The sequence below is a fragment of the Pseudomonas sp. L13 genome (genome assembly GCF_009935965.1).
Taxonomy (GTDB): Bacteria; Pseudomonadota; Gammaproteobacteria; order Pseudomonadales; family Pseudomonadaceae; genus Aquipseudomonas; species Aquipseudomonas lactis.
The window spans coordinates 1-57,671 of sequence record NZ_QODJ01000009.1 but is presented as its reverse complement, the minus strand read 5'-3'; the positions used below and the strand labels follow the sequence as shown (position 1 = coordinate 57,671).

At 58.2% G+C, this 57,671-nt stretch carries 50 protein-coding genes, 1 tRNA gene and 2 pseudogenes (1 of these 53 running past the window's edge); 21 read left to right on the top strand and 32 right to left on the bottom strand.

Annotated elements, in window-relative coordinates; translation table 11 throughout:
- From iscA to trmJ, 6 genes are all read right to left on the bottom strand, one after another.
- On the bottom strand, positions 1-58 hold the start of the coding sequence (gene iscA / locus DK871_RS07880; RefSeq protein WP_003175963.1) for an iron-sulfur cluster assembly protein IscA. Its footprint begins 266 nt before the window's first position; only the first 58 of its 324 coding nucleotides appear in the window; it begins with the start codon at positions 56-58; its stop codon lies off the left edge, out of view.
- A gap of 28 nt (positions 59-86) precedes the next feature.
- Entirely contained in the window at positions 87-473 is a 387-nt protein-coding gene (gene iscU, locus DK871_RS07875) for a Fe-S cluster assembly scaffold IscU (RefSeq protein WP_003175965.1), read from the bottom strand.
- Positions 474-572: 99 nt separating this feature from the next.
- Positions 573-1,787, bottom strand: coding sequence for an IscS subfamily cysteine desulfurase (locus tag DK871_RS07870; RefSeq protein ID WP_003194019.1), 1,215 nt, complete (start codon positions 1,785-1,787; stop codon positions 573-575).
- Positions 1,788-1,837: 50 nt separating this feature from the next.
- On the bottom strand, positions 1,838-2,329 hold the full coding sequence (gene iscR, locus DK871_RS07865) for a Fe-S cluster assembly transcriptional regulator IscR (RefSeq protein WP_003194020.1): 492 nt from the start codon (positions 2,327-2,329) through the stop codon (positions 1,838-1,840).
- A 287-nt stretch (positions 2,330-2,616) separates the two neighbouring features.
- Complete coding sequence (gene cysE / locus DK871_RS07860; protein ID WP_034128028.1) at positions 2,617-3,402, bottom strand: serine O-acetyltransferase; 786 nt, start codon at positions 3,400-3,402, stop codon at positions 2,617-2,619.
- A 2-nt stretch (positions 3,403-3,404) separates the two neighbouring features.
- Positions 3,405-4,175, bottom strand: a complete 771-nt coding sequence (gene trmJ, locus DK871_RS07855; protein WP_161904593.1) for a tRNA (cytosine(32)/uridine(32)-2'-O)-methyltransferase TrmJ — start codon at positions 4,173-4,175, stop codon at positions 3,405-3,407.
- A 145-nt stretch (positions 4,176-4,320) separates the two neighbouring features.
- Here trmJ and suhB point away from each other — a divergent pair, with 145 nt between their 5' ends.
- Positions 4,321-5,136 carry an inositol-phosphate phosphatase gene (gene suhB / locus DK871_RS07850; protein ID WP_005791195.1) on the top strand — a complete coding sequence of 272 codons (816 nt, stop codon included), beginning with the start codon at positions 4,321-4,323 and terminating at the stop codon, positions 5,134-5,136.
- 207 nt (positions 5,137-5,343) lie between these two features.
- Here the strand turns inward: suhB and DK871_RS07845 are convergent, their stop codons facing one another.
- From DK871_RS07845 to queA, 6 genes are all read right to left on the bottom strand, one after another.
- Positions 5,344-5,886, bottom strand: a complete 543-nt coding sequence (locus DK871_RS07845) for a glycine zipper 2TM domain-containing protein (protein WP_003194023.1) — start codon at positions 5,884-5,886, stop codon at positions 5,344-5,346.
- A gap of 123 nt (positions 5,887-6,009) precedes the next feature.
- Positions 6,010-6,924: a protein translocase subunit SecF gene (secF, locus tag DK871_RS07840; RefSeq protein WP_161904592.1), complete on the bottom strand. Its 915-nt coding sequence runs from the start codon at positions 6,922-6,924 to the stop codon at positions 6,010-6,012.
- 9 nt (positions 6,925-6,933) lie between these two features.
- Positions 6,934-8,802, bottom strand: a complete 1,869-nt coding sequence (gene secD / locus DK871_RS07835) for a protein translocase subunit SecD (protein ID WP_003194025.1) — start codon at positions 8,800-8,802, stop codon at positions 6,934-6,936.
- 62 nt (positions 8,803-8,864) lie between these two features.
- Positions 8,865-9,203 carry a preprotein translocase subunit YajC gene (yajC, locus tag DK871_RS07830; protein ID WP_003175975.1) on the bottom strand — a complete coding sequence of 113 codons (339 nt, stop codon included), beginning with the start codon at positions 9,201-9,203 and terminating at the stop codon, positions 8,865-8,867.
- 43 nt (positions 9,204-9,246) lie between these two features.
- Positions 9,247-10,362 carry a tRNA guanosine(34) transglycosylase Tgt gene (gene tgt / locus DK871_RS07825; RefSeq protein WP_032803964.1) on the bottom strand — a complete coding sequence of 372 codons (1,116 nt, stop codon included), beginning with the start codon at positions 10,360-10,362 and terminating at the stop codon, positions 9,247-9,249.
- Between the two features lie 5 nt (positions 10,363-10,367).
- Positions 10,368-11,417: a tRNA preQ1(34) S-adenosylmethionine ribosyltransferase-isomerase QueA gene (queA, locus tag DK871_RS07820; RefSeq protein WP_161904591.1), complete on the bottom strand. Its 1,050-nt coding sequence runs from the start codon at positions 11,415-11,417 to the stop codon at positions 10,368-10,370.
- 108 nt (positions 11,418-11,525) lie between these two features.
- Here queA and DK871_RS07815 point away from each other — a divergent pair.
- A tRNA-Leu gene (locus tag DK871_RS07815) sits at positions 11,526-11,610 on the top strand.
- Between the two features lie 166 nt (positions 11,611-11,776).
- On the opposite strand, the pseudogene DK871_RS07810 reads toward DK871_RS07815, so the two are convergent.
- Positions 11,777-12,077, bottom strand: a pseudogene (locus tag DK871_RS07810) (DUF3077 domain-containing protein).
- A gap of 379 nt (positions 12,078-12,456) precedes the next feature.
- Between DK871_RS07810 and DK871_RS07805 the strand changes: the two are divergent.
- The 3 genes and pseudogenes from DK871_RS07805 to DK871_RS07795 form a co-directional block, all read left to right on the top strand.
- Positions 12,457-13,685: pseudogene (locus DK871_RS07805) on the top strand (DUF927 domain-containing protein); the annotation flags it as partial.
- A gap of 92 nt (positions 13,686-13,777) precedes the next feature.
- Positions 13,778-14,620 carry a chromosome segregation protein SMC gene (locus tag DK871_RS07800; protein WP_161904590.1) on the top strand — a complete coding sequence of 281 codons (843 nt, stop codon included), beginning with the start codon at positions 13,778-13,780 and terminating at the stop codon, positions 14,618-14,620.
- 64 nt (positions 14,621-14,684) lie between these two features.
- On the top strand, positions 14,685-14,870 hold the full coding sequence (locus tag DK871_RS07795; RefSeq protein ID WP_161904589.1) for a hypothetical protein: 186 nt from the start codon (positions 14,685-14,687) through the stop codon (positions 14,868-14,870).
- Positions 14,871-14,970: 100 nt separating this feature from the next.
- Here the strand turns inward: DK871_RS07795 and DK871_RS07790 are convergent, their stop codons facing one another.
- Entirely contained in the window at positions 14,971-16,434 is a 1,464-nt protein-coding gene (locus DK871_RS07790; RefSeq protein WP_161904588.1) for a hypothetical protein, read from the bottom strand.
- Positions 16,435-16,776: 342 nt separating this feature from the next.
- Here DK871_RS07790 and DK871_RS07785 point away from each other — a divergent pair, with 342 nt between their 5' ends.
- The 3 genes from DK871_RS07785 (at position 16,777) to DK871_RS07775 (ending at position 24,223) form a co-directional block, all read left to right on the top strand.
- Positions 16,777-21,975 (top strand): AAA family ATPase, encoded by a 5,199-nt coding sequence (locus tag DK871_RS07785; protein WP_161904587.1) that lies wholly within the window; start codon positions 16,777-16,779, stop codon positions 21,973-21,975.
- 890 nt (positions 21,976-22,865) lie between these two features.
- Positions 22,866-23,702, top strand: a complete 837-nt coding sequence (locus DK871_RS07780; RefSeq protein WP_161904586.1) for a hypothetical protein — start codon at positions 22,866-22,868, stop codon at positions 23,700-23,702.
- A gap of 191 nt (positions 23,703-23,893) precedes the next feature.
- Positions 23,894-24,223, top strand: a complete 330-nt coding sequence (locus DK871_RS07775; protein WP_161904585.1) for a hypothetical protein — start codon at positions 23,894-23,896, stop codon at positions 24,221-24,223.
- Here the strand turns inward: DK871_RS07775 and DK871_RS07770 are convergent.
- Positions 24,194-24,832, bottom strand: coding sequence for a LysE/ArgO family amino acid transporter (locus DK871_RS07770; RefSeq protein ID WP_044268254.1), 639 nt, complete (start codon positions 24,830-24,832; stop codon positions 24,194-24,196). The genes DK871_RS07775 and DK871_RS07770 overlap by 30 nt on opposite strands.
- A gap of 26 nt (positions 24,833-24,858) precedes the next feature.
- Positions 24,859-25,665 carry a 2OG-Fe(II) oxygenase family protein gene (locus DK871_RS07765; protein ID WP_161904584.1) on the bottom strand — a complete coding sequence of 269 codons (807 nt, stop codon included), beginning with the start codon at positions 25,663-25,665 and terminating at the stop codon, positions 24,859-24,861.
- A gap of 102 nt (positions 25,666-25,767) precedes the next feature.
- Here DK871_RS07765 and DK871_RS07760 point away from each other — a divergent pair, with 102 nt between their 5' ends.
- Positions 25,768-26,586, top strand: coding sequence for an NBR1-Ig-like domain-containing protein (locus DK871_RS07760; RefSeq protein WP_256677395.1), 819 nt, complete (start codon positions 25,768-25,770; stop codon positions 26,584-26,586).
- A gap of 8 nt (positions 26,587-26,594) precedes the next feature.
- Here the strand turns inward: DK871_RS07760 and DK871_RS07755 are convergent, their stop codons facing one another.
- Positions 26,595-27,230: a LysE family translocator gene (locus DK871_RS07755; RefSeq protein WP_137203876.1), complete on the bottom strand. Its 636-nt coding sequence runs from the start codon at positions 27,228-27,230 to the stop codon at positions 26,595-26,597.
- Positions 27,231-27,385: 155 nt separating this feature from the next.
- On the opposite strand from DK871_RS07755, the gene DK871_RS07750 reads away from it, so the two are divergent.
- Positions 27,386-27,757, top strand: coding sequence for a PH domain-containing protein (locus tag DK871_RS07750; RefSeq protein ID WP_014719840.1), 372 nt, complete (start codon positions 27,386-27,388; stop codon positions 27,755-27,757).
- 803 nt (positions 27,758-28,560) lie between these two features.
- Here the strand turns inward: DK871_RS07750 and DK871_RS07745 are convergent.
- From DK871_RS07745 to DK871_RS07730, 4 genes are all read right to left on the bottom strand, one after another.
- Positions 28,561-28,794 carry a hypothetical protein gene (locus tag DK871_RS07745; RefSeq protein ID WP_161904583.1) on the bottom strand — a complete coding sequence of 78 codons (234 nt, stop codon included), beginning with the start codon at positions 28,792-28,794 and terminating at the stop codon, positions 28,561-28,563.
- Positions 28,791-29,303, bottom strand: coding sequence for a type VI secretion system amidase effector protein Tae4 (locus tag DK871_RS07740; RefSeq protein ID WP_161904582.1), 513 nt, complete (start codon positions 29,301-29,303; stop codon positions 28,791-28,793). Before DK871_RS07740 ends, DK871_RS07745 begins: the two co-directional genes overlap by 4 nt.
- Positions 29,304-29,576: 273 nt before the next feature.
- A complete protein-coding gene (locus DK871_RS07735; RefSeq protein WP_161904581.1) occupies positions 29,577-29,951 on the bottom strand; it encodes a cytochrome c family protein in 375 nt (124 codons plus the stop codon).
- 30 nt (positions 29,952-29,981) lie between these two features.
- Positions 29,982-30,413 carry a VOC family protein gene (locus tag DK871_RS07730; protein WP_161904580.1) on the bottom strand — a complete coding sequence of 144 codons (432 nt, stop codon included), beginning with the start codon at positions 30,411-30,413 and terminating at the stop codon, positions 29,982-29,984.
- A gap of 164 nt (positions 30,414-30,577) precedes the next feature.
- Here DK871_RS07730 and DK871_RS07725 point away from each other — a divergent pair, with 164 nt between their 5' ends.
- The 7 genes from DK871_RS07725 to DK871_RS07695 all read left to right on the top strand — a co-directional run bounded on the left by DK871_RS07725 (position 30,578) and on the right by DK871_RS07695 (position 39,654).
- Positions 30,578-30,940, top strand: coding sequence for a response regulator (locus tag DK871_RS07725; RefSeq protein ID WP_060766113.1), 363 nt, complete (start codon positions 30,578-30,580; stop codon positions 30,938-30,940).
- Between the two features lie 212 nt (positions 30,941-31,152).
- Positions 31,153-31,767 (top strand): biliverdin-producing heme oxygenase, encoded by a 615-nt coding sequence (locus tag DK871_RS07720; RefSeq protein WP_161904579.1) that lies wholly within the window; start codon positions 31,153-31,155, stop codon positions 31,765-31,767.
- A complete protein-coding gene (locus tag DK871_RS07715) occupies positions 31,764-33,992 on the top strand; it encodes an ATP-binding protein (protein ID WP_161904578.1) in 2,229 nt (742 codons plus the stop codon). The genes DK871_RS07720 and DK871_RS07715 overlap by 4 nt, the downstream gene beginning before the upstream one ends.
- Before the next feature lie 444 nt (positions 33,993-34,436).
- A complete protein-coding gene (locus DK871_RS07710; protein WP_161904577.1) occupies positions 34,437-36,338 on the top strand; it encodes an alkaline phosphatase D family protein in 1,902 nt (633 codons plus the stop codon).
- A gap of 137 nt (positions 36,339-36,475) precedes the next feature.
- A complete protein-coding gene (locus tag DK871_RS07705; RefSeq protein ID WP_161904576.1) occupies positions 36,476-37,489 on the top strand; it encodes a sensor domain-containing diguanylate cyclase in 1,014 nt (337 codons plus the stop codon).
- A 110-nt stretch (positions 37,490-37,599) separates the two neighbouring features.
- Positions 37,600-38,853 (top strand): aspartate aminotransferase family protein, encoded by a 1,254-nt coding sequence (locus DK871_RS07700; protein ID WP_161904575.1) that lies wholly within the window; start codon positions 37,600-37,602, stop codon positions 38,851-38,853.
- Between the two features lie 84 nt (positions 38,854-38,937).
- On the top strand, positions 38,938-39,654 hold the full coding sequence (locus DK871_RS07695; RefSeq protein ID WP_161904574.1) for a hypothetical protein: 717 nt from the start codon (positions 38,938-38,940) through the stop codon (positions 39,652-39,654).
- Between the two features lie 177 nt (positions 39,655-39,831).
- Here the strand turns inward: DK871_RS07695 and DK871_RS07690 are convergent, their stop codons facing one another.
- Entirely contained in the window at positions 39,832-40,926 is a 1,095-nt protein-coding gene (locus DK871_RS07690; protein WP_161904573.1) for a pyridoxal phosphate-dependent aminotransferase, read from the bottom strand.
- Positions 40,927-41,138: 212 nt separating this feature from the next.
- Between DK871_RS07690 and DK871_RS07685 the strand changes: the two genes are divergently transcribed.
- Positions 41,139-41,744: a helix-turn-helix transcriptional regulator gene (locus DK871_RS07685; protein WP_003194047.1), complete on the top strand. Its 606-nt coding sequence runs from the start codon at positions 41,139-41,141 to the stop codon at positions 41,742-41,744.
- Positions 41,731-42,594, top strand: a complete 864-nt coding sequence (locus DK871_RS07680; protein ID WP_003194048.1) for a queuosine precursor transporter — start codon at positions 41,731-41,733, stop codon at positions 42,592-42,594. Before DK871_RS07685 ends, DK871_RS07680 begins: the two co-directional genes overlap by 14 nt.
- A 107-nt stretch (positions 42,595-42,701) precedes the next feature.
- Here DK871_RS07680 and queC read toward each other — a convergent pair whose 3' ends face one another.
- The 8 genes from queC to hmpA form a co-directional block, all read right to left on the bottom strand.
- Positions 42,702-43,400: a 7-cyano-7-deazaguanine synthase QueC gene (gene queC, locus DK871_RS07675; protein WP_127881020.1), complete on the bottom strand. Its 699-nt coding sequence runs from the start codon at positions 43,398-43,400 to the stop codon at positions 42,702-42,704.
- A 134-nt stretch (positions 43,401-43,534) separates the two neighbouring features.
- Entirely contained in the window at positions 43,535-44,422 is an 888-nt protein-coding gene (cyoE, locus tag DK871_RS07670) for a heme o synthase (RefSeq protein WP_003194050.1), read from the bottom strand.
- A gap of 11 nt (positions 44,423-44,433) precedes the next feature.
- A complete protein-coding gene (gene cyoD / locus DK871_RS07665) occupies positions 44,434-44,769 on the bottom strand; it encodes a cytochrome o ubiquinol oxidase subunit IV (RefSeq protein WP_003194051.1) in 336 nt (111 codons plus the stop codon).
- Positions 44,769-45,395, bottom strand: a complete 627-nt coding sequence (locus DK871_RS07660) for a cytochrome o ubiquinol oxidase subunit III (RefSeq protein ID WP_003194052.1) — start codon at positions 45,393-45,395, stop codon at positions 44,769-44,771. Before DK871_RS07660 ends, cyoD begins: the two co-directional genes overlap by 1 nt.
- A gap of 3 nt (positions 45,396-45,398) precedes the next feature.
- Positions 45,399-47,417 carry a cytochrome o ubiquinol oxidase subunit I gene (gene cyoB, locus DK871_RS07655; RefSeq protein WP_003194053.1) on the bottom strand — a complete coding sequence of 673 codons (2,019 nt, stop codon included), beginning with the start codon at positions 47,415-47,417 and terminating at the stop codon, positions 45,399-45,401.
- Positions 47,418-47,420: 3 nt separating this feature from the next.
- Positions 47,421-48,362, bottom strand: coding sequence for a ubiquinol oxidase subunit II (gene cyoA, locus DK871_RS07650; protein ID WP_003194054.1), 942 nt, complete (start codon positions 48,360-48,362; stop codon positions 47,421-47,423).
- Positions 48,363-49,156: 794 nt separating this feature from the next.
- Entirely contained in the window at positions 49,157-49,663 is a 507-nt protein-coding gene (locus DK871_RS07645) for a disulfide bond formation protein B (protein WP_161904572.1), read from the bottom strand.
- 222 nt (positions 49,664-49,885) lie between these two features.
- Positions 49,886-51,067 carry an NO-inducible flavohemoprotein gene (hmpA, locus tag DK871_RS07640; protein WP_161904571.1) on the bottom strand — a complete coding sequence of 394 codons (1,182 nt, stop codon included), beginning with the start codon at positions 51,065-51,067 and terminating at the stop codon, positions 49,886-49,888.
- 147 nt (positions 51,068-51,214) lie between these two features.
- Between hmpA and norR the strand changes: the two genes are divergently transcribed.
- Positions 51,215-52,762, top strand: coding sequence for a nitric oxide reductase transcriptional regulator NorR (gene norR / locus DK871_RS07635; RefSeq protein WP_161904570.1), 1,548 nt, complete (start codon positions 51,215-51,217; stop codon positions 52,760-52,762).
- Between the two features lie 213 nt (positions 52,763-52,975).
- Here the strand turns inward: norR and DK871_RS07630 are convergent, their stop codons facing one another.
- On the bottom strand, positions 52,976-53,878 hold the full coding sequence (locus DK871_RS07630; RefSeq protein WP_161904569.1) for a DMT family transporter: 903 nt from the start codon (positions 53,876-53,878) through the stop codon (positions 52,976-52,978).
- 136 nt (positions 53,879-54,014) lie between these two features.
- Here DK871_RS07630 and DK871_RS07625 point away from each other — a divergent pair, with 136 nt between their 5' ends.
- The gene (locus DK871_RS07625; RefSeq protein ID WP_161904621.1) at positions 54,015-54,890 is read left to right on the top strand and encodes a helix-turn-helix domain-containing protein; all 876 of its coding nucleotides are present in this window, start codon (positions 54,015-54,017) and stop codon (positions 54,888-54,890) included.
- Here the strand turns inward: DK871_RS07625 and DK871_RS07620 are convergent.
- Positions 54,887-57,382: a LuxR C-terminal-related transcriptional regulator gene (locus tag DK871_RS07620; RefSeq protein ID WP_161904568.1), complete on the bottom strand. Its 2,496-nt coding sequence runs from the start codon at positions 57,380-57,382 to the stop codon at positions 54,887-54,889. The genes DK871_RS07625 and DK871_RS07620 overlap by 4 nt on opposite strands.
- Positions 57,383-57,671: the final 289 nt, after the last annotated feature.

Genomic DNA, 57,671 nt, shown 5'->3' with positions numbered 1-57,671 from the left:
GCCCATTCAGGGAGCGGCGAATGTGCTGCGCAGCCGCTTCTGTCATGCTGATAGCCATCGTTGACTCCTTACTCGTCGCCAAATGCTTAGATCAAGCCTTTCTTCTGCTTGTAGTCGCGAACCGCCGCCTTGATGGCGTCTTCCGCGAGTACCGAGCAGTGGATTTTCACTGGCGGCAGCGCCAGTTCTTCGGCCAGCTGGGTGTTGCTGATGGTGACAGCCTCATCCAGAGTCTTGCCTTTCATCCATTCGGTCGCCAGGGAGCTGGAGGCGATGGCCGAACCGCAGCCGTAAGTCTTGAATTTGGCGTCTTCGATAACGCCAGCATCGTTGACCTTGATCTGCAGGCGCATCACATCGCCGCACGCCGGAGCGCCGACCATGCCGGTGCCGACATCAGGATCTTCCGCGTTCATCTTGCCGACGTTGCGCGGGTTTTCGTAGTGGTCGATGACCTTTTCGCTGTAAGCCATGGTACTGAATCCTCACTCATCAGGGCCGCTCTGGAACCCTGTAGAAACGCCTGCGTTTTCCGCCACGTTCCTACAAAGCTTGGGTGGCGGCTTCTATAGTTAGTGTGCCGCCCACTCGATCTTGGAAATATCGACACCGTCTTTGTACATATCCCACAGCGGCGACAGAACGCGCAGCTTGTTGACGGCTTCGCAGACCTTCTGCGCGGCGTAGTCGACCTGCTCTTCGGTGGTGAAGCGGCCGAACGTAAAGCGGATCGAGCTGTGTGCCAGTTCGTCGTTGCGGCCCAGGGCGCGCAGTACGTACGAAGGCTCAAGGGACGCCGAGGTGCAGGCCGAACCGGACGATACCGCCAGGTCCTTGAGCGCCATGATCAGCGACTCGCCTTCGACGTAGTTGAAGCTCAAATTCAGGTTGTGCGGTACACGGGCGGTCATGCTGCCGTTGATGTACAGCTCTTCAAGGTTTTCGACCTGCTTGTAGAAGCGGTCGCTCAGGGCCTTGATGCGCACGTTTTCGGCAGCCATGTCTTCCTTGGCTACACGGAAGGCTTCGCCCATGCCGACGATCTGGTGGGTTGCCAGGGTGCCCGAACGCATGCCGCGCTCGTGACCGCCGCCGTGCATGGTGGCTTCGATGCGTACGCGCGGCTTGCGGCTTACGTAGAGAGCACCGATGCCTTTAGGGCCGTAAGTCTTGTGGGCCGAGAACGACATCAGGTCGACTTTCAGCTTGGACAGGTCGATATCGACCTTGCCTGTGGACTGAGCAGCGTCGACGTGCAGCAACACACCCTTGGAACGGGTCAGCTCGCCGATGGCGGCGATGTCGTTGATGGTGCCGATTTCGTTGTTCACGTGGATCACGGAAACCAGGATGGTGTCTTCACGCATCGCAGCTTCGATCATGGCCGGGGTGACGATACCGTCGGTGGTCGGCTCGAGGTAGGTGACCTCGAAACCTTCACGCTCCAGTTGGCGCATGGTGTCCAGGACAGCCTTGTGCTCAATCTTGGTGGTGATCAGGTGCTTGCCTTTGGTCGCGTAGAAATGCGCCGCGCCCTTGATAGCCAGGTTGTCGGACTCGGTGGCACCGGAGGTCCAGACGATTTCGCGCGGGTCGGCATTGACCAGGTCAGCGACTTGGCGACGAGCGTTCTCGACCGCTTCCTCGGCTTTCCAGCCGAATACGTGGGAACGGGAGGCCGGGTTGCCGAAGTTTCCGTCGACCAGCAGGCATTCGCTCATTTTTTGCGCGACACGCGGATCAACCGGGGTGGTCGCTGAGTAATCAAGGTAAATCGGCAATTTCATGGACTTTCTCCTAAATCAGGCTGGCTGGCGTGCCGTTAGCTCTTCGGCTGTCACTCGACGGCGGACGCTTCAATCTTGTCCAGACGCGGCGCCTTGGTGTTGCAACGGCGCTGGTCCTGACGCTGGGCTACTTCTTGCACCTCACGGCGAGTCACAAGATCAGCCAAGCTGATACCACTCAAAAACTCATGGATCTGCAGGCTCAAGTCACACCACAAGTGGTGCGTCAGGCAGGTGTCGCCGGCATGGCAGTCACCCAAACCCTGGCATTTGGTGGCATCGACGGATTCGTTGACCGCGTCGATCACCTGGGCCACCTGAATGCCCTGCATGTCGCGGGACAACTGATAGCCACCACCCGGACCGCGAACGCTGGAAACCAGATTGCTACGGCGCAATTTGGCGAACAACTGCTCGAGATAGGACAGGGAAATGCCTTGGCGCTCGGAGATATCGGCCAGGGACACCGGCCCAGTTTGCGCGTGCAAGGCCAAGTCGAGCATGGCGGTCACCGCGTATCGGCCTTTTGTAGTCAGTCTCATGGACAAGTACCAAGGTGTTTCAGAATGGGAGCAAGTATGCGATTCCCGAGTATTTAAGTCAACTATAAGACCTAGTACTTTAGTCAGGATTACCCGTAAAAAGGGCGCGCGAATCATAGCAGGATGGGGTGGGGACGAACAGCGCAACCAGGCCTGCTGCAAGACCACCGAGCCAATGGAGATCAAATGTGGGAGCTGGCTTGCCTGCGATAGCTGTCTATCAGCTTGCTTATAGGTTGCTGGCCCACCGCAATCGCAGGCAAGCCAGCTCCCACAAGGGACCGCGTTCAGCCTGCCTTGGTGGTAGCGGCTTCGTCCTTGATTTCAGCAAAATCCTCTTCGCGCAGTTCAGGCAGGTCTTTGGCGCAGTACGGGCTGCCCAACTCCTTCAGCGCACCACACATACCCTCCAGCTTGCCATCCACCGCCTGCAGATGATCAAGCAATTGGCCAATGGCGCGAGCCACCGGGTCGGGCATGTCTTCGCTGACGCCATAGGCATCGAAGCCAATCTTCTCGGCCATCGCCTTGCGCTTGGCCTCTTGCTCGTCACCGACCTGCGGCTTGACGATGATCCGGCCCGGGATACCCACAACCGTGGCACCCGGCGGCACAGCCTTGGTTACCACTGCGTTGGAGCCGACCTTCGCGCCAGCGCCCACGGTAAACGGCCCGAGCACCTTGGCGCCCGCCCCTACCACCACGCCATCGCCCAGCGTCGGGTGGCGCTTACCCTTGTTCCAGGTGGTGCCGCCCAGGGTCACGCCTTGATAGAGGGTGACGTCATCGCCGATCTCGGCCGTTTCGCCAATCACGATGCCCATGCCGTGGTCGATAAAGAACCGACGGCCCACCTTGGCACCCGGGTGGATCTCGATACCGGTCAACCAGCGCCCGAAGTTCGATACCAACCGCGCCAGCCATTTCCAGCCCATGCCCCACAGGGCGCCGGACAGGCGGTGGATCCAGATCGCGTGCATGCCCGGGTAGCAGGTCAGCACTTCAAAGGCGTTGCGCGCCGCCGGGTCACGGTGGAAAACACTTTGGATATCTTCTCGCAAACGCTCGAACATTTTTAATCCTTCCGCTTAAGAAGCTCACCACGGGCCGCTTTCTGGGTTTCCGTGAGGATGCCACGCAATATGTTCATTTCAGCCCGGCTCACCGAGCTGCGGCCGTACAAGCGACGCAGGCGCGCCATCAAGTGCCGTGGCTTTTCAGGGTCGAGGAATTCGATGGCGACCAGGGTTTGCTCCAAGTGCTCATAGAACCGCTCCAGCTCGTCCATGGTGGCCAACTCGCCACTTTTGGTCGAGGCAACCTCTTCCTTTTCCACTTTGCTCGGCTGGCCGGCAGCGGCCAGCCAGGCCATGCGCACTTCATACGTCAGCACCTGCACCGCCGCCCCGAGGTTCAGCGAGCTGAACTCAGGGTCCGAGGGAATATGCACGTGGTAATGACATCGCTGCAGCTCTTCGTTGGTCAGGCCGGAGTCTTCACGGCCGAATACCAAGGCGATTTCAGCACCGCCAGCAGCCTCTTCCACCACTTTGGTGCCGCATTCACGCGGATCCAGCAGTGGCCAAGGGATACGACGATCACGGGCACTGGTGCCGAGCACCAGATTGCAGCCGACCAAGGCGTCCTCCAAAGTGGCGACCACTTGGGCATTTTCAAGCAAGTCATTGGCGCCGGACGCACGGGCATCCGCCTCGTGGTGCGGGAATATCCGCGGCTCGACCAGCACCAGGCGCGTCAGCCCCATGTTTTTCATGGCTCGCGCCACCCCGCCGATGTTGCCGGGATGACTGGTATTGACCAAGACGACACGAATGTTTTGCAGCAAGGGAGGCGCTCTCGGACACAGGAAAGGGGAGCAAATCTTACAGAACCGCCTAAGGTTATGCCATGAAAGCGAACGTCGTCCTTCACCTGAGGAAAGTTTCTGCTAGAATGCTCGGCTTTCTTTAACAACCTTAGGTGACCTATCCATGCAGCCCATGCTGAATATCGCGCTGCGCGCCGCCCGCAGCGCCAGTGAATTGATCTTCCGCTCCATCGAGCGCCTGGATACCATCAAGGTCGACGAAAAAGACGCCAAGGATTATGTATCCGAGGTGGATCGCGCCGCCGAACAGAAAATCATCGACGCCCTGCGCAAGGCCTACCCTACCCACGGCATCCTCGGCGAAGAAACCGGCCTGCACAAAGGCAGCGGCGAAGGCGAAGACTACCTGTGGATCATCGACCCACTGGATGGCACCACCAACTTCCTGCGCGGTATCCCGCACTTTGCCGTGAGCATCGCCTGCAAATACCGTGGCCGCCTGGAACACGCCGTTGTACTGGACCCGGTTCGCCAGGAAGAATTCACCGCCAGCCGTGGCCGTGGCGCCCAGTTGAACGGCCGCCGCCTGCGTGTCAGCGGCCGCACCAGCCTGGAAGGCGCCCTGCTGGGTACCGGCTTCCCGTTCCGCGACGACCAGATGGACAACCTGGAAAACTACCTGGGCATGTTCCGCGCCCTGGTTGGCCAGACCGCCGGCATCCGCCGCGCCGGTGCAGCCAGCCTGGACCTGGCTTATGTAGCCGCCGGTCGTTTTGATGCATTCTGGGAGTCGGGCCTGTCCGAGTGGGACATGGCTGCTGGCGCTCTGCTGATTCAAGAAGCAGGCGGCCTGGTGAGCGACTTCACCGGTGGTCATGACTTCCTGGAGAAAGGCCACGTCGTGGCTGGCAACACCAAATGCTTCAAGGCAGTGCTGACGGCGATCCAGCCGCACCTGCCGGCTTCGCTGAAGCGTTAAGCGAGCGAGCACAAAAAAAGCACCCCTCGGGGTGCTTTTTTTATGCGTGGGATTTAGCAAAAAACCAATTCCAACTGACTCAATACAATCCGATGTGGGAGCTGGCTTGCCTGCGATGGCGGGCTGCCAACCAACTGATTAGTTACTGACCCACCGCTATCGCAGGCAAGCCAGCTCCCACATTTGGATCGAAACCAGACCTTGGGGTTACTGCTGGTTCTGACCCAGGATCAGACGGCCTTCCTTGTCCACCGGAATCTGGCTGCCAGGGTCGCGCTCCATACGCACGGTACCTTCCTTGCCATCCAGGTTGTAACGCACGTCATAACCGACCACCTTGTCACTGATGTCGTTAACGGTGTTACAGCGAGTTTGCGTGGTGGTGTAGGTATCGCGGTTCTGCATGCCTTCCTGAACCTTGTTACCGGCGTAACCACCACCGACCGCACCGGCCACGGTGGCCAGCTTCTTACCGTTACCGCCACCAATCTGGTTGCCTAGCAGGCCACCCGCAAGGGCACCCACCACAGTACCGGCGATTTGATGTTGGTCCTGCACCGGACGCTGCCGGGTCACAGTGACGTCCTTGCAGACCTCACGAGGAGTTTTGATCTGGGTTTTGACCGGCTGCACCGCCAGCACTTGCGCATACTCAGGGCCGCTTTTTACCAGGCTGTAGGTGGCAACAGCGCCTCCGGCAGTCACACCGACAGCACCCAATACCGCACCAACCAGCAACGACTTGTTCACATGAACCTCCTGACCATCACAAGCGGACCGAAAGATCCGCGCTATACCCAGCCTTGGAGCAAAAAAAAAGGCGCGAGTTCAATACTCGCGCCTTTCTTGTAACAGCGGATCAACAAGCGCCCATCAAGGACGGTCGTCGACCTCCTTGTCGGTAACGGCAGGAGGGATCAGGTCTTCGCTGTTGAGGTTCAGCCAGATCAGCACCACGTTGGCGATGTAGATCGACGAGTAGGTACCCGCCAGAACGCCGATAAACAGCGCCAGGGAGAAGCCCCACAGGTTGTCGCCACCAAAGATCATCAGCGCAGCAATCGCCAGCAAGGTGGAGATCGACGTCGCCATGGTCCGCAGCAGGGTCTGGGTGGTGGAGATGTTGATGTTCTCGATCAACGTCGCCTTGCGCAGTACACGGAAGTTCTCACGAACCCGGTCGAATACCACGATGGTGTCGTTGAGCGAGTAACCAATGATCGCCAGCACGGCCGCCAGTACGGTCAGGTCGAAGGTGATCTGGAAGTAGGCCAGGATACCCACGGTGACGACCACGTCGTGGATCAGCGACACAATGGCGCCAACCCCGAACTTCCACTGAAAGCGGAACGCCAGGTAGATCATGATGCCGACCAGCGCCATCAGCATGCCGAGGCCGCCCTGGTCGCGCAGCTCTTCACCCACTTGCGGGCCGACGAACTCGACGCGCTTGACCGACGCAGGGTTATCGCCACCCACCTTTTGCAAGGCCTCGGCTACCTGGTGACCCAGTTGCGGGTCTTCGCCAGGCATGCGCACCAGCAGGTCAGTGGTGGCGCCAAAGCTTTGCACCACGGCTTCGTGATAGCCGGCCTTGACCAGCTCGCTGCGCACCAGGGTAACGTCGGCCGGCTTCTCGTAGGTCAGCTCGATGAGCGTACCGCCGGTGAAGTCCAGGCCGTAGTTCAGGCCCTTATGGAACCAGCTGAACAACGCCAGTACGGTAAGGAGCACGGTGACGCCGAACGCAATGTTGCGAACGCCCATGAAGTTGATTGTACGTAACATGGCAGCCCCTTAAATCCACAACTTCTTGAAGTCACGCCCGCCAAAGATCAGGTTGACCATTGCGCGGGTCACCATGATGGCCGTGAACATCGAGGTAAAGATCCCGAGGGACATGGTCACCGCAAAGCCTTTCACCGGGCCTGTGCCCATGGCGAAGAGAATCCCGCCGACCAACAGTGTGGTCAGGTTGGAGTCGAGGATCGCGGTAAATGCCCGGCCGAAGCCTTCGTTGATTGCACGCTGCACGGTCATGCCGGCGGCGATCTCTTCACGAATCCGCGAGAAGATCAGCACGTTGGCGTCCACCGCCATACCCATGGTGAGTACGATACCCGCGATACCTGGCAGGGTCAGTGTGGCGCCCAGCAACGACATCAGGGCCAGCAGCATCACCATGTTGCCCGCCAGGGCAACGGTGGCGATCACACCAAAGAAGCGGTAGATGGCGATGATGAACAGCGACACGAACAACATGCCCCACAGCGCCGCATCGACACCCTTGGTGATGTTGTCGGCACCCAGGCTCGGGCCGATGGTACGTTCTTCAGCGAAGTACATCGGTGCCGCCAGGCCACCGGCACGCAGCAGCAACGCCAGCTCGGAAGACTCGCCCTGGCCGTTCAGGCCAGTGATACGGAACTGAGCACCCAGCGGCGACTGGATGGTCGCCAGGCTGATGATCTTCTTCTCTTCCTTGAAGGTCTGCACCGGCACGTCTTTCTCGACGCCATTGACCATTTGCTTGGTGTAGGTGGTCACCGGGCGCTGCTCGATGAAGATCACCGCCATGCTGCGACCGACGTTGCTGCGCGTGGCGCGGCTCATCAGTTCGCCACCATGGCCATCCAGACGGATGTTCACTTCAGGCGTGCCGTGCTCGCCGAAACCAGCCTTGGCGTCGGTCACCTGGTCACCGGTGATGATCAAGCCACGCTCGATCAGCGCGGGAGGACGGTTGCCTTCACGGAATTCGAACTCTTCGGAAGTAGCACGCGTAGCGCCTGGGTCTGCCGCGAGACGGAACTCCAGGTTGGCGGTCTTGCCGAGGATACGCTTGGCTTCAGCGGTGTCCTGTACGCCCGGCAACTCAACCACGATACGGTTGGCGCCCTGGCGCTGCACGATCGGCTCGGCCACACCCAGCTCGTTGACGCGGTTACGCACCGTGGTCAAGTTCTGCTTGATGGAGTATTCGCGGATTTCAGCGATCTTGGCCGGGCTCATCGCCAGGCGCAGTACCGCTTGACCATTGAGGTCGGCCGGTACGATGTCGAAGTCATTGAAGTTCTTGCGGATCAGCGCACGGGCCTGTTCGCGGGAAGCTTCATCAGCAAAACCCAGCTGAATGGCACCGTTGAGCTGCGGCAGGCTGCGATAGCGCAGCTTCTCTTTGCGCAGCAGGCTCTTCACGTCGCCTTCATAGACCTTCAGACGTGCGTCCAGGGCCTTGTCCATGTCGACTTCCAGCAGGAAGTGCACACCACCGGACAAGTCCAGACCCAGCTTCATCGGGTGCGCGCCAATGCTGCGCAGCCATTGTGGCGTGGTCTGGGCCAGGTTGAGCGCGACAACGTAGTCGTCACCCATGGCCTTGCGTACGACGTCTTTGGCCGGCAATTGGTCTTCTTGCTTGGTCAGGCGCAACAAGCCGCCTTTGGATCCAGCCGCCAAGGTTGCCGCTTTAACCTGGATACCCGCGTCGTTGAGCGCTTTGCTCGCACGGTCCAGGTCAGCCTGATTGACCTGCAGCGAAGTGCTGGCGCCAGAGATCTGGATCGCCGGGTCATCAGGATAGAGATTGGGAGCGGAATAAATAAAACCGATCGCCAGCACCGCCAGGATCAGTACGTATTTCCACAGAGGGTATTTGTTCAGCATCACGCCGCCCGCTTATAACGCGGGGCGCCTTGCGCGCCCCGTCGATTGGTAAAGGTTGTTACTCAGATCGCTTTGAGCGTGCCTTTAGGCAGCGTGGCGGCGATGGCGCCCTTCTGGAACTTCATTTCCACGGTGTCGGAGACTTCCAGTACCACGAAAGCATCGGAAACCTTGGTGATCTTGCCGGCGATGCCGCCAGTGGTCACGACTTCGTCGCCTTTTTGCAGGCTGCCCAGCAGGTTTTTCTGCTCTTTGGCGCGCTTGGCCTGTGGACGCCAGATCATCAGGTAGAAGATGACCAGGAAGCCGACCAGGAAAATCCACTCGAAACCACCGCCCATAGGGCCGGCAGCAGCAGGCGCAGCGGCGTCAGCCATGGCGTTAGAGATAAAAAAGCTCATTTAGCACTCCAGTTGCAAATAGTGAATCTTAGGGTCGGAAAACTCAGTCCAAGGGCGGCACAGGGAGGCCACGCTTGGCATAGAAGGCATCGACGAAGGCGGCCAATGTACCCTGTTGAATAGCCTCGCGCAAACCAGCCATCAGGACTTGGTAATGACGCAAATTGTGGATGGTATTCAACATGCTACCCAGCATTTCCCCGCATTTGTCCAGATGGTGCAGATAAGCACGGGAGAAGTTCTGGCAGGTGTAGCAGTCACAGGTGGGATCCAGCGGCGAATCATCATGGCGATGGAACGCGTTACGGATCTTCAGCACGCCTGTATCGATGAACAGATGCCCATTGCGGGCATTGCGGGTTGGCATCACGCAATCGAACATGTCCACACCGCGGCGCACACCCTCTACGAGATCTTCCGGTTTGCCAACGCCCATAAGGTAACGAGGTTTGTCTGCGGGCATCAGGCCCGGCAGGTAATCCAGCACCTTGATCATTTCGTGCTTGGGCTCGCCCACCGACAAACCGCCGATGGCCAGGCCGTCAAAGCCGATCTTGTCGAGGCCTTCCAGCGAGCGTTTGCGCAGGCTTTCATGCATGCCGCCCTGGACAATACCGAACAGCGCCGCCGTGTTATCGCCATGGGCGTTCTTCGAACGCTGGGCCCAGCGCAGGGACAACTCCATGGAAATACGCGCCACGTCTTCATCGGCCGGGTACGGCGTGCACTCGTCGAAAATCATCACGATGTCCGAACCCAGGTCGCGCTGTACCTGCATCGACTCTTCCGGGCCCATGAACACCTTGGCGCCGTCGACCGGCGAGGCGAAGGTCACGCCCTCCTCCTTGATCTTGCGCATGGCGCCCAGGCTGAACACCTGGAAACCACCGGAGTCGGTAAGGATCGGGCCTTGCCACTTCATGAAGTCATGCAGGTCGCCGTGCTTCTTGATCACTTCCGTGCCCGGGCGCAGCCACAGGTGGAAGGTATTGCCGAGGATGATCTCGGCGCCCGTGGCGACGATGTCACGCGGCAACATGCCTTTGACGGTGCCATAGGTGCCGACCGGCATGAACGCCGGGGTCTCCACGGTGCCACGCGGGAAGGTCAGGCGACCACGACGGGCTTTACCGTCCGTAGCGAGCAATTCAAACGACATACGACTCATAAGTTGTCCTCAGGGCCGCGCGGCGCCGGGTTACGGGTGATAAACATCGCATCACCGTAGCTGAAAAAACGGTACTCGTTAGCGATGGCGGCTTGATAAGCGGCCATGGTTTCCGGGTAACCGGCAAATGCCGACACCAGCATCAACAGCGTGGATTCGGGCAAATGGAAGTTGGTGACCAGGCAATCGACCACATGGAATGGCCGCCCTGGGAAAATGAAGATATCGGTGTCGCCACTGAACGGCTTGAGCACGCCATCACGCGCTGCGCTCTCCAGCGAACGCACGCTGGTGGTGCCCACGGCAACCACTCGACCGCCCCGCGCCTTGCACGCCGCCACCGCATCCACTACGTCCTGGCTGACTTCCAGCCATTCGCTGTGCATATGGTGGTCTTCGATGTTATCCACACGCACCGGCTGAAACGTCCCGGCCCCCACGTGCAGGGTTACATAGGCGGTGTCGACGCCCTTGGCAGCAATCGCATCCAGCAGTGGCTGGTCGAAATGCAGCCCGGCAGTCGGTGCGGCGACGGCGCCGAGGCGCTGTGAGTACACGGTCTGATAGCGCTCGCGGTCCGCGTCTTCGTCGGGGCGGTCTATATAAGGAGGCAACGGCATATGGCCGACGCGCTCCAACAGCGGCAACACTTCTTCGGCAAACCTGAGTTCGAACAAGGCATCGTGACGCGCGACCATCTCGGCTTCGCCACCGCCCTCGATCAAGATGCTCGACCCCGGTTTGGGCGACTTGCTGGAGCGCACATGGGCCAGCACGCGATGGCTGTCCAGCACCCTCTCCACCAGGATTTCCAGCTTGCCGCCGGAGGCCTTCTGGCCGAACAGCCGCGCCGGAATCACCCGGGTATTGTTGAAAACCATCAGATCGCCTGGGCGCAAATGCTCAAGCAAATCAGTGAATTGACGGTGTGCGAGGGCACCGCTGGGCCCGTCCAGGGTCAGCAGTCGACTGGCGCGACGCTCGGCCAAAGGGTGGCGAGCGATCAGCGAATCAGGGAGCTCAAAAGTAAAGTCAGCAACGCGCATGATGGGGTTCGTCTAGCAGGGCCGGGAAGTCTAGCGGAAATAGTGAAAATAGACCATGAAACGTGATTGACCAACGGTAATCTCATCTCTATACTTCGCCGCCATTGAGCCCTGATGGCGGAATTGGTAGACGCGGCGGATTCAAAATCCGTTTTCGAAAGGAGTGGGAGTTCGAGTCTCCCTCGGGGCACCATCTTAAAGAAAGACCTTGAAATTCAAGGTCTTTTTTTTCGCCTGCAAAAAAGTGGGCGCCGGGCTGATTCATTGCTCACCGCCCATTACCAACCTGAAACACGACCTAATTGTGGGAGCTGGCTTGCCTGCGATTACGCCAGCCCCAACACCTTCAAACCATCTGCCTACACAGCAACCGCATCCCCCTCCTCTGTCGCCCCATTCGGCATTCGCCAAATCATCCACCACTGCCTTCGCCATCTCCCCCAAATAATGCGCCGCCCAGGCATAGCGGTCTGCGCTCTTGTCCATCGCCGCATCCAAAGCCAGCATTTTTGAACAATGAAGAAGCTCGGAGGCATGCTCCAGGGCATCACGGATGGGTACACCGGAATTGACGCGGAATAGACGATGGAGGTCGGGCTGCTTGCCGCAGGTGGAAAAAGTAATGACGCCTAGGGTTTTGTTGAGGGGTGGGTTGATCATTGGGCACCTCCCAGGGGGGTGGAGGTGTGGGTCGAGGAATTGCGAAGGTATGGCCTATCAGAAACGCTCATTGCTTAAGCTCCTATGTAGTGAGCTGCCACGTTCGTTTCTCATGCGAATGGGTGGCAGCTATGCGCGGGCTGAGAAACCGGGACAATAAGAACCCGGCAGACCCGAAGGTCTCCCACACATAGCCGCCATTGCACAGACATGCGGACACAAAAAAGCGCCAACAGTCTAATGGATGGTGGCGCCTATGCGCCTATTGTTTCTCGGATTCTCAAGTCCGGTCGCTGGGTTGGAAGCGACGGAGGGAAGGTAGCGCAGGAGCAGTTAGAGATGACAGTTGGTATCTGTGGCGAGAAGTTTCCAGCGAACTGGCAACCACCGCTTGGCATTTGTCGTATCTGTGGCCTGAATCTACTCGGACATTACTTTGTCGGCTTCCATTTCTATGGCCATAGCTCCGAGGGCAAGACAACCCGATTTGAAGTCGCTGCCTCGGTCTGTGATGGGCAGCGCCTGGTGCGTTGGTGGCACGCGCCAGATAACGCCCTAAAGCCCATCGCCGCTGCACATTCAGATGCATCTTGGTGCAGGATGAAACTGGCATGTGTGGTGGTCTGCACATCATTAGCGAAACGGTGTGCATGCTCTGCAATGGCACGGGTAAAGCCCAAGCGAACGATGAGGACAAGCGGGCCGACAGGTGCAGGAGTGGCGCTTGCTGTTTCTCTCGACCGGTGAGAAGACGTTGGAGCAGCACATGGCGGATGCCAACAAGGAGCTGAAAGCGGGTATGGAAGTTCGCATGCTCGCCGTCCCAGCCGATGCGAGCAAAGGCCTCGGTATGTTCGATGCACTGAACGGTTTTCAGGACGCTGCCACCCTCTCCGATGCGCTCAAGGCCCGCTTAGCCAAATACTACGGCACGCCCTCACCGCCTTCCTGCACGCACTGTGTGCGCCTGGAGAAATGCTCAGGTGATCAGTGATCGTTCGCCGCACGGTGGAACAGTTCATCACCCAAAACCTGCCCGCCTCGGCCAGTGGACAGGCCCAGCGTGCAGCCCTTCGCTTTGGCCTCGCAGCAGCGGCAGGAGAGTTGGCAACCGCCTTTGGTGTCACCGGCTGGCCGGATGGCACAGCCACGACCGCCGCACGAGTGTGTTTGCACGCGTGGCTGGCCGAACGCGGCGGCGCCGGTAACTTCGAGGGCGATGCGATTTTGGCGCGGCTAAGGCAGATCATCGAACGCTTTGGAGAAAGCCGCTTTACCCGCTGGGAATCTGCCGCCGCCAAGATCGATGAGCACGGGCCACGCACGATTGATCGGCTGGGCTTTCGCACGACGATGGAACACGGCTTGGGCGACGCCCTGCACACCACCAACATCTACTACGTGCTGCCAGAAGCTTGGAAGGCCGAAATCTTCAAGGGCATGAACATCAGTGCGGTGAACAAGGAGCTTATACGCCGAGGTGTCCTTGAGCTAGGTCCAGATGGCAAGGCCTCCTGTTCCGCCCGCTTACCGGGCATGGGTATCCAACGTTGTTACGTGGTGAAGACGGTACCTGGAACAGAAGAAACTGAGACTCAGGCGGCATGACCGCCAGCCAAATGATTGAGGTAATGCAGGCCCTCTTTTGGCCTGACCAGCCACGCATCCAAACCATAATCTAATTAAATAGGACAAGACATATGAACGATATCCAAACACTGAAAGACACCCGTGTGAATCTGGCAGCCGAATTGGAATGCATCCAACAGGAGCTACCACGCATTGAGGCTGCATTTGAAAGCGAAGAAGTGATCAATCAAGGGCGCGAAGACCATGTCCGCCATGAGATCGACGACCGAAAACGTCAAATCGACTCGATCAACCTCAAGATCCATATGTTGGATATGAAATTGTTTCGTCGAGAGGCTTTAGCCGACCAAGAAAGCCTGATGGCGGGTTACATTGCCGGCATGGCGAACTGGACAGCGGATGAGCTGGAACTGAACGCGAAACGCGAAAGCCTCAACACTCGCTTGGAGGAGATCCGAAAGCAAGCCCAAGAAGATATCGCAAGCGCACGACGGGCCGAGACCGAAGCGGCCACGGCTTACGCACAAGCCGTGGCCTGGGGAGATGTAGAAGGCGAGAAAACCGCCAGCACCGACGCCCAGAAGGCGGCAAAAAACCTCTCATCTGCCACTGAACAACACCGCCGCCAACAACTGATTATTACCGCCCTGGAGCAGGAGCTGACCATCGTTGACCGGCACATCACCGAGGCCCAGGCAGAACGTAAGAAGGTAGAAAACCAAGCTCTACATCTCGCGCATAACGCGTTAGAAGAAAAATGGAATGAGGCCGCCCAGGCACTTCTCGACGTAGGCGGCCGGCTGTATGCGGCTAAAAGCATGATCCAGCAGGATCCGGTGTCGCTGTTTAAGCTAGATATACCGGAACAGGGCGAAAACTTTGGCAGTTGGGGGTGGAGAGACTTGGCAGACCGCGCCGGGGAATACCGCGCGCAAGACGTACTCGCGATGTAATCGCTGATTACCCCGAAACGGTTCGCTTTCGGGAGCTGTTTAAATCACTCAAAGGAACGAAGCCATGAACGCTGCAAAACAAGACAGCTCATCCCTATCCGAAACGCTACAAGCGAGAAAAGCCTACCTAACCGCACTACTGAAAATCGTAGATACCAAGATCGGCAAAGGCACTTCAACGCAAAAGCTCACAATCATCGCGATCAAGGCTGAAATGGGGCTAATTGAGCATAAACTGAAAAAAAGTTGACGAGGATAAGCGGAAGCTAGCGGCGGCTTCCGTTGTACTCAAACTTGACGGACAGAGTCCAGCGAAATGTGATCAATTATTGCCAACGACCTGAGGCAATTCATTGTTCGCTGTCACGCAGGACTCCCCCTGTTGCACTAAGCCTTGTGATTTTGGCTTGCCCCCCCGATGACCTAACTTTCTTTTGACGATCTTCAGGTTTTTGGGATTTCGTTAGACGTTTTGCTTCAAAGAGAAAGTAGCAAGGATTCTCCTTTACATCCTTTCTATACTCAGCATACGTTTTCGCACCGTGTAAAGCCGCGGTTAGCGTTCCGAACAGACTCACTCCGGAGGTTACAACCGCAGCCGCGAGCCCACTAAAGGCGAGCCCAAGATCGACCACAGCAGCCCTTCTAACAGACTTAATTTTGTTAGATATCGCCTTAACTTGAACCTCAGACATTTCATGTTCTATATCGACAATCTTTCTTCTGATTACTGTCGAATCGCTTTCATACCGAAGTTCTCTGAATCTCGCCTCTAAATCCGTTCTAAAACTCTGAAACGCCTCCCCATCGTTATTACGAAGACTCATAAGATCGCGAGAGCTTATCTTATCCATATAAGGCAACTTCATTTTCAAAACGCATTCTATAGCGTTCTCCGGTATACCCTTGTCAACCTCCATCATTGAGCTGCGTAGAAGCTGACTATCAAAACTAGAGGAACAGGCGTAGACCGAACTTAAGCTTTGAGCTAAAGAAATGTCAGTAGTAAGCCCCCTAAAATAACTACCTGCACTTCTCGCCAGGGACTCCGCCACCCATTTGTCGAAATGGGCTTGGCTAGGTGGAAATGATGGAGTGCTCAATCTAAATTGTGCGATTCGCGTCTCATCGTCGAACGACAAAGTTTCTTGAGACATGAGATTGTATATAAATCCAGTCCCGGGGCGTGTCCCTTTGAAGTTTATAAATATTTTCCTACATGGCTCCAGCCGATCCGTAACTATCAAACCGCCAGGTGTCGACTCCGCTGTAAAAATCTCACTTTTCTCCCTAAATATTTGCAAAATAGGTGCGGGTACAAGGTCCGTGTACCCATTTGCATCATAGTAAATAGGTATTTGAACGGGGGCCTCGGCGTGATAGCTCACAGGATAAAATTTGAGGTACCCTCCGACAACCATATCCCTTTTACTTAATACGTCCTTCACTGCTCCCGCTAACGCGACTCTATTTAGTTTTTCCGAACTCGAGCCCATGCCCAAGTACCCTGACATAGTCGAAGACATGGCGCTCTTAGGTGCTGTGAAGGGAAATATCGGATCAGGCAGAATCATTTGCTCGATATACAGCGCCGCTCTTTTCAAACTACTAAGACTGCCCATTTCTGCGCTACCCACGCAGCTCAAACTTCCAGCAACGTGGCTTACTTCAACAGTTAGTCGATCTAGCTCTGCAATACAATGCTTTCTATAGCTCTCCAACTCACATTCTAAACGCTGATCAGTTTCACCATCATAATTTGCGGCAATTAATGTCGGATCAGTCAGCAAACTATGCGCCAGAAAGTCAAACATCGTATTGCTCATCAATCACCCCAAGTCTAATTACATAAGAAACAACCGGCTTCGTCAGTTGTGGATGCTACAAAGTGAAAATTGCCATCGGTAAAAATTTTAAAAATTAACTCGCCAAAAGCTAGCAGATGGCCATAGAGAAGTCTACGCACCATTGGCTGAGGCCGTTCATGAGCCACCCGGCAACATTAATCCAATGCAGAACACCTTGAACTCTCTTGGCCGACATCAGCCACAAACGAATGAAGCTCCGAGTGAGGAGCCATGATCGGGAAGTAACCTTCACGTCCATCCCAGCCGTTTTGTAGACGATCTAAATAATCTCCAAAATGACGACATCAGGTGATGTTTCAACATAGAGTATGCTTGCTAGTTAAGGAGGGCGACTATTCGCCCGACGTATCGATGATGGAAATGGAGCTCAGACTAGTAATGGATTCCGGTTCAAGCCCGGCCTCGCGAGGGCCGGCTGGCGCTTATATCGAAGGCGAACTTGGCGCTCTCTATCTGCTCGCCCTGCTGACGGGCAATCGAGCACCTGGTATGCCAGACGCTAGGCTCGTCAGCGTCCGATTTCAAGGCACCGAGCACGGGTATAAGCTGGATGACCTGATCGCTTCTGGATCAGGGCCGGCCGGGGCCGCCATCCTCGAAATTCAGTCGAAGCGGGATATAACATTCTCGCCGGGGGACAACGTCTATAAGGATGTCGCCTGCCAGATCGCACGGAGTATGGTGAGTTCCGTTCCGGTGGATAGACACCTTCTCGGCATAGCGACGCAGCGGACCAGCCGCAAGATTTCCGGCGCTTATCAGGATGTACTCAAATGGGCACGGACAATGGAGAGCGCGACGGCGTTCTTCACTCGGCTAGGCGCCAGGGGCATCGCGAGCAAGGATATGCGCGACTTCGTAGCGACAACGCGAAAACACCTCGTCGCGGGCGGTGTAGCCGATGACGACGATGCGATCTGGCGGCTGTTACGACGCATGCTCATCCTCGAATTCGACTTCGAGGCGACATCACCGATCACCCGAACCTATGGGTATGCGCTGGCACGGATGGCGCTAGCCGACGAGGATCTTGGCCGTGCCGGGGCGCTATGGAGCCGGCTGGTCGACTTGTCAATAAAGACGGGAACTACCGGCGGTGAAATAGACCGAACGACCCTGGTGGCCAATCTCGCCGAAGCAGGGTTTCGGCTCGCTGGCGGCCGCGATTATAGTCAGGCACGTATAAAACTTGCCGAGCTTTCGCAGAATACGCTCGCCCATATCGGCACGAGCGTGGCGGGGGTATCCTTGTCTCGGCTGGAAGCAGTCGCTGCACTGGACGATGCATCCGAAATGCATCGTTTCGTAGAGGTTCGCGGGGATCCCGGTGTCGGGAAATCCTGGGTCCTTCGTCATCTCGCAGAGCGTGTTGCGCGCCAAGCTCCGATCATCCTCCTCGACCACGATGCGACGCCTCCGGGCGGCTGGCTCCCGTTTTCAAACGCTCTCGGAATCCCCGGATCGGCTGTGGAGTTCCTGACCGAACTGGCCGCAAGCGGGGGGGCGATACTGTTCATCGATGGCATTGACATGTTCGATGACTTCGGGCGCCAACGCACAATCGCCGAGCTCATGAGGGCAGCGAGCGCGATCCCGAACTTCAAGGTGATCGCCACTAAGCGAACTGCCAGCAACCCCGATATTGAGCACTGGCTCGATGATCAGATCGTTGCCGCAATGGGTGGCGCATACCCGATAATAGTCGGGCCACTGTCGGAGAATGAAGTCGCGACCCTGGTCGACCAAGCACCGGATCTCCGATCGCTGCTGGACCCGAAGCATCCCGCCGCCAGGCTTGCTCGAAATCTCTACCGGCTGTCCCGGCTGCTGAAAGTGCCTAGCGCTACAGGGATCCGGACCGAGGCCGCGATGGCTGGCTTCTGGTGGAGGAGCGCGGACGGCGCGCCTGCAAACGACGTTCGCGCCGCGCAGCGGCTGATAGCAGCGCTCGCCGGCAGCGCTCTCGAGTGCGAAGGAGGGCTTGAAATCGCAGAAGATTCGGCGGCGCGTTCGCATCTGATAGGGACGTTGACGCTGAGGGAAGTGCGGCGCGACCGCCTAGACTTCTATCATGACGTGCTGCGCGACTGGGCAATAGGCAACTATATCGCCGAGCATCCCCAGCGTCTGGCGGCTCTAGACATGAGCGTGCCGGTCTCACCACGGGTTGCCCGCGGCATCGAGTTCGCCGCCAGACTAGCTCTCGAATCCGATGTAGGTTGCAGCAGGTTGATCCAACTACTCGGGCAACTCTCGCCCACCGGGGCGCATGGATCCTGGCGACGTCAGGCGTTCCTTGCCTTATCGCGTTCGGAAGCCGGATACGAACTGCTCGAAAAGTGCAGTACCGGGTTACTTGCAGACGGGGCTGCTCTCCTCGTCGAATTGTGTACGACGATTACCGCGGTCGAGACGGTGGCGACGGCCGACCTGATGGCGATGCCGGAAGGGACCAAAGTAGACCTACCACGTTCCCATCGGACCGATGTAACCGGCTCAGCGCTTCAGGTGCTGCGCTGGGTGTTGGCACATTCGACCGAAATCCCGATGTCGGCGATCGGCTCCGTGATCGAACTGGTAAAGATACTGCTCTCTCTCTGTGAGCATATTCAGATATTCACCCGCCAAATTGCTGTAATGCTTTTTGGCTGGCTACGACAGCTCGATGTCGAAGCCGCCGATGTGACGATCCCTAGGGAAAGGAACCTTGGGCGGGCAGCGAGCGACGGGCGGAGCAGCATGATCGAGCAACTTCGCCTGGTCGCTATATTTCTCGGAAAGTTCGCACCTGATGAGCTCAAGGCGTATCTCAGAGAGGTAGGCCTTGAGCGGAACAACTACAAAGTCGATGCAATCCGACAGTTTTCGAAAGTGATCGCGCCGGTTGCGCCCGCCGAACTAGCGGAACTCGTATTAGCGAGCCTCCTCCAGACAAATAAACGGCGCGGCCGCCGTGATCGAATAATGGAGCAGGCCTTCACCTTCGCCGACAACAGCTACTTACCCGCATCGCCGGCACAGCCCCCTTTCTTCGATCTACTGGAGTCTGCGCCCGCCGAAGGATTGAAGTTGATCCGCACACTGGTAGCCGAGGCGATCGCGTTCAGCAGCAATGCACAGGCGTCGGAGAGTCGTGGCTTCACCGTCAATTTCGGCGATGATCCACGCTTCTTTCCCCGAATCGACAGCTATCTCTGGTCGCGGGATCAATGCCGCGAATATTCAGCAGCCTCCGGACTCAAGGCGCTGGAAGCATGGAGCCAGCAAAGGCTCGACGATGGTGTAGCGGTGGATGATGTGCTCGCCGATATCATCGGGCCCGAGGGCACCTGTGCCGCGTTCCTCCTAGTTGCGGTGGATGTACTGCTTTCACATTTCAACGTTACGCGCGATGCATTGGCGCCGTTCATAGCGGACCCAGAGTTACTGGCCACCGACCGCATGCGTCGGGACCGTGATATAGGATCCGGGATTGATCAGCTCACAATCGGGAAAGAGCCGGAGAACAAGGTAAGACTCGCTGATTTGAAGGGCCGCCCATCGCGACACGCGACCTTGTTCGACGTGGTGCATTTTTATCTGGGAGACGATCCAGTAGCAAACCGCCTGCGCGAGCAGCTGGGTGCGGCGGTCGCGGGCCTCGAGCCCATTCAATCCTACTCGAACTTTACTGACGCGCGGTTCATCGCACGGTTTGCCAACAATCTGCTGCAACGATCGAACTGGATCGACATCGGAGACGAAAAACTAGGGTATCGGCCGCCAGCGGACGAGGCCCAACATCTCGAAACGATGGAGAAACAGCGTGTCGCACGCTTGCGTTCGATCGAGGTCGAATCCTGCATCAGTTTGGCGATCGATGGCGAAGGTAAATACGCTACCGCCGAGACTGCGCGCGATGCGGTCGCTTATGCGGGCGGCGACCTTCCCGACGACAGCGACACCGACTACCTCAAGTCGCGCTCTACTAGGCTGATCACGACGGCCTTGCTGGTGACTCGCGACGGTGAAGACAGTCTGCTCGCTACCGAGGAGGCGTGGGTCCGTCAAGTCATTGCAATCGCGTTCGAGGAACATTCTGATCGCGGCACCGGATCACAGGATACGTTGTGCTTCAATCGGCCGGCGATTGCCATCCTTACTCTGATCAATCTTTGGGCACGGAAGGACAATGAAGCGGACCGGAACGCGCTGATCCGGCTCGCGACGCGAGAGGATCGCAGTGCGGGGCCTGCATTCTCAGCCGGACTTAAGCGGATCCTAAAAACCCAGCCCAAGCTCTTCAAGGCATCTATGCGCGCTGCGTTCGCAAGCATGATTTGGCGCTGGAAAAGCCACGACGAGGACGACAAGGCAGAGCATGCGCGCTTCGGGGCAGAGAGGACCGCTGCGGTCGATAACGCAGTCGCGGCCGAAATCGCCTGGTTGGATGGCGAGGCCGAACCTGCATGGCCGGCTTGGCCCGAGGAATACCCGATTCGGCGCCGCGGTTCGCGCCTCCACGTACCTAGACTCCTAATTTCTGCAGATTGTGGGGAAGAAGAGACGATCGAGTCAGCGGTCGCCGAGCCATCGTCGATCATCCACGTCAACAGCAAGGCGGCAGCGCAATGGCTGGCTATGGTCCAAGCCGCGCCCAAGGGATCAATCGATTGGCGGCAGGAGGTGGTCGAGGCTTACGTGGGCTGGACGACTCGGATGAACGGGCTAGGTCTACCAGTAGATATCGAGATAGATAACGATCCGCACGAATGGAATATGCACTACTACGCGCTGTTCGCCGAGCGACTGCTCGACGCCACCGATGCATCGTTCGAAGCAGATCTGAAACTCGTGACAAATCTGCCGGACGAGCCTTTCGGCAGGGTTGCGCAGACTATCATCCACTCGGCCGACGCGCTCTATTGCAACGATCCGCAGCGTCCGGCCATACGGCCTGCTGAGTTGCGTACCCGTTTGGCGCAACGCGTGATGGCACTCCACAGGTGGCAATGTGCCGATGATCCGTCCAGTTCACGGATCGACATGGAGAGCGGCGGGATCATCGCAAAGATAATGCTGAACACTTACAACCCGTTCAACGGGACGGAGAGCTATCTGCCGCCCGTGTTGTTCGACCGCGTCGACCCGCTCCTTCCAGCGATGAGACCGCTTCTAGCGGGCGGGCCGACGGCCTTCGTGGCTCTGTGCACGATGAATTTGCTCTTAGTCGAGACCCGCGCGCGTCACCTCGACTTCTTGCTCGAAGCGACCGAGGCTTGGTTTGGTCGCACACAAGCGCCCGAACTGTGGATCGACATGGGCATAGGACGAAAGGTAGTCAAATGGCTGGAGACGGCGATCATCCAAGAGCCGGAGTTGCTCGCACCAGCACATCCTTCGCGCGCCCGTATCGACCGCGCGCTCGGGCGGTTAGTCGGTGTTGGCATTGCTGAAGCCCATGAGCTCGAATTGAAAGTCGAAGCGGCAGATGGGGCGCATAGATAAGAAAACCGACTAACTTTAAAACGGCTTCAAAAGTACAGCTCTTTTAGCGTGTAAGACCTTCCGTATTAGCCGATTACGACCTATGGAATAGCAGTTTTTGTACGCGCTGCTGTAACACCTATTTGGCATGTAACACCTAATGGAGGCGAAAGACAAACTACGCGTAACATAAATAAAACCCTATAAATTCATACAGTTATGATTAATCGCAACACCTGTAACACCTGTAACACCTGTAACACCTGTAACACCTGTAACACCTCTTTTCAGTCCCCCGCCCCCATTATTGATAGCGCCGCCAGCGAAAGCTTGTCTGGCTAAAATCTACCAATGCAGAGCTCGAGCTCTGGAGCATCAAACGTTAGGACGCTTTGGAGGTGTTTTTTGCCCATAACGAACAAGGAAAACACAGCAACAGGTCTCAGCCTTCGCTTGGGAGTCTGGGGATTTTTCTATCGGTACGGGGTAGGAAACCCGCCGGATCACGTTAGTGGCGGGGCTCCAAAGTTAGTTGACTGGTTGACCGAGTTGACTGAGCCATTCGTTCACTATCCTGAACGAAACCCATGACCGTTACAGATCCGGTAAGGATGCGCTTTTATCTTCAAGATCCTTTCAATTTCAACGTTGAAATTTCAGTAACCTGGTGCGGCAGCCGCTACCACGATCCCGCGGGTTTAATGCCCCGTGCATCTCTGACTTCGTCAGGGTCCCCAGCACTGAATCTCACCCCTATCAGTCAATCTTGCCCTAATCCACTAGGAGTGAACCCCAGAGTCTGATCGGTGCCTAGAAAGATCGGCCATTTACCCTTCGCATGGGACTGCCGTTGGACACACTGATGGCAAGTTGATAGCGTTGGATCTAGATACCCCCACAAGGATGATGTGATGGCGAAGACGGCAAAAGGGTCAATGAGAAAGGTCGAGATTGCATGCGTGGCATGGATCGACCTTCTTGGATACGGAAGTCAAATCAGCGAATCAGGCTTTAATCCTGCACATGAATCCGCCGCTGCAGCGATTCACCGCCTTGATAGGTTTCATACCGCCGTCAGTGAAAAGGCAAATCGGTATTTTCCTACACTGGCAATGAATGACGGGGTAATTGCTTACAGGGATCTTTCACCTCGAGCCCACAGCGTCACTTACGACTTCCTACGAAGAAGTATTGATCTGTTCCATCATGTCAATAACGTTGATCAGAATGAGCTATCGCATCCAGGAGCGCGCATGGTCATTGCGCCAGGGTTCCGAGTCAGGCGCGTACATAGCTTCGAGCAACATTTGAATGATGGTAAAGGCAAACTGATCAAAACAAAGCTTAGGGAAGGGACTATCACCCCAGAGCAAGCGATTAACGAAGCACTTAAAGCCAGACAATATTTCGATGCTGTTCCGGAGCTTCAAGGAAATTTCGCACTCACTCGTGCTTATCTCGCAGACGAATCTGGATCAAAAGCAGGCCTTGGAGGTCCGAACTGTTTCGTTGACCTCAGTCTTTTCTCCAGCACACTCCCTGACTGGATTACCTTTTCAGAAACCATCGACTGGGAGTCACGAGGCATGCAAGCGCAGTTTGGGCGTCTAGCTGGCATCAATCATGAGGTAGCAGGTCGAGTCCAGAGCGAGGGTATTCTTAGCGCCTTCGACATTGCGAAAACCTTGAGCAATGATCACGAGATTGAAGCCAAACTTCGCCAAGAGCGGTTTAGAATAGTTCGATGAAACCTACCCTAGGGCTGCTAATAATGTATCCCTACCTGTATCCCTGACCTTATAATCCCGCTACAAGGCACGGATTATATAGAACGCACGAGTCTCCCTCGGGCACCATCTTAAAGAAAGACCTTGAAATTCAAGGTCTTTTTTTTCGCCTGTAAAAAAGTGCCGGGCGTGGCAGTGGAGGTAGCGGGACCATGGAGTTGACGCTTGAAGCGGTTGCGTTGTTCGCGTTGAAGCTGGTGCATGAGACTGACCACGGCAGCCCATTGCTGCGCGATGATCCCGTGATGGAGGGCTATGATCGCGAGGTGTTCGGGTTGTTAGTGCGCCAGGGAAACCTGGCTGAAATCCAGTTGAAGCTCGATGAGTGCATCACCCAGGCGTTGATTGCATTGGGTGGAGCGGACAGCGTTCTCGGGCGTGAATTGCAAAGGCTATCCACCGATGTGCAAAACATCGCTCGTCTTGATGAGTTGGCCTGCCCACTGACCGTACTAAAGGGCTATCTGAAAGATGTGCAATGAATCGTTGATCAGCATAACGGCCAGGTAAACCATCAACACCGCCACCCCTGCATCCAGCCAACGCCAGACCGCTGGCTTGCGAAACAATACCGTCAATCGCTGACAGCACAGCGCCAACACCACGAACCACACGAGTGATGCCGTCATGGCGCCTGTCGCGAACAGCGCCTGTTGGCCCGCAGGTTTCGTGGCACCGATGGAACCAATCAGCACCACGGTATCGAGCCAGGCGTAAGGGTTGGCAAAGCCGAGTATGACCGCCGAGCGCAACAGCCCTCTTTGCGAGTTGCCGCCCTGAGCGTCCGGCATGGACTGATCCCGGATGCAGGCCAACAGACGTTGGCCACCAAACCAAAGCAGATAGGCCGCGCCGGACAACAGCAATAGTGCCATCACCTCAGGCCTGCTTCCCAATAACGAACCTAAACCCGTGACCCCGAAAGCGATCAGGAAAATATCGGCCAATACGCAAATAGCGACAACGCCCCAGATCGGCCCGCGACCGACACCTTGGCGGATCACCAAGGTGTCTTTCGGGCCAGGGGCGGCGAACAGTCCGATACCCAAGAGCAAACCTTCGAGGTAAAGGGCATTGAAGTGAGGAAACATGGACTGTTCGAGCCCTCCAGGACTATTTAGCGCAGTTGAATCGGTTGATTACCGAAACCGGTATGACGAGCATTCACAGTACTGCCTAGATCAATGGTTTTTTGGCGGTAAAAGGTCGTTAGCAACTGATCCGGATTGGGATTTGCAAAGTAGATCAATGAACTTCTGGCAACCGGTTTGCTGGGCGCAAGTACAGCATGGTAGGCGGCAGGCACGGCATGATCGGAGAGTTCTGTCAGCAAGGAACCCGCCAACACCGCGACCTCGTTCTCCAGAAGGCGTACTGGCTCCAACGCTCGTCCTTTCGTCAAAACCAGCCCTTCGCGGGTAGGTTTGATAAACGAAAGCATATGCCCGTCTTCATGAGGATCCTGGGCATATTTACGAGAACTGTCTTTGGCCTGTGGACCATAGACGCACAACTGGATGTACGATGCCGAGCGAAAGGGGGCCAAGGATTGAACGCCAAACTCCTCGCAAATACCATCCACCACTCCCTGGGCCAACTCGCTCATCTGTCGCTCATAACTGCCGACTGCGGCCACGAAAGTACTTCGGGTGAATTCGAAAGCGGTTCTTTTTGAAGCGTGCGCGGGCCAGTAACAAAACCGCTCGCACAGGTCCGGGTGATCCTCGGCAAGGGAGTACTCGGCGCCAAAAGGGAAAAACCCATCTGTGTCCTGGGCAAAGGAAAATTCATCCTTGATGGCCTGGGGAATGGCCGAATACCCATCAATGATCTTTTTGTAGTCCTGCAACATCGCATCAGGAATTTGCAGGATGCCAAAGCCTGATCGGGCAATGGATTCGCAGCATGCTTTAAATTGAGACATAGCTATATCCAAAGATAGTTGTAAAGGAATGCAACACACCAGGTTCGCAAGCATGCGAGAAACCGCGACACTGGATATAGTCAAACAGAAAGGGACCGATCCATGTCCTTCACAACGTCGCTAGCAGGTTGCGAGTGTGCACGGTTCAATACACGCGACGGCGAGCAAGTTGTCCTTTTTGGCGAACAAGTTGACGACTTTTTTCAAGGATTGGGATCACATACGGACATGAGCATCAAAACCCGCGACACCCTTCAGGCACTGGTCATACGACGCAGCCGGGAACTGGGAAAGTCCATGACTACCCTGGCTAAGGAAGCCGGCATTTCGCGAACCTATTTGTACGGATTGGCGGGTGGCATTTCAAAAGATCCGTCGGTACGCACCTTGATCAAATTGGCCAGGGCGCTGCAGGTGTCCCCCTTAATGCTGTTCCGCTACTTCGCCGATTTGTCCGGCTCGCCGGTCGATGCGCACTCAATGGCAACCACCAACCGAGCCATCGGCCTGCATGATCCTGGCGACGTTGTGGTATTCAACGCCGATGTCACCACCCCCGACCAAACCGTCGTGTTGCCAGGCGAAACATTCCAGAAAACCTGGGAGATCCAGAATGTCGGCACCCGCGCCTGGCGCGGCCGACGATTGGTACGAGTAGACGGTGAATACGTCATCGCCCGTCGAACGGCGACAGGCGCGCCCCTGGAAGTGGTGATGGGCAGCCATCTGCGCAGCCTTGACAGCGAGGTGCCGATCGCCGAAACCCTGCCTGGGCAGCCGGTGCATATCACGGTGGAGTTTGGAGCGCCGCGGGAGACCTGTACGGTCACCTCGATCTGGCGTATCGAAGATGAACACGGGCGCCCCTGCTACGGACCTGCATTCATCCTGCATGTGATCGTCAACGTCATGGCACGCTGAAAGCAGATTTAGCGCCGCCCTTCCACCGCCATCCGCACCGCCAAGCCCATCAACACCGACCCCATCAGCCAGCGCTGCAGCACCTGCCAACCTGGCCGGGTAACGAAGAACACCGCGATGGACCCCGCCATGCAGGCAATCACCGCGTTGACGCTCACACTGATAACAATCTGCAGGGAGCCCAGCGCCAGGGATTGCATCAGCACACTGCCATGCCCATTCGGATCGATGAACTGGGGCAGCAACGACAAATACATCACCGCCACTTTGGGGTTGAGCAGGTTAGTGACCAAGCCCATGGTCACTAACCTGCGCGGGCTGTCCTTGGGCAAGTCACGCACCTGGAATGGCGAGCGCCCACCCGGTTTGACCGCCTGCCAGGCCAGGTACACCAGATACAGCGCACCGCCGAGCCGCAACGCGTCGTAGGCAAACGGCACCGCCATCACCAACGCCGTGATACCCAGCGCCGCGCACACCATATACACCACAAACCCCAGCGCCACTCCGCCCAGGGAAATCAACCCGGCCGTGCGCCCCTGGCAGATGGAACGGGAAATCAGGTAGATCATGTTCGGCCCGGGTGTCAGTACCATGCCGAGTGAAATCAGGCCGTAGGCGAGCAAGCTGGACATATCAGGCATGGATTGGCTCCTGGTTTTTTAGGCTGCCAGCGTGAATCCTTCGCCGACGCGGTCGTGTTGAGCGTCATGCTAGGGGCTCGCAGGCCCAGGCGTTAGATACAGATCCGCAAGCAAAACGTCATACACCGGCGGCACCACTTACCCAGGACAGGCACATGATTGACTTCAACAACAAAGGCTTCTTCAAACTCAAGCAAAACAACGAATACGCCGAACGCGTAGCGGCCCTGCTGCTGGACGGCGAAGAAGTGGTCGACGCCTACAAGGCCATGCGTGACGGGGTCGTGTTCACCACTAAACGCATCATCGCGGTGAACGTGCAGGGGATTACCGGCAGCAAGAAGGACTTCACTTCATTGCCGTACAAGAACATCGTGGCGTACTCGGTGGAAACGTCCGGGACGTTTGATCTTGATTCGGAGTTGGAGATTTACTTTTCGTCGTTGGGGAAGGTGAAATTTGAATTCACTGGGAAGACCTCGATAGTGGAAATCTCGCGGCTGATTTCCAAGCACCTGCTGAGTTGATCCGTAGGCACAAGCCGCCGTCAGGGCGGAACCCTAAGTGGCCGTTACCTCAGGAATGGATATGTACTCGGTATAACTGTGTCAGCTGTCAGGCCGTCTTCGCAGGCAAGCCAGCTCCCACATTTGGATCGCAGCGCGTCAGTTAGACCAGCACTGGCTGTCAGGCCGTCACGGGAGCAAGCTCCCTCGCCACAGGTCCAGCGTCGCGCCGAAGTTGTGTGATACCTATGCTGCGATGACGCCAGCCCCCATACGTGTTGAAGAAAATTGCCCTCGAGAGAAAGTTAGAGGGTTCGCGTTCTATGATTATCAAATCCAAAGAGCAGGCCTACTTACATAGTAGGCCTTCCCTTTTCTGCTATTTACTTCTTCCTGGGCTTTCCTGCATCGTCCCGCTTATCGCGAACCTGGCCATCTTTATTTCTTGATCGCGGCTGCTCGCCACCACCGGGCTTCGGAACATTAACATTTGGATTCAGAGGTCTTCTATCTGTCATTTTAGTTTCCTCAAGGTACGTTGGACTTACTCAGGAAAATCACAGCCGCTGAATCACTAAATACTCAGGCACCCACTTAATCGAACTGCTGGTGGTCACCGGCCACTCCAGAGACTAGCGAATGGCCATCACCATAGCTATCCCGCTCATCGGAGCCATATCCCATTCCCAATTCCTGTGCCTGCAGCGCCAAAGCCTCCATACATATCTGACTCACAATATCCTGCCGTTCTTTCAACGTACTTAAGCGCACAACCCGAGCTCGCCTAATTTTAAGTCGCCCCTCAACCCCGTCGAAGTACACCATCATTCCCGCCCCCTACTCAAACGCCTGCCATACCAAACCGCCCCACTCAACGCTGCGCCCAAAACCACAACCCCATTCCCAATCAACCAAAACCCAAAATTCCTGCTCTGATCCGCATCCCCTTGGTAAAACGGCCCAAAATACGCAGACACGGCCACCACCAAACCGTTAAACACTCCGAGCGCCACTACAACCACCCCGACGACAAACACCACGCCCTTAACCAATTTCATATGACCTTCCAAAACCAGATTTCCCTGGACTCGTGATAATCAGAGAACGTCCCCTCAATCGAAAACCCCAGCTGGATACGCGGATAACTCAGCCAATCCGTCAACCGCCGTCCATTCCAAAGGTCAATGTGGTCACCGCTGCGATTGCCAAACGTCTCATTCCCTCGGCGCCAAAAATCTTTGAAAAAGATAATGCCTTGCTGCCCCGCCAACACCTCTTCGAAATCCTCAGGCTTTATCTTCTTCGGGCGCTGCAAACCGGGGATATTCGCACCACTTAGAGCTTTGGCCATTTCCTCAGCCGCCAACACATGGCCCTCGCTCTTGGCATGCTGCCAACAATAGCGCACGCCTCTCAACCGGCTCAGGTCGGCGCCTGACCTGCGCAGTGCTACACCCAGGTTAATGGCGCATTGGTCACTGAAATTTTTGGCGCCGTTGGTTCTACAAGGGGCGGCGTCTCCGAAGATTTCGGGGTGGTTTTTCCATAGGGAGTTGAACGTCAGCATTAGGCGTTTCCATCGCGTATTTGTCACACGAACGTAGCAAACGCTTTGCCGATAATGGCGAGGTCAGGCGCAAATCAGAACGGTCCTACTTGTGTGTAGGCTTTGGATGCTGGCTAACACTCACACGGTGCTTTGTTGTAGGAGCGAGCTTGCTCGCGAAAAACGTCAACGATGACGCGTGCTTCCTGAATGAATGCGACGCCTGTGAGCTTTTCGCGAGCAAGCTCGCTCCTACAGAGGACAGAGGGCGTGATGCGTGCCAGCCTGGGCGCCTCACTTGGGCTGGAATGTCTCCAAATAAGCCAGGATATTTTCAATCTTCTCCTGGTCACTGATCCCCCAGAAAATCATCCGCGTGCCACTCACCACCGACTTCGGATTTTCGATATAGGCCGCCAGTTTTTCCCGCGTCCACACCACGCCCGAATTTTTCATCGCATCCGAGTACTGGTAGTCCGTTGTAGTACCGGCAGGCCGGCCAATGATGCCGTTCAGTTCCGGGCCAAAACCGCCCCGCGCGCCTTCACCGATGCTGTGGCAGCCGCCGCAGGTCTTGGTGAAGAGTTTGCCGCCCGCCTCGGCGTCGCCCGCAGCGAGCGCGGGGGCAGCGATAACAGTGAGGGCGAGGGTCAATAACACATACTTCATTCAGGTCTCCCTATCGGCTGTTGCCCTCGATTATGCCTGTTCGACCGGCCTTTCCCCCAGCCGCTCCACCAGGCGTACCAGATAACCATCCGGGTCTTGCACGATAAACTGGCGTTGCCCGGCCTCCACGTCACCGGCTCGGTACCAGGCGTCTTCTACATCGCGGAACAATGGCCAGCCAAGTTGCGCCAGGCGTTGCAGGATGGGCGTCACGGCGGGCACATCGATTTGCAGGTTGATGCCGCGCCCGAACGGTGGCTGCAACGGTGCGGTCAGCCACTGGCCGGCTTCAGGGTCATATTGTTCGAGCATGATTTGCGCGCCGTGCAGGTCGAGGTAGGCAAAGCCTTCTTCTGCGCGCTGATAGGCAATGGCGAAACCTAACTGTTCGACCCAGAACGCCAGGCCGGCGCTGAGGCGGGTGACGATCAGTTCCGGCACGAGCGGGTTACGGTTAAACATGACATTCCTTGGGACGGCAGGGTGGCGTTCACCTTAACGGATTGTCGTGCCCATGGCTCACAAGCGGCCAAACGACCACCCATCGATTAAAAAACATCCAATCGAACCTATCCGGCCACCTTCCACTCCACCTTACTGAACCCCCTGATGGTGGAGTAAGGATCATGGCTCAGCCATCGATTTTGGTATTGGAAGACGACGAGATCATTCGGGCGTTGATGGTGGATGTGCTGGAAGACTTTGGTGCGGTGGTGACATCGTTTGCATCGGCGGACGAAGGAATGATTTACCTGGAGCGCGGCGATGACCCCGTGGATTTGATTGTCAGTGATATTCAAATGCCCGGCTTGCTCAATGGTTATGACTTGAGCCGTGTCGTCGCCCACCGCTGGCCTGAAGTACAGGTGGTGCTGACCTCAGGTAATACGAAAATCGCCTCCGAATTGGGCAGTTCTGTACGTTTTCTGCCCAAGCCTTGGAGCACCGACCACTTGCTTGAGTGCGTGCAGACAGCATTGACGCACTAGGGCTTGTTCCTGCATTGATAGCAGCGCGATATCATGTCAACCGAACTTGAGGGCCCGTTCTGCGGTCATGTAAGGTGCAAGGAGCGACTTTTCTGATCCACTGGTCAGCCTTTTCGCTTCTGCGTTCAGCTGACGACAATGAGTTGTGTAGAATCGTCGCCCATTTTCATGCGTCATTCATGGCCGACAGGCCCACAGTTCGAGCTCATTGAATGCATTCACAGGCCCATGACGTTAGTGCGCCCTCCTTGTTGGAAACGTTGCGCACGGGCACGGGCCTGCTGCATGTGGCGTTGGAACAGCGCCTGCCGTTTTTTTCCGAACGCCTGGATGCCCAGTGGTATCGGCGCTTGCTGCAGGCGTACTACGGCTTTTATCAGCCGATGGAAGCGGCTCTGTATGATAGCGGCTTGATTCCCGATGGATATGAGTCTGCGTTGCGTGTGAAAACGCCAACACTGGGGCATGACCTGCACGCACTCGGCCTGACTGACCACGCCATCCATGCCTTGCCTCGTTGCCCCCAACTCCCCGCATTAGACACACCGGCTGCGTGCCTCGGCGCCCTGTACGTGCTGGAAGGCGCCACCCTGGGCGGCCAAGTGCTGCGCCGGGAAATGGCCCTGCGCCTGGGTGTGAACGCCGACAACGGCGGTGCCTTTCTCAATGTATACGGCGCCGAGACCGGACGGCGCTGGAAAGATTTCCTCGATTATCTGGCCCGCCAGCCACTGGATACACATACCGCCGTGCGCGCGGTGATGGCGGCCCGTTCGACATTCAGCGGCTTTGAGCAATGGCTCGACAGCCAGGAGGTATTGCTATGAAACCCGAAGATTTTGAAGAGCTGCTTGCCAACTGCGCCGACGAACCCATTCGTTTTCCGGGGGCCATCCAGCCCCACGGCGTGCTGCTGACCTTGTCGGAACCTGGCCTGAACATCATTCAGGTAAGTGCCAACGTTGGTACGTTGTTCGGCCACACCCCGGAGGCGCTGCTGGATCAACCGTTGCACAGGTTGATTGGCGAGGAGTACGCCCAGGCCGTGCAAACCATGGCCGAGGACAGCGCATTCCTGGACTCGCCGCCCCTGCTCGTCACCTTCAAGGGTGAGCAGTTCGAAGGCCTGTTGCATCGCCACCAGGGTGTGTTGGTGCTGGAATTCGAACCCCGGCTCAAGGATTTCAAACCCCGTGCGCACAATGGTCGCACCAGCGACCTGGGCAAAATGCTGCACCGCCTGCAATCGGCAAAAACCTTGCAGGCGCTCTACACCATCAGCGTCAACGAAATCCAGGCCATGACCGGTTATGACCGGGTGCTCATCTATCGCTTCGAAGAAGAAGGCCATGGCCAGGTGATCGCTGAAGCTTCAGCGCCGTCCATGGAGTTGTTCAACGGGCTGTTCTTCCCCGCATCCGACATCCCCGAACAGGCTCGCGAGCTGTACCGCACCAACTGGCTACGCATCATCCCGAATGCGTCCTACGAACCGGTACCGCTGCTGCCCAAATTGCGCCCGGACACGGGCCAGCCCCTGGACCTGAGCTTCGCCACCCTGCGCAGCGTGTCGCCGATTCACTGCCAGTACATGCAGAACATGGGCGTGTTGTCGTCCATGAGTATTTCACTGATGAAGGGCGACAAACTCTGGGGCCTGATCAGTTGCGGCAACCGCGAGCCACTGCTGGTGCCTAATGATTTGCGCATGGCCTGCCAGACCATCGGCCAGGTGCTGTCATTGCAGATCAGTGCCATGGAGACTCTGGAGCTGACCCGCCAGCGCGAAGAAAAAGTCGAGGCGCTGGCGCTGCTGGACCTGGCGATGAAAGCCTCTGCCAATAACGTGTTTGACGGACTGGCCCAGCAAGGCCGGCTGCTGATGGACCTGACCCTCTCCGGTGGCGTGGCGATCATCGAAGATAAGCAATTGCACCGCTACGGCAACTGCCCCGAACCGGCGCAGATACGCGCACTGCACCAGTGGTTGCAGGGCAACGGCGCACCGGTATTTTCCAGCCATAACCTGGCCTCGGTTTATCCGCCTGCCGCCGAATATCAGAGCGTGGCCAGCGGCGTGCTCGCCATGAGCTTGCCCAAGCCTGTGGATAACGGCGTGCTGTGGTTTCGCCCGGAAGTCAAAGAGAACATCCACTGGAGTGGCGACCCGAACAAGCCGCTGAACCTGGAAACCTGCGACGCGGGCATGCGCCTTCGCCCACGCACGTCGTTTGAAATCTGGAAAGTGGAAATGGCCGGCATCTCCACCAAATGGAGCCATGGCGACCTGTTTGCCGCCAATGATTTGCGCCGCTCGGCCCTGGAGAACGACCTGTCCCGCCAAGTGCTGCGCGAGCAACAAGCGGTGCGTGCGCGGGACGAGCTGGTCGCGGTGGTTTCCCACGACCTGCGCAACCCCATGACCGTCATCTCTATGCTCTGCGGCATGATGCAAAAAGCCTTCAGCTCCGATGGCCCTCACACCTCACGGCGCATCTCTTCCGCCATCGACACCATGCAACAGGCTGCCGGGCGCATGAACGTATTGTTGGAAGACTTGCTCGACACTTCGAAAATCGAGGCCGGACGCTATATGGTCAAGCCGGTGGCGCTGGACGTCAGCCAGATTTTTGAAGAGGCGTATTCGCTGCTGGCGCCCCTGGCCTCGGAAAAGGGCATAGACCTGTCGTTCAATGTCGAGCCTGGCCTGCAGATCAAAGCCGACCCGGAGCGCTTGTTCCAGGTGCTGTCAAACCTGATCGGCAACGCGATCAAGTTCACCCCGCGTCAGGGCAACATCGGCATCAGCGCCATGAGCAACGGCGAGGAGATTGTATTTTCGGTGCGCGACTCCGGTGAAGGCATTGCACCGCACGACTTGCCTCATGTGTTCGATCGCTATTGGACCCAGACTGAAAACAACCCCACCGGCAGCGGGCTGGGGCTGTATATCACCCAAGGGATTGTCCAGGCCCATGGTGGGCGCATCGAAGCCGAAAGCGAATTGGGCCGCGGCAGTGAATTCAGGTTTACGGTGCCTAAGCCTGCTTGAAACGCGCTCGAATCCTACAAGCCAAACATTTGGTTACCTATGGCCGGGAACGAAAAAACCGGCCAGCTCCACTCAATCAGTGCGCAGTCAAAGGGAGTATTGATGCGAAAACAATCCTCCAATTGAGTAAGGGGTTTTACCGATGATCGTTGGCAATTCGTTTAACAGCTTCAGCTATAACATCCAGCAAGGCTTGAAAGATAACCAGCCTCCAGCCAATCCCGCACCTGCCTCTTCGCCGGTTGACAGCAACCAACAGGGGCAACACACACAACCAAAACGCGGTAATTCGAACCTGGATCCTCTCGGCCAAGGCTACCTGCCTTAAACCGTTGCTGATCACCGGCAAACACGTGCAGCGCACGCCGCTGCACTCCGTTAACAAAACACTGACATCCTCTGCGCTATCCTCACCCGTTCCACTGGATATGAGCTGCATTCTTCATGCATCAACCCGACACCCTGCCGGCCGTCATTGCGGGCCCCCTGCTACGGCGCCTGGAACCGCAGCGCCTGGTTATTTGGTTGGTGGGCAGTCGTGCCCTGCCACTGTGCTTGAGGCTGCAATTACCCCAGGGTGACACGCTGGATATCCCGCTCGATGCGACGCACTGCCAGGTCGTGCCCGTCGGGCGCCATGCCTTTATCCACCTGATCGACGTTGCGCTGAGCCACGCCCTGCCCCAGGACGAGGTCATCGGTTACGACCTGTTGATCGACGGCCTCGGCATTGCACAATGGGCACCGCACTTGCTGTATGGCGACGCGACTACGCCAAGCTTCGTGCTGCATAGCCACATCCACCACCTGGTGCATGGCTCGTGCCGCAAGCCCCACCACCGCGCCGACGAAGGCTTGCTGTGTGTCGACCGCCTGTTGGCGGACGCCCGCACACCGCTCGACCGCCCAGCCTTATTGATGATGAATGGCGACCAGATCTACGCCGACGATGTCGCAGGGCCCATGCTACGCGCCATTCATGGGTTGATTGCGCGCCTGGGCCTGTTCGATGAGTACCTGGAGGGCGCGGTGGTGAGCGACAGCGCCAGCCTCTACGGGCATCGCGCCAGCTACTACCACCGGGCCGACCTGCTGCCCGCACTGGACAGTAACGAGACCTTGCGCGAACGCTTTTTCGGCGGCGTGAAGAAACCAATCTTCACCAGCAGCACCGCCGACAATCACCTGGTGACCTTTGCCGAAGTGATCGCGATGTACCTGCTGGCCTGGTCGCCGACACCCTGGGCGCTGATCACGCCAGCACCGCCGCCGCTGAGCGCGCAAGAACAGCAACGCTACGCCCACGAACAGGTTCACATCGACCAGTTCCGCGACGGTCTGCCTGGAGTGGCGCGGGTGTTCGCGCACCTGTCGACGCTGATGATGTTTGATGATCACGACATCACCGACGACTGGAACCTTAGCGCGCAGTGGGAAGAAACCGCCTACGGCCACCCCTTTTCAAAACGCATCATCGGCAATGCCTTGCTGGCGTATCTGCTATGCCAAGGCTGGGGCAACCAGCCCCAGGTATTTGGCGAACTGCTGGGTCAAACCCAGGCACTGACCGGCCAGGTACAGGCCAATCATCTGGACGCGGCGGCGCAAGACGCGTTGCTGGAGGCCCTGCTGAAATTCCAGCAGTGGCACTACGTATTGCCCACCAGCCCGGCACTGGTGGTACTCGACACCCGCACCCGACGCTGGCGCAGCGAGTTCACCCTCAAGCAACCCTCCGGCCTGCTGGACTGGGAAGCCTTGAGCGAACTGCAACAAGCGCTGCTGGACCACCCGTCTGCCATCATTGTCTCGCCCGCGCCGGTCTTTGGCGTCAAGCTGATCGAGACGGTGCAGAAGGTCTTCAGCTGGTGCGGTTTTCCCCTGCTGGTGGACGCCGAAAACTGGATGGCTCACCGCGGCGCCGCTCAAGTGATCCTGAATATCTTCCGCCACTCACGTACGCCGGGTAACTACGTGATCCTCTCCGGCGATGTGCATTACTCGTTTGTCTACCAAGTGCTGATCCGCCACCGTAACGGCGGCCCCAATATCTGGCAAATCACCAGCAGCGGCATCAAGAACGAGTTCCCGCCGCGCCTGCTGGAATGGTTCGACCGCCTCAACCGCTGGCTCTACTCCCCGCGTTCGCCGCTCAACTGGTTTACCCGCCGGCGCACCATGCAGGTGGTGCCCTATATTCCGGAGCACGCCGAAGCGGGTGAGCGGTTGTGGAACTCGGCAGGCATTGGCCAGGTGTTTTTCAATGAGCAGGGCCAACCGCAGGCCATTTACCAGCACAACGCGGATGGAAGGCCTCGGACAAAGATGATGGCGCCAGAAAAATAGCGTTTCGCCACTCGTCAAAAGCAGCACACCTGCCCTATTCAAAGCGCGCCAGCGCCGATGTACAGTAGCCCCAGCCACGGAGTATCGGCGTCAACCATGACTGGCCTTGGGCGCCAGCCCCCGCAGGAAGCGCGCAGATGGACGATACATCCGGCAAAGAACCGCTACGCAATGAGGTGTCCGACCTTAACGTCGACCTGTTGCACGCCATCATGGAACTGGTCAGTGATGGCATCTGGGACTGGAACGCCAACACCGGCTTCGTCTACCGCAACCCCGGCTGGTACGAAATGCTTGGCTACTCCCACCACTCCCTGGAAAACAGCGTGTTCACCTGGGAGAACGTGATCCACCCCGAGGATTACCCCCGCGTGATGGCGGGGTTCGATGACTACATCTGCCAACGCGCCCCTCATTACCGGGCCGAATACCGTTGTCGCAAAGAAGACGGTACGTACCTGTGGATCGAGGACCGTGGTTACGTCATTGCCCGCAACCCTGACGGTTCCGTGGCGCGCATGGTGGGCGCACACCGCGATATTCATACGCGCAAATGCTCCATCGAACAGCTGCAAAAGCGCAACCAGTCCCTGGAAGCACTGGTCGCGGAGCGCACTCTTGAGTTGTCACGCGTCAACCAGCAACTGCAACTGCAACTGGACGAAAACCGCTCCCTGGCCGAGCGTGACGCCCTGACGCGCATCGCCAATCGGTACCGCCTGGAAAAAGTGCTGTTAGAAGAATGCGACCGTGCCGAGCGCTTCCGCCTGCCCTTGGCGCTGGTGGCCATGGATGTCGATGACTTCAAGCCGATCAATGACCAATACGGCCACGGCGTCGGCGACCAGACCCTGATACGGGTAGTGGAAACCCTGGAAACCTGCGTACGTAAAAGCGACTTGCTGGCGCGATGGGGTGGCGATGAGTTTATGGTAGTGCTGCCCAAAAGCAGCCTGGGCACGGCCAAAGAGCTGGCCGAAAGGATTCGCCATAAAATCAAGGAGGCGGCCCCCGCCGGCGCCTTGAACGTTACCCTGAGCCTGGGCGTGGTGGAGCGGCGCATGGGGGAATCGCCGGCAGCGCTGATGGCGCGGGCCGATCAAGCCTTGTACCGGTCCAAGGCGGCGGGCAAGGATGGGGTGTCGGAATAAGCCGCAGCTCCTTCCGATGTGGAATGACCCGGCAACTTTATTTCGTTTGCGGCAAGGCCGGGCGCGCGGCTTAGATAGCGCTGCGCCCACCACTGCCGAGTCCCAGAGTCATGAGCCACGCTAGCATCAGCCAGTCGATTTCCATCGTTCACCCCATCAGTCTCAGCCACGGTAAAAACGCCGAAGTCTGGGACACGGTGGGCAAGCGGTACATCGACTTTGTCGGCGGTATCGGCGTACTCAATCTGGGCCATTGTCACCCGGCCGTGGTGGCGGCGATTTGCGAGCAAGCCACCCGGCTTACTCATTACGCGTTCAACGCCGCACCGCATACGCCCTACATCGAGTTGATGCAACGCCTCAGCGCTTTTATCCCGGTGGAATACCCGGTCAGCGGCATGCTCACCAACAGCGGCGCCGAGGCGGCGGAGAACGCTTTGAAGATCGCCCGTGGTGCCACCGGGCGCACGGCGGTGATCGCTTTTGACGGCGCCTTCCACGGGCGCACCCTGGCGACCCTCAACCTCAATGGCAAGGTCGCGCCCTACAAGCAGAAGGTCGGTGTACTGCCCGGCCCTGTGTATCACCTGCCCTACCCCAGTACCGATAACGGCGTGACCTGCGCCGAAGCGCTGAAGGCCATGGGCCGTCTGTTCAGCGTGGAAATCGACGTAAACGATGTGGCCTGCTTCATCATCGAGCCAGTGCAAGGCGAAGGCGGTTTCCTCGCCCTGGACACTGAGTTCGCCCAGGCCCTGCGGCGCTTCTGCGACCAGCACAACATCCTGCTGATCATTGATGAAATCCAGTCGGGTTTTGGTCGCACCGGCCAGCGTTTCGCCTTCTCGCGCCTGGGCATCGAGCCAGACCTGCTGCTGCTCGGCAAAAGCATCGCCGGCGGCATGCCGCTGGGGGCGGTGGTTGGGCGCAAGGCGCTGATGGACAACCTGCCCAAAGGCGGCCTGGGCGGCACCTACTCGGGTAACCCCATCGCCTGCGCCGCGGCGCTGGCGACCCTTGAGGTGATGAGCGAAAAAAACCTGCACATGTGGGGCACCGCGCAGGAAGCCGCGATTGTGGGCCGCTATGAAACCTGGCGCGCACAACAACTGTCGCCCTACCTGGGCCGCCTCACCGGTGTCGGCTCCATGCGGGGCATTGAACTGGCCCATGCCGACGGCACACCCGCCACCCAGCAACTGGCGCAACTGCTGGAGCTGGCGCGAGAGGCTGGCTTGCTGCTGATGCCCAGCGGCAAGTCGCGGCACATCGTGCGCTTGCTGGCCCCGCTGACCATTGAGCCTGAGGTGTTGGAGGAAGGTCTGGATATTCTCCAGGCGTGTCTCACACAACTGGACGAATAGTGTGCAGCCTTGACCTGATCTCCCCACCCGCTGAAAATGCCCGACGTTTTTTTGTCTCTCCGCTTACTACGCAGTGAAATTTTAATGCCTGATTCCTACACCGAAAAATCCGCCGAAGAATCCGTAGTCGCCCTGCACGCCAAAGCCGAATACGAAAACGCCATCAACCTTTCACAGCATGTGCCAGCCGCCAAGATCATCAGCGAGATGGTGCTGGACGCGTTTCACACCTCCAAGGAAAGCGACCAGATCCGCGAGCTGCGCGTTGCCATCCGCCAGGCCCACGATGCCTTCGACGATGACAAAGCCTATGAGCTGATGGGCCAGCTCAAGCAATTGAAAGACGCCGAAGCCGCAGACAACGCCGCCCTGGAACACCTGAGCAGCCAGTTCTCGATCAGCCGGATCCTGTCCAGCTTCAAGGACGACCCAGAGTTTCAGGAACTGGTCTACGGCCTGGCCCTCAAGGTGCTTAACCAGTCGCACCAGGCCATCAGCAACCCGAGCGCCGGCAAGGGCAAGACTGCACGCGCCAAAAAAGACACCGAAGTGTTTGTGATCAGCAAGGATGGCATCAGCGTCACCCTGCCGCTGCGCACCCCGCGCTCCAGGCTCAGCGTGGACCGCGAAGCATTCGAGTTCCTGGGGTTCAACTTCGTCGGTGAAGGCGACGAGGCCGAACTGGAAGTGGAAAGCTTCGTGGATAACGCCGGTAATGAGCAGCCGTTGAGCCGCAAGAGTGTGATTACTGCGCTGCAGCAGCAGACAGCGTTTGCCGGCTACAGCATTGCCCTGCAGTAACGCGGCAACACCGCTGGACTAAACATCACTTTTAAGAGATAGCACACTGTGGCGAGGGAGCTTGCTCCCGCTGGGGCGCGAAGCGGCCCCATTCTTCATTTAAAGGAATGGGACTGCTGCGCAGTCCAACGGGAGCAAGCTCCCTCGCCACAGTCTTGGCTGGCTGCAGGTAATGGTTCAGCCAACACGTGCGATCTGCGCGGCAAACACCTCGCGAAAGCGTTCCATCTCCTGCTGGTTGCCCACTGTCACCCGCACCCATTGCGGCCAGTTCTGCCATACGCGCCCCACCAGCACATTCTGTGCGGCCAGCCGCTCAACCACCTGCTCAGCTGGTTGCTTTACATCGATCATGAAGCAATTGCTCTGGGAAGCAGTGCAGCTAAAGCCCCGGCCTTTGAGCCAGACGACTGTCTCATCACGCAACCTGGCATTGAGCGCTTTGCGTTGGCCCACCAACGTGGCGTCCTCCAGGCTGGCACGTGCGCCCAATAGGCTGGCAGCGGCCGGGACGTTGTCACCGCCGAACACCGCCAGCCGCTCCAGGAGCGCCGGGTGCCCGATTGCCAGGCCCAGGCGCGCACCGGCCATGCCGTAGATCTTGGAGAACGTGCGCAGCACCAGCAGGTCGTCGTGGTCGTTGACCCAGCTCACGCAACTGGGGGCATCGCAGAAGTCGATATAAGCCTCGTCCACTACCAGCACGCTGCCCTTGGGTTTGTGCGCCAGGGCTTGGCGGATGGCCTCGGTCGAGGTGAGCGTACCGGTCGGGTTGTTGGGGTTGCACAGGTACAGCATGCCGGCCTGTGGGTCCGCCGCGAGCATGGCGGGCACATCGTGGGCATGCTGGGCGTCAAGGCTCACTTCTTGCACCGGCGCCTTGATCGATTCGGCCGCCTGGCGCGGTACTTCGTAGGACGGCGCGGCCATCACCAGGCCGCGGGTCTGGCCGGTGAACGCCAGCACTGCGTAACGCAGGGCGGCCATCGAGCCGGCAAACACTCCGACGTAGTCTTCGGCTATGCCCTGTTGTTGGGCGAACAGTGCGGCTAATGCATACATGTCCGGGTAAGGGTAACGCCCGGAGGCTGCAATCGCGCGCTGCATCGCCTGGCGAGCCGCGTCTGAAGGGCCGTAGGGGCTTTCGTTGTAATTGAGCAGCACCTTGTCAGATTTCGTCGGCGCCGGGCTGGCGAGGGCCCAATTGAGCTGCCCCATCACAGGCAGGGCCGCGCCCAGGGCGAGAAGGGATCGACGACTGACACGCACCATGGAGACTACTCCTAGTAGAGGCGCGAGGGATTCGCGCGGGCCGTTCAGAAGAGTATGACGAGAAAGCCGTTGCCTGGTTTACCACCAAGGCGTATCCCTGCACTCAGTACTTTATTGTTATAGCGGGCGCATGCAACACTTTCACTGCCGCCAAACCCGCAACATTGGGTTGTGCCGGCATGGACTGATGACTAAATGGAAGTGGTGAGCACTTGATACACAGACGGGAAAAAACCGAGCACTTGAAGAGCAATATCAAGTACTTGATCAAGAGTCGTGGCGAAACCCAGCTTTCGTTGAGCAGTGCCGCCGGCCTGACCAGGACCACCATCTACAACATCCTGGAAGGCAAGGTCGTTAACGTACAGCAGTCGACGATTCGCAAGATCTCGGACTTCTTTGGCGTGTCCTACGAAGAAATCGAGACCATCAGTTTTGAGGCCAAGGAAGTCATCGAGAGCAACGTTTCTCCACTGGGTAACAAGAACCCCGCGGCAGTGCCTGTGCTCAAGGAAAGCCTGCTCATGCAGAACCTGGGCAAGCGCATCGGTGAACTGGCCACGCTTCATCCGCTGACCTATTACTTTGGCAGCGCCTGCAACCTGATCGGCGTGCGCCTGGAGCATGGGATTCCCGGCCTTAATGAGCCTGGGGATTTGCTGATCGTGCAGAAAGGCTCGTCGAGCGACGATAAAGAAAAACTGGTGTACGACCGCGCCACCAAGAAGCTGTTCATCACCCTCGAACCCTGTGGGAACTCAGAGCGTTTGTGTGTCATCGGCGACATCCTTGAGGAGCGCTTCAATGACAACGTCTGAGGGCGCCGTGGAAAACAGCAAATACAAGTTGCTGGGTTTTGAAAATGACAAGCGCCTGGCGGTGATCATGGTGATCGCCACGGGCAAGGTCCTCAAGATCAAGCTGAGTGAAGTGCTCAGCAGTGAAATGATGGACAACTTCAACAAGATGGAAATCAAGAACCTGTACAAGAAGTTCTACTCCCAAGGCGGAGCGCTGACCGCTTACGAGATAAACGACCGCAATGAAAACTCCTGGATGATCTACATCATCCTGAACTTGCTGCTGTTCACCTTCTATATCTTCACCAGCATTGCCGCGACCAAGCCGATTTACCTGGAGTCGTTGGGCATCATCGTCACACCGGGCACATTCCTGTACCCGCTGACCTTTTTGATCGTGGACTTGCTCAACGAGAATTTCGGCTTGCGCCTGGCCAGGCGGGCCATTCTGTTTGCGTTTGCCAGCAACGCGATGATCATCATCCTGCTGTATGGCTCCACGTTCCTGCCGGGGCTACCGGGCTGGAAGCTGGATGGGCCTTATACCGACGTGATCCTGCAAGTGTCGTCGGTGCTGGTGGCCTCTTCGGTGTCGTTCCTGGTGTCGGAGAACATAAACTCCTACCTGCTGTGCAAGATCAAGGAGCTGACCAACTCCAGGTACCTGTACCTGCGGATATTCCTCAGTACATTCTTCGCGGTGATTATCGACAGCTTCCTGTTCTGCTTTATTGCCTTCTACGGCGCCATGCAGACCAGCGATATCCTCAGCATGATTTATGTGCAGATCGCGATCAAAGTCGGCTTTGCGTTCTTCAATATCCTGCCCGCCTATGGCGCACGCTCATTGTTCAAGCGCTATCAATAATCCTGTAGGAGCGAGCTTGCTCGCGAAGAACGTCAACGATCACGCAGCGCATCTGGTGGAACGCGGCGCTCTCGGGTTCTTCGCGAGCAAGCTCGCTCCTACACAGGTTATTTGAGTTTTAACTTGTGCTTGAGGCTCTGCATGACAGGTGTCTTGTTCTGCAGGTAGTCATTCAAGCCCCGAGCGCGCAGGTTGCACGCATCACACTCGCCGCAGCCAGTACCGATGATGCCGTTGTAGCAAGTCAGCGTCTGCTCGCGCACCAGCTCCAGTTGCCCGTGGTAATCGGCCAGGGCCCAGGTCTCGGCTTTGTTCAGCCACATCAACGGGGTGTCCAGGCGCACATCGTATTCCATGCCCAGCTTGAGGGCCTGGTTCAGCGCTTTGACAAACTCATCCCGGCAATCGGGGTAGCCCGAGAAGTCAGTTTCGCACACGCCGGTGATGACGGTCTCGGCCTTGACTTGGTAGGCGTAGATCGCAGCCAGGGTCAGGAACAGGATGTTGCGCCCCGGCACAAAGGTGCTCGGCAGGCTTTCACCCGAGCTGTTCACGGTCGGCACCGGAATGTTGTCACGGGTAAGGCTGCTGATCGCAAGCTCATTGAGCAGGGACACATCCATCACTTTGTGCACAGTGGCACCCAACTGCTTGGCCAGCTTCTGGGCCACTTCGATTTCTGCCACGTGGCGTTGGCCGTAATCGAAGGTAATGCAGTGCACTTCGTCATACAGCGGCAGGGCCTGGATCAGGCAGGTGGTCGAATCCTGCCCGCCACTGAAGACCATCACGGCTTTTTTACTCATTGCATTGCTTCCTGCATTTGTAGAATTGGGAGGTAGGAGCGAGCTCGCTCGCGAAAAACGTCAAAGATAACGCAGCGCTCAATAAAAAACCCCGCGCGACTTTCGAAGGCGGGGCTTTTTTACTGCAAGACCACTCAGTGGGCGTAGGTCAGCAACAGCTCTTTCGGCACTTGGAAATCCAGGGACATCATCACGCTGAGCGCGGTGATGGTGAAGATCGAGAACACGAACAGCTTGCGCGCCCAGACGGTGTCGTCCACCGCCTTGTAGCCGGTCCAGGCCATGTACAACCAGTACATGCCCATGGCGGCTGCGACAGCGAGGTAGCTCATGCCGGCGTAGCCACTGAAGGTCAACATCAAGGTCGCCACGAGGAAGGCCAGGATGTAGAGCAGGATGTGTTTCTTGGCCACCTGGATGCCACGCTTGACCGGCAATACCGGAATCGATGCAGCCAGGTAGTCATTGAAGCGGAAAATCGCGATGGCGTAGGAATGCGGCATCTGCCACAGGCTGAACATCACCAGCAGCGTCAGCGCGGCCATGTCGAAGCTATTGGTCACAGCCACATAACCAATCACCGGAGGCATCGCCCCCGACAGACTGCCCACCAGCGTGCCGTGAACCGACTTGCGCTTGAGGTACAGGCTGTAGAGGCCGACGTAGATGACAAAACCGATCACGGCAAACAGCGCCGCCAACGGGTTGGCCACCTTGTACAACAGGGCCACACCGGCAACACCCAGGACGGTCGCGTAGATCAGTGCCAGCTTCAGGGAGATGAGGCCCTGGACCAGCACGCGATTCTTGGTGCGCTCCATCTTGATGTCGATGTCACGGTCGATGCAGTTGTTGAATACGCAACCGGAAGCAACCACCAGGGACGTACCGATCATTGCCGCCAGGAAGATGGCCAGATCGACATGTCCCTTGGAGGCCAGGAAGAAACCGCCCGCCACAGAAAGCACGTTACCGAAAATGATCCCCGGTTTGGTGATTTGGATAAAGTGCTTAAGCGACATCGGGTCTTACCTCACTTCGCCATCATGTAGGTGTGGATGCTGAACATGATCCACAGCGACAGACCAACCAGCAGAACGATCACCAGGCCTGCGAACACAAACGCGATCACGTTCTCGCGCTGCTCTTTGGAGCGGTCCAGGTGCAGGAAGTACACCAGGTGAACCAGCACCTGAATCACCGCGAACGCCAGGACGATCATCAAGGTGATCGACTTCGGCAAGGTTGGGTACATCACCAGGCCGAACGGGATCAGGGTCAGGATGACCGACAGGATGAAGCCGATGGCGTAAGACTTTACGCTGCCGTGGCTCGAATCGTGGCTGTCATGGGAGTGTGCATTAGCCATTACAGAGTCCCCATCAAGTAAACGACGGTGAATACGCAGATCCAGACCACGTCCAGGAAGTGCCAGAACAGGCTCAGGCAGCTCAGGCGGGTCTTGTTGGTGTTGGTCAGGCCGTGCTTATTGACCTGATACATCATCACCGCCATCCACAGCAGGCCAGCGGATACGTGCAGACCGTGGGTGCCGACCAGCGTGAAGAACGCCGACAGGAAACCGGAACGGTGCGGGCCGTAGCCTTCGGAGATCAGCAGGTGGAACTCGTTGATCTCCATGCCGATGAAGCCCAGGCCGAACAGGAAGGTCAGGCCCAGCCAGCTCAGTACGCCCTTCTTGTTGCCCTTGTAGAAGGCCAACATGGCGAAGCCGTAGGTGATCGAACTGAACAACAGCAAGGCGGTTTCGCCGAGCACGTAAGGCAGTTCGAAGATGTCGTGGCCCGACGGGCCACCCGCTACGTTGTTTACCAGTACCGCGTACACCGCGAAGATCGACGCAAACAAGATGCAGTCGGTCATCAGGTAGAGCCAGAAACCGTAGACGGTTATCGGCCCCGAGTCGTGGTGGTGGTCATCGTGCCCATGGTCATCGACATGGGCGTGTCCAGCATTGGTCACTAAGTTCGACATGGTTTAAGCCTGTTCCAACGAGGTTTCTACACGGTTGGCCGGGATCTTCTTCTCGGCTACCAGGCGAGCGTGCTGCTCGGCTTCGATGCGTTCGATCGTTTCGACCGGCACCATGTAGCCTTGATCATCACGGGCAGCGTGAATGATGAAGTAACCGATAGTGCCCACCAGGCTCGCGATTGCCAGCCACCAGATGTGCCAGATCATCGCGAAACCGAACACGGTCAACAGCGCACCCATCACCACGCCAGTGGCGGTGTTGTTTGGCATGTGGATCGGTTCGTAGTGCTTGGGCTTCTGGTACGCAGTACCGTCTTCCTTGGCTTCGGTGAACGCATCAATGGTGTTCGCAGTAGGGATCACGGCGAAATTGTAGAACGGTGGTGGCGACGAGGTCGACCATTCCAGGGTGTGGCCGTTCCATGGGTCGCCGGATTCGCACATGTTCTGCTTGCGATCACGCACGCTGACGTACAGCTGGATCAGCTGGCAGGCGATGCCCACAGCGATCATCACCGCACCGAACATGGCAACGTACAGGTACGGTACCCACTCAGGGTTGGTGGTGGCGTTCAGACGACGGGTCATGCCCATGAAGCCCAGTGCATAGAGCGGCATGAACGCGACGAAGAAGCCCGAGATCCAGAACCAGAACGCAGCCTTGCCCCAGCCTTCGTGCAGCTTGAAGCCGAACGCTTTCGGGAAGTAGAAGCTGAAACCAGCGATGTAGCCGAATACCGCACCACCGATGATCACGTTGTGGAAGTGGGCGATCACGAACAGGCTGTTGTGCAGCACGAAGTCAGCACCCGGGATGGCCAGCAGTACGCCGGTCATGCCGCCGATGGCGAAAGTCACCATGAAGCCCAGGGTCCACAGGACCTGGCTGGTCATGCGCAGACGACCGTGGTAGATGGTGAACAGCCAGTTGAATAGCTTCACCCCCGTCGGGATGGAAATCAGCATCGTCGCCAGGCCGAAGAAAGCGTTGACGCTGGCCCCCGAACCCATGGTGAAGAAGTGGTGCAGCCATACCATGAAGCCCAGTACGGAGATTGCGCCCGAGGCGTAGACCATCGAGTGGTGACCGAACAGGCGCTTGCCGGTAAAGGTCGAGATCACTTCGGAGAAGATACCGAACGCCGGCAGGATCAGGATGTACACCTCAGGGTGACCCCATGCCCAGAACAGGTTCACGTACATCATTGGATTGCCACCAAGTTCATTGGTGAAAATGTGGAAATCCAGGTAACGGTCAAGCGACAGCAGCGCCATGGTAGCGGCCAGGATCGGGAACGAAGCCACGATCAGCACGTTTGCCCAGGTGCAGGTCCAGGTGAAGATCGGCATGTCCATCAGTTTCATGCCAGGGGCGCGCATTTTCAGGACGGTGGCCAGGAAGTTGACCCCCGTCAATGTCGTCCCGAGCCCTGATAACTGTAGCGCCCAGATGTAGTAGTCCACACCCACGCCCGGACTGTATTGCAAGCCCGACAATGGCGGATACGCAACCCAGCCGGTCTTGGCGAATTCGCCGACGCCCAGGGAAACGTTGATCAGCACCACGCCGGAAACCAGCAGCCAGAAGCTCAGGGAGTTCAGGAACGGGTAGGCAACGTCACGCGCACCAATCTGCAGCGGCAAGGCAAGGTTCATCAAGCCGGTGAAGAATGGCATCGCCATGAAGATGATCATGATCACACCGTGAGCGGTGAAGATCTGGTCATAGTGTTCAGGTGGCAGGTAGCCAGGCGAACCCTCGGTGGCCATGGCCAACTGGGTACGCATCATGATGGCGTCGGCAAAACCACGCAGCAGCATGACCATGGCAACGATGACGTACATGACGCCGATTTTCTTGTGGTCGACCGAGGTCAACCACTCGGTCCACAAGTAGGACCACTTCTTGAAATAGGTGATACCCGCAACCAGCGCCAAACCACCCAGCGCGATCATGGCGATAGTCACCATTACGATCGGCTCGTGGAATGGGACCGCGTCCCAACTTAATTTACCAAACATCGTTTACTCCTCTGCCCCAGCAGTTGAATGCGCGCCCGTATCAGAACCTTCAACCACGGCCACTTCTTTCTTCTCGTGCTTGACCGGCTTGCCTGGCTTCATACCTTCGTACTTGTCGACGATTTTCTGAAACAGGTCCGGCTCATACGCGGAGTACAAGGCGACAGGGTTGTTCTGGCTCGGTTTGGTCAGAGCGTCGTATTCAGCTTGATCAAGCTGTTTAGGTGCGGCCTTGACTGCAGCTACCCAGGCGTCGAAATCTTCCTGGCTTGTCGAGATCGCTTTGAATTTCATGCCGGTGAAGCCAGCGCCGCTGTAGTTGGCGGAGATGCCTTCCATTTCAGCTTTCTGGTTGGCGATCAGGTGCAGGCGGGTCTGCATGCCTGCCATCGCGTAGATCTGGCCACCCAGTGCTGGGATGAAGAACGAGTTCATCACGGCGTCGGAGGTGATCCGGAAATTAAGCGGGGTGTGCTCCGGGAAGCGGATCTCGTTGACAGTGGCGATACCCAGGTCCGGGTAGATGAACAGCCACTTCCAATCCAGCGCGACCACTTGGATGTTCACAGGCTTGACGTCGGACTCCAGCGGACGGTACGGGTCCAGCGCGTGGGTCGACTTATAGGTGATGTAACCCAGGGCGATGATGATGAGGATCGGAACCAGCCACACCGCGATCTCGATCTTGGTGGAGTGCGACCACTTCGGCGCGTAGGTAGCGCTGGTGTTGGACGCGCGGTATTTCCAGGCGAAGGCGAAGGTCATCACGATCACAGGCACCACAACCAGCAGCATCAGCAGGGTAGCGGTGATGATCAGGTTTCGTTCATCCAGACCGACCTGTCCTTTTGGGTCGAGCAAGGTCCACTTGCAGCCTCCCAGCATTAACATCATGCCAAGCAGCGGCAAAAAGCCTAGTAATCGGGGGTACCTGTTTTTACTCATCTCACGACCTCTAAAGCAGCTTGCGCAATGCAGTTGGGTTTTGATCGCCAACACTTCACCCTGCCAAGGGTTGGCATTTCTCTTCGATTGAATAAGAGCCTGCCCGACACGTCATGACTGTACGTTTCACGGACCTGCAGTGAGTTCTTATTCGATTTCGTGGCTAAAGGCCTTGTTACAGACCAATTCCATTTGGTGCGGATAGTTGAAAGGCTGCCGGAACCTGGGGTCGCATTGAGCCTTCCATCTGCTCCTCGACCGCTCCAATGCTCAAATATTGAACAGCACCGGACATTCAGTGCGGGCGATTGTAGTTAGCTAGCGATGTATAAACCATGTCTTATAAAGAAATAATTTTTATCGATTCCAGCAACAATCCTTCACCAAAGTTGCAAAGATTCGCGATCTTATCGTGTTCGATTCTCAACAAAAACCACAAAAATTGCCGTGTTATTGGGCACAGTGCCACTTCCCTTACGGCTTGTAAGGGCATGCGGATGCCGTCCAAGTCCCCATAAAACAAGGCATTCATTGAGGCAGCAGGGGTTGGGGCCGCACACAAATCGGGCCACCGCGCGAACCACGAACTGACAGCACAATTTGTGCGTCGGGTGCAAATTTAAGGGCCGATTTGGCGGGTCAGAAACGTCCTGCGACAGCGTCCGTGTGACAACATGTCGCACGCTGCGCGCACCTTCCGTTGCCCCTCGTCACGGTGCTTTCACAAATCCCTACAAACAAAAACGCCCCGGCCTTCAATCAGAAGGAACGGAGCGTTTGGCAGGCGCGGCGACTCAGGCTTTGGGATGACGATTGCGATAGATGCACAGGGGCACCAGGATCGCCGTCAGCACGAATGCCACCAGTGCCCATTGGGCCAGGGACAGGCCGAGGATCGGTGGGTAGGGGGTGCTGCAGAAGCCATCGACCTGGAAGCCCAGGGGAAACACCTTGGCCAGAGGCAGGTCGTCGACGATCGGTTGCAACACATCGATACCGCAGCTGACCTGAGGGAAGAACTGGGTGTACACATGGTGTCCGGCCGCAGCCACGCCACCCAAGGCGCTGAGCACCACCAACCCTTCGAAGAACGTCAGTGCGCCCTTGGTGCGCATGGCGGCGCCGATGAACGCGAAGAACGCAATCAGCAGCAAGGCATAGCGCTGCAGAATGCACAGCGGGCACGGTGCTTCGCCCAGCACCACTTGCATGTACAGCGCCCCGCCAATCAGCGCCAGGCAGATGATGCCCAGCAACACCAGAAAGCGCCGCTCCCTGCCTAAACGCATGTCGTCAATCATCCCCGTCTTTCCCTTTCTCTGATTATGGTTGTGCCTGATGGCAACAAGTTTACACACAGGCAGTGGTTAAAACAGAGAGGGGTTAACGGCGGATTAATCGTGGCAAATGTAGTGATTGTTCGGACGCCATCGCGGGCAAGCCCGGCTCCCACATTGGAATGCAATCCTCTGTGGGAGCCGGGCTTGCCCGCGATGATGCCGATACGGTCAATAGGCCAAATTCTATTCCAGCGCGGCCGCCGGGCCAAAGAACTCATAGCGAGCCTGCTCCTGCGGCACACCCAGCGCCTTGAGATGCCGCTTGATCGCCGCCATGAAGCCCTTGGGCCCCAGGAAATAAGCATCAATGTCGCGCTGCTCAGGCAACCAGGCTGCCAGTTGCTCCTGGTTGAGCATGCCGACCTTGTCTGCCGCCGGGCTGATGCCGTCATCCTCGGCGTAGCAGTAGAAACGCTTGAGCTGCGGATGCTTGGCCGCCAGGGCGTCCACCCAGTCACGGAACGCATGCACCCCGCCGTTACGGGCGCAATGGATGAAATGCACCGGGCGTTCGGTTGCCAGGGCGGCTTCGAGCATCGGCAGTGTGGGCGTAATGCCTACCCCGCCGCTGATCAGCACCAGAGGTTTATCACTGGCGGCCAGGGTGAACTCGCCCGACGGTGGGAACAGGTCAATGGTCGCACCCACGTGCATCTGGTCATGCAGGTAATTGGAGACCCGCCCACCCGCTTCGCGCTTGACGCTGATGCGGTACAGGCCAGTGTCGGTGAGGGCCGACAGGGAATAGTTGCGGCGCACTTCTTCGCCATCGAGCACCAGTTTCAGGCCGATGTACTGGCCGGGGGCTGCGGCCAGGATCGGGCCGTTGTCCACAGGGGCAAAGTAGAAGGAGATGATCTCGTCGCTCTCCTCCACGCGCTTGACCAGCAGGAACGGCCGCGCACCCCGCCAGCCGCCGGGCGCCTGGGCTTTTTCGTCGTAGATGGCCGCTTCGGCGCCGATCAGAATGTCTGCCAACTGGCCGTAGGCCGCGCCCCAGGCACTCATGACCTCGGGGGTGGCAATCTCGCTGCCCAGCACTTCGGAAATAGCCCGCAGCAGGCACGCCCCAACGATAGGGTAGTGTTCCGGCAAGATCTGCAAGGCCACGTGCTTGTTGATGATCTTGGCCACCAGGTCGCCCAGTTGGTCCAACTGGTCGATATGCCGCGCGTACATCAGCACGCCATTGGCCAGGGCGCGAGGCTGGTCACCGCTGGCCTGGTGGGCCTGGTTGAATAGCGGGCGCACCTCGGGGTACTCGGACAGCATCATGCGATAAAAATGGGTGATCAGCGCTTCGCCACCGCTTTCCAGCAGGGGCACGGTAGATTTGATGATTGCACGGTCTTGGGCACTAAGCATGGGAGACTCCTGGGTCTTCTTACTGATTGCCTTAAGGCAATCAGTAATCGTGCCAACTTATAAATCATTTATTTTCAACAAGTTAAATATTCTGTAGTCAGTATGACCTCCTACACTTTATAGTCATAAGGACTACAAGGAGTCATTATGACTGCACAACCCCTGCTCACCACCTTGCTGCCGTTGGTCGCTGACCTGTCCCGGGACTTGCCCGAAGGCGAGCGCTACCGACGCCTGCTGCAAGCCATGCGCGCCCTGCTGCCCTGCGACGCCGCCGCGTTGTTACGCCTGGATGGCGAGTGGTTGGTGCCGTTGGCGGTGGACGGCTTGAGCGCCGATACCTTGGGCCGACGCTTCAAGGTCAGCGAACATCCGCGCTTCGAGATCCTGCTGAGCAGCCCCGGCCCTACCCGCTTCGACAGTGACAGCGAATTGCCCGACCCTTATGACGGCCTGGTCGCCGGCTTGCACGGCCACTTGGAAGTACACGACTGCATGGGCTGCCCGCTGTTTATCGATGACCAGCCCTGGGGCCTGCTGACCCTGGACGCCCTCGATACCGAGCGTTTTGAACGGGTCGAGCTGGACGCCCTGCAAGCCTTCGCCAGCCTTGCCGCGGCCACCGTCAACGTGGCTGAACGCATCGAGCGCCTGGCGCTGCGGGCCGAAGACGAGCACCAGCGCGCCGAGATCTATCGCCAGGCCAGCGGCCAGCAGCACAAGGAAATGATCGGCCAGAGCAAAGCGCACAAGCGCCTGGTCGAGGAAATCAACCTGGTCGGCGGCAGCGACCTGACCGTGCTGATCACCGGCGAAACCGGGGTCGGCAAGGAGTTGGTGGCCCAGGCGATCCACGCCGCCTCTTCGCGCGCCGACAAACCGCTAATCAGCCTCAACTGCGCCGCCCTGCCCGAGACCTTGGTCGAAAGCGAACTGTTCGGGCATGTGCGCGGCGCCTTTACCGGCGCGTTGAACGAGCGCCGAGGCAAGTTCGAACTGGCCAATGGCGGCACCTTGTTCCTGGATGAAGTGGGTGAGTTGTCGTTGACCGTGCAGGCCAAATTGCTGCGCGTGCTGCAAAGCGGCCAGTTACAGCGATTGGGCTCGGACAAGGAGCACCAGGTGGACGTGCGCCTGATTGCCGCCACCAACCGCGACCTCGCCGAAGAGGTGCGCAATGGCCGCTACCGCGCCGACTTCTACCACCGTTTGAGCGTCTACCCGCTGCAAGTGCCGGCGCTGCGCGAGCGCGGGCGTGATGTGCTGCTGTTGGCGGGCTTCTTCCTTGAACAGAACCGTTCGCGCATGGGCCTGGGCAGCCTGCGCCTGACCGGTGATGCCCAGGCGGCGCTGCTGGCCTACAACTGGCCGGGCAATGTGCGCGAGCTGGAGCATTTGATCGGACGCAGCGCGTTGAAAGCCCTGGGCAACTGCCGCGAGCGCCCGAAGATTCTCAGCCTGAGTGCCCTGGATCTGGACTTGCCCGAGGTGACTCCCGCGGTGGCCGAACAAGCACCGGCCCAAGCCCTGCCCATGGTCGGCGGCGACCTGCGCCAGGCCACCGAGCACTACCAGCGCCAACTCATCAGCGCCTGCCTGGAACGCCACCAGCACAACTGGGCCAGCGCCGCCCGCGAACTGGGCCTGGACCGCGCCAACCTGGGGCGCATGGCCAAGCGCCTGGGCCTCAAATAAATCAGGCACCTCAGTCAAATGTGGGAGCTGGCTTGCCCTAATGCCAGTCAGTTAAGCGGTCACCGCCTCTGTAGGAGCGAGCTTGCTCGCGAAAAACGTCAACGATAACGCGCGCTTGCTGAATGAACGCGACGCCTGTGAGTTTTTCGCGAGCAAGCTCGCTCCTACAAAAAAGCCTTAACTGACTGGCATTAGGGCAAGCCAGCTCCACATTCAGACCCGGCTAGCCTTGAGGTCCGGCACGATGGCCCGAGGCTTACGAAACACCAGCACATTCCCCAGCATCACCAACACCAGCCCCATCAACGCCGGCGCCGTCCACTGGTAACCCTCGGCCACTGCCGACACATTCAGCGCCACCACCGGAAACAGCACCGTGCAATACGCCGCTTTCTCCGGCCCCATGCGGCCCACCAGGGTGAGGTAAGCGGTAAAACCAATCACCGAGCCCGGGATCACCAGGTACCACAGCGCGCCGATATACCGTGCACTCCAGTCCATCTCGAAGGGAATGCCACGCACCGCACAATAGGTCGCCAACATCGCCGCCCCATAGGCCATGCCCCAGGCATTGGTGGTCAACGGCTTGAGCCCAGCCTTCTGTTGCAGGCTGGACAACAGGTTGCCCGCCGAGAAGCACAGGGTGCCCAGCAGGGCCAAGCCCAGGCCCAACAGGGTTTGCGGGCTAGCGGTATGCCCAACCAGCTCCGGCCAGAATAAAAAGCCCAGCCCCAGCAACCCAAGCGCCCCGCCCATCAACACGTTACGCGCCACCCGCTGGCCGAAAAACACCCGGGCATTGAGCGCGTTCCACAAGGTCGCCGTGGAGAACACCACGGCCACCAGGCCACTGGGGATCCACTGGCTGGCAGTGAGAAAGCACATGAAGTTGACGCAGAACAGGCACAGCCCTTGGGCCAGGCAGATCAGGTGCCCGCGCCGGTTCATCACCTGCAACTTGCGGCTGAGCAGCAACAGCGCAAACAGCACCAGCGCCGCCAGGCCGAAGCGATAGACAATCGACACGGGAATCGCCACCACGCCCAGCTGCCACTTGAGCGCAATCCAGGTGGTGCCCCAAATCAGCACCGTGAGTAAATACAGGAAGAGGTTCATAGCAGGCTCCGTCGTTTGAGCCACAGTGTTGCCTTCAACCACCCTGAGGTTCTTGCACATTCTTGCGCTTTTGTCGGGCGATGGGCTCACAGCGCCCGCCGCCGGGAGTAGGATGCAAGACGTCGGAGAACACACCATGCCAGAGCTGGAATCGCTGCACGTCTTTCAATCCCTCAACCGCTCGCCTCACGCACGCTTGGAAGCCTGCGCCGAGCTCGGTGACGGTTTGTCTGCGGCCGTGTGGAGCAACCACCACGATGCCCAGGACTACCAGGCGCCCAGCCATCACACTTTGTCCTGTTATATCGGCGGCGGCACGGGCACCTTTCGGCGTGATCAGCCGGGCCTCAAGGGTGGCCCCGACAAACTGTGCATCCTGCCGGCCGAGCATCAGTCGGCCTGGGTGATCAATGGCGAGATACGCCTGGCCCATGTGTATTTCAGCCCGGAGCAATTTGCCCTCGGCTGCGTCACCCTGCTGGACCGCGAGCCGCGGGAGTTGCAGTTGCGTGAGACGACCTTCCTTGAGGACGCCCGTCAGGCCCGACGCTTTCACCAGTTGATTAGCCTCAACTGGCTCGAACCCGGCGAGCGCCTGCTGACCAGCAGCCTGGCCCATGAACTGCTCAGCCACACCCTGCTCAACCAGGTCGGCGTGCGCGACGGCCTGCGCCTCAAAGGCGGGTTGGCGGCGCACCAACGGCGGCGTTTGGTGGAGTACATCGACCACCATGTTGAAGATCCCATCAGCCTCGGCCAGTTGGCGTCGATGTGCGCCCTGTCGGAATACCATTTCGCCCGGATGTTCCGTCAGAGCTTCGGCGTGCCGCCCCATCAATACCTGCTGGCACGCCGCCTGGCACGCGCGCAAACTTTGCTGCGCAGCAGCTCGTTGCCCTTAGGTGAGGTCGCCTTGAGGTGCGGTTTTTCCAGCGCCAGCCATTTCAACCAACGCTTTCGCCAAGCCATGGGCGCCACCCCGGGTGAATATCGCCAGGCATTGCGCGCCTAGGCCATCAAGCCCAGCGTCTTGGCCTTGGCCACCGCCTGAGTGCGTCGCTCCACCCCGAGTTTGCTGTGGATGCGCCGTGCATGGGTCTTGACGGTGTGCAAGGAGATATACAGGCGGTCGGCGATTTCCAGATTGGAGCTGCCCAGGGCGATCAACTGCAACACTTCGAGTTCGCGCTGGCTCAGAGGGTTTTGCGTCGCACCGGCAGGCGTGACCTGAGGCTCCAGGCCCAGATCACTCAATAGCCCAGGGGCACGCAAGCGCAGCTCGCGAATCGCCTGCTGTACCTGGCAACGAGCCGCCAGCGCCAGCCCGGCCTGCAATGCACGACGGGCCAACGCCGGGTCACCGAGTTGCCAGGTCACCTCACCCAACACCAGGTGCAGTTCGGTTTCCAGACACAGCATGCCGCGCTGCCGGGAGGTTTCGAGCAAGGCATTGAGCCGTGCGATAGGTTGCTCGGCACAGCCCAGCCTGACCTCGGCCAGCACCAGCAAATACTCCAGACGCGGGATCAGTTCCAGGGTCGCCGGCGGTGCCTGCTTGGCACTGGGCCCACGGAAATGGCGCAACACCCGGCGCACCGCTTGTACCGTCAATTCAGCCCGGCCCTGTTGTAGCCACAGGTGTCCGCTGACCAACAACAACACCGCGCGATACACCGTCTCCGGGACATGGCGCTGCTGCATCAGGCGCTCGGCGTCGCGCAATTGAATAAAGGCTTGGGCGTAGTCGCCACGGTTGGCCGCCAGCAGCGCCAGGCCGAGATAGCCATATAGCACGCGCTTGTCCTGGCTTTGCAGGCACATGCTCAAGCCGGTCTCGAAACACTCGGCGGCCAGGGTGTCTTGGCCCTGACGCAAGGCCAGATGCCCACATCGCAGGACAATACGCCCCACCAACGGCCCGGCGGTGAGCCGTTGCCCGGCCAACATCGCTTGCACCGTTTCCAACAGGCTTTGTGCCCGGTACGGCGCGCCACGCTGTTCCAGCAACTGGGCGTGATCCAACTCCAGCAGGGCCTCCAATACCAGCGAACCGTGGGCCCGGGCCAGGCATAGCGCTTCACGGTTCAAGCGTTGGGCGGCCTCCAACTCACCGCGCAGCAAGGCTTGCTGGGTCAGGCCCGACAGGCACATCAGCCGTGATGTCCAGGCGCTGTCAGGCAGCGCTTGCAGGGCTTCGAGAAAGTGCTCACCGGAGCGCTCGGCATCACCGCTCAAATGCAGCAACCAACCCCACTGCGCCTGCCAACGCGCCAGCAGGTAGCGCTGCGCGGCGGCCGTCGGTTGCGGGGCGAACCGGGCCAGTTGGTCGATGCACAAGGCCGCCTGTTCGAATCGCCCGGCGAACAACAACGCGGCCGTGAGCAGCCCCACCAACTGCGCGGAACCCAACATCAACTCATCGCCATGCTGTTCATGCAGGCGTAACAGCAACACCGCGTTCTGCTCGCGAAACAAATCCTCGAAACTGAAGTGCTGCAACAGGCTCACCGCCACTTCATATTCCTGCGCCAGCAACGCCTGCTCGAAGGCGGCTTGCCAGTCGCGCTCGGCGCTGAACCACTGGCAGGCGCGGCGGTGCCATGAACGTTTGGCCGGCCAGGGTTCGTCGCGCAGCAGGCGCGCCAACGGTGGGAAGATGTGCAGCCAGTCGCTGGTGTCTTCCCAGGGCTGGATAAACGCCCCGAGCGCCTGTAGCTCGCGCAGGTACTGGTCGCCGTCGCCATAGCCGAACAGGTGTTCGCACAGGCTCAGGTTAAAGCGCGGCAGGTGAGCCAATACACGCCAGGCTTCGGCCAGTGGCGCCGACAAGGTGCTGAAGAGTTCGTGTTGCAGGTAATCCAGCAAGGTCTTGTCGGGGTGGTGATCGCCCAGCGCGGCGATGCGCACACCAGCACACCAACCGCCGCTGAATTGCATCACGCTGTCAACGCTCTGCCCTGGGGCGAGCAGTGCCTGGACCTCCGCAGCGTTGAACGACAACTCACTGCATTCCAGCAATTCGTCCTCCAGCAACAGGCGCGGCCAGTTGCACACCGGGCGCCGCCGCGCACCCAGCCACCACGTCAGTTGCGCACTGCTGGCGCTGAGCAGACGGTCGAGCAACGCGTCCAATTCGGGGGCCGGCAGGCGGCAGAAATCATCCAGAAACAGCCACGTAGGATCAGGCCAGCGGCTGAGGTCGAGCAATAAGGTGGCTTCATCGACAAACACCAGGCCCAGCTGTTGCGCCAGCCGTGTGCACAATTCCAATGGGCTGAGTGCTGCGCCATGGAGCGGCATCCAATGAACCAGGCATCCTGCCGGCGCCTGCAATGCACACTCGGCGAGCAGTGCACTCTTGCCACTGCCACCCGGCGCGCACAGCAACCTCACACGCGCCTGCGCCGCGAGCAAAGGCTGTGACAAGCGCGGACGCAACAGGTGATGGGCGGACAGCCGTGGCATACATCCAGAACGGTCCAGGCAGCGGGTCATGGCGGTCATTGCTGCATCCTGCTGTTTTTATTGTTGCGTCACCCTAGACCTGTGGTTGGCGGTTGTTGAAGAAGTATTCAGCGGGGTGATTGAAGACCATAAAAACCAAGGTATACGCCCTTCAGTGTGGGAGCTGGCTTGCCTGGGATGGCCATCGGTATCTACACAACTTTGTGGGTTGTAACAGCAGACGATAACCACGATGCGAAGCGGGTCGCTCGTGATCTTGCTCTTGATCTGCTTTTGATCTTAGGCGCCCCGTTAAACCACGCTGGCCGGAATTCGACAGGGATTTGGG

What these genes read in the sequence shown, in the direction of transcription:
- iscU (WP_003175965.1), bottom strand. Translation starts at nt 473, where the DNA reads ATGGCTTACAGCGAAAAGGTCATCGACCACTACGAAAACCCGCGCAAC.
- DK871_RS07870 (WP_003194019.1), bottom strand. Translation starts at nt 1,787, where the DNA reads ATGAAATTGCCGATTTACCTTGATTACTCAGCGACCACCCCGGTTGAT.
- iscR (WP_003194020.1), bottom strand. Translation starts at nt 2,329, where the DNA reads ATGAGACTGACTACAAAAGGCCGATACGCGGTGACCGCCATGCTCGAC.
- cysE (WP_034128028.1), bottom strand. Translation starts at nt 3,402, where the DNA reads ATGTTCGAGCGTTTGCGAGAAGATATCCAAAGTGTTTTCCACCGTGAC.
- suhB (WP_005791195.1), top strand. Translation starts at nt 4,321, where the DNA reads ATGCAGCCCATGCTGAATATCGCGCTGCGCGCCGCCCGCAGCGCCAGT.
- secF (WP_161904592.1), bottom strand. Translation starts at nt 6,924, where the DNA reads ATGTTACGTACAATCAACTTCATGGGCGTTCGCAACATTGCGTTCGGC.
- secD (WP_003194025.1), bottom strand. Translation starts at nt 8,802, where the DNA reads ATGCTGAACAAATACCCTCTGTGGAAATACGTACTGATCCTGGCGGTG.
- yajC (WP_003175975.1), bottom strand. Translation starts at nt 9,203, where the DNA reads ATGAGCTTTTTTATCTCTAACGCCATGGCTGACGCCGCTGCGCCTGCT.
- tgt (WP_032803964.1), bottom strand. Translation starts at nt 10,362, where the DNA reads ATGTCGTTTGAATTGCTCGCTACGGACGGTAAAGCCCGTCGTGGTCGC.
- queA (WP_161904591.1), bottom strand. Translation starts at nt 11,417, where the DNA reads ATGCGCGTTGCTGACTTTACTTTTGAGCTCCCTGATTCGCTGATCGCT.
- DK871_RS07800 (WP_161904590.1), top strand. Translation starts at nt 13,778, where the DNA reads ATGAACGATATCCAAACACTGAAAGACACCCGTGTGAATCTGGCAGCC.
- DK871_RS07795 (WP_161904589.1), top strand. Translation starts at nt 14,685, where the DNA reads ATGAACGCTGCAAAACAAGACAGCTCATCCCTATCCGAAACGCTACAA.
- DK871_RS07790 (WP_161904588.1), bottom strand. Translation starts at nt 16,434, where the DNA reads ATGTTTGACTTTCTGGCGCATAGTTTGCTGACTGATCCGACATTAATT.
- DK871_RS07780 (WP_161904586.1), top strand. Translation starts at nt 22,866, where the DNA reads ATGGCGAAGACGGCAAAAGGGTCAATGAGAAAGGTCGAGATTGCATGC.
- DK871_RS07775 (WP_161904585.1), top strand. Translation starts at nt 23,894, where the DNA reads ATGGAGTTGACGCTTGAAGCGGTTGCGTTGTTCGCGTTGAAGCTGGTG.
- DK871_RS07770 (WP_044268254.1), bottom strand. Translation starts at nt 24,832, where the DNA reads ATGTTTCCTCACTTCAATGCCCTTTACCTCGAAGGTTTGCTCTTGGGT.
- DK871_RS07765 (WP_161904584.1), bottom strand. Translation starts at nt 25,665, where the DNA reads ATGTCTCAATTTAAAGCATGCTGCGAATCCATTGCCCGATCAGGCTTT.
- DK871_RS07760 (WP_256677395.1), top strand. Translation starts at nt 25,768, where the DNA reads ATGTCCTTCACAACGTCGCTAGCAGGTTGCGAGTGTGCACGGTTCAAT.
- DK871_RS07755 (WP_137203876.1), bottom strand. Translation starts at nt 27,230, where the DNA reads ATGCCTGATATGTCCAGCTTGCTCGCCTACGGCCTGATTTCACTCGGC.
- DK871_RS07750 (WP_014719840.1), top strand. Translation starts at nt 27,386, where the DNA reads ATGATTGACTTCAACAACAAAGGCTTCTTCAAACTCAAGCAAAACAAC.
- DK871_RS07745 (WP_161904583.1), bottom strand. Translation starts at nt 28,794, where the DNA reads ATGAAATTGGTTAAGGGCGTGGTGTTTGTCGTCGGGGTGGTTGTAGTG.
- DK871_RS07740 (WP_161904582.1), bottom strand. Translation starts at nt 29,303, where the DNA reads ATGCTGACGTTCAACTCCCTATGGAAAAACCACCCCGAAATCTTCGGA.
- DK871_RS07735 (WP_161904581.1), bottom strand. Translation starts at nt 29,951, where the DNA reads ATGAAGTATGTGTTATTGACCCTCGCCCTCACTGTTATCGCTGCCCCC.
- DK871_RS07730 (WP_161904580.1), bottom strand. Translation starts at nt 30,413, where the DNA reads ATGTTTAACCGTAACCCGCTCGTGCCGGAACTGATCGTCACCCGCCTC.
- DK871_RS07725 (WP_060766113.1), top strand. Translation starts at nt 30,578, where the DNA reads ATGGCTCAGCCATCGATTTTGGTATTGGAAGACGACGAGATCATTCGG.
- DK871_RS07720 (WP_161904579.1), top strand. Translation starts at nt 31,153, where the DNA reads ATGCATTCACAGGCCCATGACGTTAGTGCGCCCTCCTTGTTGGAAACG.
- DK871_RS07715 (WP_161904578.1), top strand. Translation starts at nt 31,764, where the DNA reads ATGAAACCCGAAGATTTTGAAGAGCTGCTTGCCAACTGCGCCGACGAA.
- DK871_RS07710 (WP_161904577.1), top strand. Translation starts at nt 34,437, where the DNA reads ATGCATCAACCCGACACCCTGCCGGCCGTCATTGCGGGCCCCCTGCTA.
- DK871_RS07705 (WP_161904576.1), top strand. Translation starts at nt 36,476, where the DNA reads ATGGACGATACATCCGGCAAAGAACCGCTACGCAATGAGGTGTCCGAC.
- DK871_RS07700 (WP_161904575.1), top strand. Translation starts at nt 37,600, where the DNA reads ATGAGCCACGCTAGCATCAGCCAGTCGATTTCCATCGTTCACCCCATC.
- DK871_RS07695 (WP_161904574.1), top strand. Translation starts at nt 38,938, where the DNA reads ATGCCTGATTCCTACACCGAAAAATCCGCCGAAGAATCCGTAGTCGCC.
- DK871_RS07690 (WP_161904573.1), bottom strand. Translation starts at nt 40,926, where the DNA reads ATGGTGCGTGTCAGTCGTCGATCCCTTCTCGCCCTGGGCGCGGCCCTG.
- DK871_RS07680 (WP_003194048.1), top strand. Translation starts at nt 41,731, where the DNA reads ATGACAACGTCTGAGGGCGCCGTGGAAAACAGCAAATACAAGTTGCTG.
- queC (WP_127881020.1), bottom strand. Translation starts at nt 43,400, where the DNA reads ATGAGTAAAAAAGCCGTGATGGTCTTCAGTGGCGGGCAGGATTCGACC.
- cyoE (WP_003194050.1), bottom strand. Translation starts at nt 44,422, where the DNA reads ATGTCGCTTAAGCACTTTATCCAAATCACCAAACCGGGGATCATTTTC.
- cyoD (WP_003194051.1), bottom strand. Translation starts at nt 44,769, where the DNA reads ATGGCTAATGCACACTCCCATGACAGCCACGATTCGAGCCACGGCAGC.
- DK871_RS07660 (WP_003194052.1), bottom strand. Translation starts at nt 45,395, where the DNA reads ATGTCGAACTTAGTGACCAATGCTGGACACGCCCATGTCGATGACCAT.
- cyoB (WP_003194053.1), bottom strand. Translation starts at nt 47,417, where the DNA reads ATGTTTGGTAAATTAAGTTGGGACGCGGTCCCATTCCACGAGCCGATC.
- cyoA (WP_003194054.1), bottom strand. Translation starts at nt 48,362, where the DNA reads ATGAGTAAAAACAGGTACCCCCGATTACTAGGCTTTTTGCCGCTGCTT.
- DK871_RS07645 (WP_161904572.1), bottom strand. Translation starts at nt 49,663, where the DNA reads ATGATTGACGACATGCGTTTAGGCAGGGAGCGGCGCTTTCTGGTGTTG.
- hmpA (WP_161904571.1), bottom strand. Translation starts at nt 51,067, where the DNA reads ATGCTTAGTGCCCAAGACCGTGCAATCATCAAATCTACCGTGCCCCTG.
- norR (WP_161904570.1), top strand. Translation starts at nt 51,215, where the DNA reads ATGACTGCACAACCCCTGCTCACCACCTTGCTGCCGTTGGTCGCTGAC.
- DK871_RS07630 (WP_161904569.1), bottom strand. Translation starts at nt 53,878, where the DNA reads ATGAACCTCTTCCTGTATTTACTCACGGTGCTGATTTGGGGCACCACC.
- DK871_RS07625 (WP_161904621.1), top strand. Translation starts at nt 54,015, where the DNA reads ATGCCAGAGCTGGAATCGCTGCACGTCTTTCAATCCCTCAACCGCTCG.
- DK871_RS07620 (WP_161904568.1), bottom strand. Translation starts at nt 57,382, where the DNA reads ATGACCGCCATGACCCGCTGCCTGGACCGTTCTGGATGTATGCCACGG.